We start from the raw sequence: 57,024 nt of genomic DNA, 5'->3' as shown, positions 1-57,024 counted from the left end.
ACGCTATGATGTCGCGATGTTTAACATTGCCGTTACTGAAGAGCGTAAGAAGAAGTTCGATTTTGCGACCTATCGCGCTGATAACCACGCCTTTGCGGTAAAAAGCGACAGTAAAATCAGCCAGATCAGCAGTCCGCCTGATATTGCCGGTAAGCGGATTATCGTGTCGTCGGGCACCAATCAGGAGCGCATATTACTGAGCTGGGATCAGCAGAACCGGGCTAAAGGTCTGCCCGCTGTGACGCCGATTTACCTTACCGATGATGCCTCAGCGACGCTGACGCTGCTGTCGGGGCGGGCCGATGCGATCTTTGGCCCGCACTCGATGGCTGCCTGGAAAGTGGCGTCACGCGGCCAGACAAAGCTGGTTGGCAGCGGACCGTTTCGCGCCTGGGTTGCCGTGACCACTAAAAAGGGGAATGGCCTGGCACCCGCATTGCAGACTGCGCTGGATGGCACCATCACAGGTGGGCAGTATCAGCAGGTGCTGGCGCGCTGGGGTGAACAGGATGAAGCTGTGACGCACTCCACGGTGAATCCGCCGGGCATTGTTTACTGAGTCGGCAGAACCGGCTCTCCTGCTTAAGCCGGTTCTGCAATCTGATGACCACAGAATTGAACTACACTCTCCAGCGTTAGTGATTTATCCTGCCCGCCTGTTTTCGTAAAAAATCCTCACTGCGTGGCGGAGTAATTGACCTGGAAGCCCCATGAAAATCAGATTCCTTTCTGCCAATGAGCAAAAGCTGGCGGAGGTGCGTAAGATACTCGAGCCTGTCGGGGTCGAAGTATTACCCATCGCCCGTCGCATCGAAGAAATTCAGACTGAAAATGAGCTGGACCTGGTGCGCGATAAACTGACCAAAGCCTTTTCGCTGATTGGGCGGCCGTTGTTTGTTGAGCATACCGGCCTCTATCTGGACGGCCTCAATGGTCTGCCCGCCGGTCTGACCCGCATCTTCTGGAACCGCCTCGACGCTGAGCGCTTTACCGCGCTGGTGCAGGGACTGGACAGCCAGGCCGTGACGGCCAAAACGGTGCTCGGCTACTGCGACGGCCGCAAAATGTATCAGTTCTCGGGTGAACTGCGCGGCACCATCGCCGCGAAACCCGCCGGGACGCGCGGCTTCCAGTGGGACTGCGTGTTTATCCCCGAAGGCTATGAGCAGACTTTTGCAGAAATGGGCGAACTCAAGAATGAGATCTCGATGCGGCGCATCGCGCTGGATCGCTTCGCCACCTTTTTAAAAACCTCGCGGGGAGTGGCATGAAACCTGAACTCAAACGCGCCTATGATTCCGGCAAGCTGATTCTGTTTGCCGGTGCCGGTATTTCGCGTAATTTTGGCCTCCCCGAGTGGCATGAACTGATTGCTCACCTGGCTAACGAGCTGGGTTACGATCCCAAAATCTTCAATACCTACGGTACGCACCTTTCGCTGGCGGAGTATTACAAGCAAAAGAAAGGCTCGCTTGGCCCGCTGCGCAGCTGGATGGATCGCGAGTGGCACCGGCCGGATATCGATGTCCGGTCTTCTGAAATTCATACCATGATTACCCAGGGTAACTTCTCGCGCATCTACACCACCAATTATGATCGCTGGCTGGAAGCGGCGCACGAGGCGCACGGCGTTCCCTATTACAAAGTGGCGAACGCCGCTGACCTGGTTTCGCTGACCGAAGATAAACGTCACATCATCAAGCTGCACGGTGACTTCGATGACGACACCTCTATCGTGCTCGATGAGAGCAGCTATTTTGAACGCCTCTATTTTGACTCACCGCTCGACATCAAACTGACCCATGACGTAATGGGCAACTCCGTGCTGTTTGTCGGCTACAGCATCAGTGATTTCAACATTCGTCTGCTGTTTTACCGTCTGACCAAGATGTGGGGCCGCACCGGGCTGGCGACGGCCCGGCCAAAATCGTATCTGTTCACTAACCGTAATAACCCGGTAGCCAAAGAGGTGCTGGGGCAGTGGGGGATCGAGGTGATCGTTTCCGAAGAGGACGATCCGCGCAAGGCACTGGCGATGTTCCTTGAAGAGTTGCTGGTGTAGTCAGCGTAACGTCCGGCAGAAAAGCGACAGGAAAAAGAAAAAAATCTGCGTCCGGTTAAGGTTAGCTCGGGCATAACCGATAAACTCTATTCTCTGCTGGCAAAGCATAACCGGCATGATATACTGTATGCATACACAGTACCTGAGGGCGAAAAGATGGCTGTTGAAACAAAATTTGTTGTAGTCAGAAAGGGTGAAGAGAAGATGACGTTTGCCAATAAGAAAGAGGCCGATGCCTACGACAAAATGCTCGATATGGCCGAAGCCTTCACTGACTGGCTGTTACAGCATCAACCTGCACTGGACGAATCTCAGGCAGAAACGCTGGGCCTGCTGATTGCCGAGCAGAAAGATGCGGTGCAGCATATTCTGCGCACCAGTAAACTGCCGGATGTGGCCGCAGGCGCAACGAAGCCTGAAGCCGTGGCAGAAGAGGGTGCGGATGATCAGGCGGAAGAGCCAGCGGCGAAGAAAGTACGCGCCGTTAAAGCTGCCTGATTGCCACAACGCCGGAAGCGAACCTTCCGGCGTTGCTGTTTCTGATTGACGGGTTTATCTGATCTTTTGTCAGGTCATTCAAAACAAATCCTCCTGTCGTTCCCTTGCGCTGACTCCCCGCCTGCAATCTCCCTGTAAATCACAAAAACCAGCCAGCTATATTTTTTAAACTCAGCGCTATAGCATCAATCAGGATTCAATAATCTGGATTTTGGATCATCCATTTTTAAGCGTTTGACGCCGGATGACTATTTTAATTCTACTGATAAATACCATCAATCTTAATTAAATGAATTAGCAAGGAAACTAATATAACATTCCCTGATGGGTTTCTTACCTCATTTAGATTGTTAATTTACACCAGCCCTATGAAATGAGAGATATCAATTGTTAATTGGCTCACATTTTTTGTGAAATAATCCGGCAGTGCTATTCAATTTAAAAAAGCAGTGTTAGGGTAGAGCCGTTTTCAGCGAAGGGTTGTTACTGGATAACAGGCAAAACCTAAGCGTTCCGCAGTCTTTACCACTGTGGGGTGCTTAGGTTTTTTTTTGCCTTAAATTTATTCTGGCATGCCGTAAGTCATTAATAACCTGCGCGATAACGACCCAGCGTCTTCAGGCCTGGGAAACATGAGGTAGATGACAGGAGGTTAAGGACTCTCCTGCGAACCGTACATCATTAAAATCAAAACAGGTTGCTAAGATGAAATATAAAAGCATGCTGTGCGCACTCTCATTATTGACCTTTTCACCCTTGTCGACGGCGCAGGAATGGAGCGGAACGGTATTAGGGTTTGAATCTCCACCGGATCCTATTTTGGGTGATATGTATGGCCTTCGTAAATCGCTTAACGATAATGGATTTGCTTATAGCCTGGGTTATCTGAATGAAATTGGCTGGAATGGCGGCGGTGGCTACAATCATGCCTCACACGTTGCTTATATCGATCAGTTTGCGTTGACCTTTAATCAGGATTTGTCGCGCTGGACAAATATTCCCGATGCACGTATCGAAGCGAATATCGTTAATCGTAATCACAACGACGATCTGACCACCCGACGCGTGCAGGATCCGCGGATGAATGTTAACGATCTTACGCAGGAGAGCTGGGGCGGGCAATCGATCACCCGCCTGGGCTGGCTGACTTTTGCCCGAAGTTTCGATGACCGCAGGATGACATGGCGTATCGGAATGATGAACAAGGTTCAGACCTTCGATCAGATCATACCCTGTGATTTCCAGATGCTTTCTCAGTGCGGTGGAAAATCTGCTAACTCACTGACCTGGAACAACTGGAACGTGCACACGTGGGGAACTACGCTCGAATACCGGTTTACACCTGTTGTGACGTTAAAAGGGGGAGTAATGGAGCAGAACCCGGATGCTGCCAGCCGTCATCACGCCTGGAGTGGCTCAACCAGGCGCAGCAAAGGTGTCCTGCTGCCGGTAGAAATCGAAGCACGCCCGATCATTAACGGCCTGCCGGGTGCCTACAACCTGGGAGTGGTTTTTACCAATGCCCCGCAAACTGACCTCTATCGCGGCCGGTCCGGGGGCGCAGGAGCCAGTGATCCCGGTGGTTATGCTTCTCATAACCGGACATGGTTTCTTTACGCCGGACTTAATCAGCAACTGACGCGACATCAGGATGACGCCAGTCGCGGGTTAAGTACTTCATTCAGTATGAGCCTGGCCGATCAGAGAACTAACTACATGCATTCGGTCTATGCCGCTTCACTCCGCTATCGGGGACTGTTTGACGCCCGTCCGGAAGACTGGATTGGTTTTGGCCTGACCTGGACGGACATGAGCAGTCAGTACGCGCGAAATCAGCGCTATATGAATACGATGGGTGGTGTTTCGGACTACCACGATACGGCATATCATCCGGTGCCCGGCCATTCACTAAACAGTGAGTTCTATTACCGTTTCCGCCCCGTTTCCTGGCTGGAACTGCAACCCGGGATTCAGTACTGGCATCATCCGGCGGGCATATCCCATACGCAGGATGCCTGGGTGACTGAGCTTAAAACGGTCGTAATTTTTTAGGCGAATAAGAGGATTACGATCGCTGTCACGCTTTTTGTTCTGACCGATTGAGGTCATGACGAAAGCTGATAGAGTGCCGGAACTGGATTGTTACTGCTTAGGCAGGCAAAACCTGATTTCTGGCCTCTGCCGGATATCAGGTTTTTTTGTTTCTGGGGTTCCGATGAAAATCGCCAAAATTCTGAATAATAACGTGGTGATGGTTCAGGATGAGCAGGGGCGCGAGCAGGTCGTTATGGGCCGTGGACTGGCCTTTCAGAAGCGCGTCGGTGACAGTCTCAATGACGCGCAAATTGAGAAAGTGTTTGCACCACAAAGTGATCTGCTGGTCCGTCGGCTGGAGGAGTTGTTACATCAAATCCCGCCTGAAGTGATGACGACCTGCAATTGCATTATTGATCTTGCGATACAGCGTCTGGGTAGATTGCAGGAGAGCCTGTATATCACGCTGACCGACCACTGCTTCTTTGCCATTGAAAGACAAAAAAAAGGTCTGGCGATTAAAAATGTGTTGCTGTGGGATATCAAACGTCTCTATCCCAAAGAGTTCGAGCTGGGGCAGGAGGCCAGGGCACTCATTTTCCGTCGGCTGAATGTCGAACTGGCTGAGGATGAAGCCGGATTTATCGCGCTTCATCTGGTAACGGCACAGCTCCATAACGAAATGCCGGAAGTCATGGATATCACGCGGGTAATGCAGGAGATTCTGCAACTGGTGAAGTATCAGTTGCAGCTGGAATATAACGAATCGTCACTGATTTACCAGCGGTTTGTCACCCATCTGAAGTTTTTTGCGCAGCGGATGCTGACGCGAGCCGTGGTCGAAAATGACGATGTTTCATTGCATACGGCAGTAAAAGATAACTATCCAAAAGCCTGGAAATGCGCAGTGAAAATTGCGCAGCATTTGCAACAAAGTTATCAGCGTGAGCTGACCGCAGAAGAGATCATGTTTCTTGCCATTCATATCGAGCGGGTGAGAAAAGAAGGGTAATAAGCCCTGTAAACCGGATTGTTACTGCTTAATGCAGGCAAAACCTGAGCGCGGCCTCTGAAAGGAGGCCGTTCTCAGGTTTTTTTATTTTTGGCTCAGTCAACGGATGTCCATGGACATCCGTTTAAGGAAATCGAGATGGAATATCACACGCTGGCGCAGGATATCCTCGGCCATATTGGCGGCAGGGAGAACATCGTAAGTCTGGTGCATTGTGCTACCCGGCTTCGTTTTAAACTGAAAGATAACCATAAAGCCGATGCGGAAGGACTAAAGAAAAATCCGGGCGTCATTATGGTCGTCGAAAGCGGCGGGCAGTTTCAGGTGGTGATTGGCAACCACGTTCATGATGTCTGGCTGGCTGTCCGTGCCGAAGCGGGACTTTTAGATGAGGCCGCTGCATCAGCTGAAGATAAGAAGTCAGGTAACCTTTTCAGTCGCCTGATCGATGTTGTGTCCGGCATTTTTACGCCGTTTATCGGGATTCTTGCCGCCTCCGGTATTCTTAAAGGCTTGCTGGCGCTGGCCGTGGTTTGCGGCTGGCTGTCTGTTGAAAGTGGAACCTACAAAATCTGGTTTGCGGCAAGTGATGCCCTTTTTTACTTTTTTCCGCTGGTGCTAGGCTACACCGCGGGTAAAAAGTTCGGCGGTAATCCTTTTATCACCATGGTGATTGGCGGGGCACTCACCCATCCGACGATGATTGCTGCTTTCAATGCCAGCCAGCAGTCCGGCGCTATGACAGATGCGTTTCTCGGTATTCCTGTAACCTGGTTTAATTACAGCGCGTCGGTTATACCCATTATTCTCGCCGCGTGGGTGAGTTGCTGGCTGGAAAAACAGAGCACCCGGCTGCTGCCCGCCTCCATGAAGAACTTTTTTGCCCCGTTGATCTGTCTGAGCATCACGGTGCCGCTGACTTTCCTGGTGATTGGTCCACTGGCCACGTGGCTGAGCCAGTTGCTGGCGAACGGCTACCAGTGGATTTATGCGCTGGCTCCGTGGCTGGCTGGAGCGGCCATGGGCGCGCTGTGGCAGGTCTGTGTGATTTTTGGTCTGCACTGGGGACTGGTGCCACTGATGATCAACAATCTGGCCGTTCTGGGGCATGACTCGATGCTGCCTATGCTGTTACCTGCTGTCATGGGCCAGATTGGTGCGGCGCTGGGGGTTTTGCTGCGCAGCCGTGATGCGCGTCAAAAGGTGCTGGCGGGGTCATCCGTGACCGCGGGAATATTTGGTATCACTGAACCTGCTGTCTATGGTGTTAATCTTCCTCTGCGTCGCCCCTTTATCTTTGGTTGCGTAGCCGGCGCAATCGGCGGTGCCGTTGTCGGCTTCAGTAACACCCACGTTTATTCCTTTGGCTTCGCCAATATCTTTACCATCGCTCAGATGATCCCGCCTGGCGGTGTCGATGCCACGTTATGGGGCGGAATTATCGGCACGCTGCTGGCTCTGCTCCTGAGCTGTGCCATGACGCTGGTAGCGGGTATGCCTCGTAACAGCACGCCAGACACAGTAACCCCGGTGATGCCTGGCGAAGATGACATTCTCTCACCAATGACCGGCACCCTACTGGCGCTTGATCAGGTGCCGGACGCAACCTTCGCCAGTGGCCTGCTGGGACAGGGCGCGGCCATCATTCCTTCCGACAACAAAGTCATTGCGCCCTTCGCGGGTGAGGTTGCCTCCCTGTTTCAGACCCGGCACGCCATCGGCTTGCTGAGTCATAGCGGGATTGAGCTGCTGATCCATGTGGGTATCGATACCGTCCGGCTCGACGGCAAACCTTTCACTGCACATGTAAATGTGGGCGACAGGTTTAAGCCTGGCGATCTGCTGCTGGAATTCGATCGTCAGGCCATTCTTGATGCCGGGTATGACCTGGCAACCCCGATCATTATTACTAACAGCGATGAGTATCGTGAGGTGATGAAAGTCGCAGGAAACACTGCGACTGCAGGAACACCTTTACTCAGCATCATTCATCGATAAAAGGAGAACAGGATGAAAACTTTCCCGGATTCATTTTTATGGGGCGGTGCTGTTGCCGCTAACCAGGTTGAAGGCGCATGGCGTGAAGAGGGGAAAGGCCTCTCAACCTCTGACGTCCAGCCACAGGGGATTTTTGGCCCGGTCGTGGAGCGCGTTGCGGGGAGCCAGAGCCTTAAAGATGTGGCGATCGATTTTTACCACCGCTACCCGGACGATATCAGGCTGTTTGCAGAGATGGGCTTCGGCTGTCTGCGGGTTTCAATTGCCTGGACGCGTATTTTCCCGAACGGTGACGAGCAGCAACCCAACGAGGCTGGCCTGGCCTTTTATGACCGCTTATTCGATGAACTGGCAGCGCATAACATCACTCCGCTCGTGACCCTGTCACATTATGAAATGCCCTGGAATCTGGTTAAGCAGTATGGTGGCTGGGGCAACCGTCAGGTAATCGGATTCTTTGAACATTACGCGCGCACGGTGTTTGACCGTTATCAGAAGAAAGTCAGGCTCTGGCTGACATTTAACGAAATTAACATGTCTCTGCATGCGCCGATGACCGGCGTGGGTCTGCCGGAAACCAGCAGCCTGGGCGAAATTTATCAGGCGATTCACCATCAACTGGTCGCCAGTGCGCTGGCGGTTAAAGCCTGTCACGAGATCAACCCGGATGCCAGCATCGGCAATATGCTGCTGGGTGGTTTGGTCTACCCGCTAAGCTGTAACCCCGACGATGTGCTGGAAGCGCTGCAGGAGAACCGGAAATGGCAATTTTTTGGCGATGTGCAGTGCCGGGGAGCTTATCCGGGCTATATGTTGCGCTTCTTCCGCGACAACAACATTCTGCTGGATATTACGGATGCCGATCGACAGATACTCAAATCGACCGTCGATTTTATCTCGTTCAGCTACTACATGTCCGGCTGTGTTACCGCCGATGAGGCGCTGAATGAGAAGATGCGCGGTAACATTCTGAGCATGGTGCCTAATCCCCATCTTCAGAGCTCAGAATGGGGCTGGCAGATTGATCCGGTCGGGTTGCGTACCTTGCTTAATCTGTTGTGGGATCGTTATCAAAAGCCGCTGTTCATCGTTGAGAACGGACTGGGTGCCAAAGACATTCCTGATGCCACCGGCGTCGTGAAGGATGACTACCGCATCAGCTACCTCAACGATCATCTGGTGCAGGTGCGTGAAGCGATTGAAGATGGTGTTGAGGTCATGGGGTATACCAGCTGGGGGCCGATCGATCTTGTGAGCGCATCTAAAGCGGAACTGTCTAAACGCTACGGTTTTATTTATGTAGACCGCGATGACAACGGGGAAGGTTCGCTGGCGCGCAGCCGTAAGAAAAGCTTCCACTGGTATAAAGAGGTTATTGCGACAAACGGGGCCTCACTCAAAGAGTAATTGCCGCGCTCAGTGGTACATCGCGGCCGCCGCAATGTACCACGCCTTTCCTTAGCCAGATTCACCCGGCTTAGTGCGTATCGCGGGTAACAACCTGATAGCGCGTGCTTCGTCCGCCACCCTCCAGCCGGTAGAGACAGCCTTTCTCTACCAGATCCGCCAGATGACGGGTCGCGGTCGCTTTACTTACTTTAGCCACCTTCTGATACTGACTGGCGCTGATCCCCAGTTCAAAACCCTGCTCACCGCCGTCAAGCAGCCGGTTCAGTACTTTTACCTGTTCCACGCTCAATCCCATTCCCTGATGACGTAGCCAGAAACGCGCTTTCATCCGGGTGCGATCGATAACGTTCATCGCCTGCTTCAGGCTCTCATCCAGGATATCAAGAAACCACACCAGCCAGTCTGTGATATCAAGGCCGCCTTTCTGCGTCTGCTCAAGAATGCGGTAATAACCGGCACGCTGCGCCAGAATGGCGGGCGACATGGCATACAGGCGGATGCTCTGGCTGTCGGCCTGCGCCAGTGCCAGATCGGTTAACGCACGCGTGATACGCCCATTACCGTCATCAAACGGGTGCAGGGTGACAAACCAGAGATGACAGATGGCGGCGCGCAGCAGCGGGTCCAGCATCACGTCATGCTGACTGCTGTTGAACCACTCAACAAACTGTGTCAGCTGCGGCTCCAGTCCCTGTCGCGGCGGAGCCTCAAAATGCACCGTAGGGCGATCGATGCGGCCTGAGATCACCTGCATCGGCTCACTGCCGCGCAGCGTGCCGACGCTCAGGCGCTGCACCGTCCATTCATCTGCCGGGAAAAGCCAGTGATGCCACTGAAATAATCGTTCAGGCGTCAGTGGCTGGCTGCGATTGTTGATGGCATCCAGCATCATGGCGGCCAGCCCTTCTGAGCGGTCGGAGACCGGATAAGGCTGTTCTTCCGTGACGCCTAACCGGCGCGCCAGCGATGAGCGTACTGACTGCACGTTTACCCGTTCCTCTTCAATCGCGGAAGAGGAAAGGATATTACTCAGCAGAGTATCCAGCGTCTGCGAATCACTGTCTGACTGCAGGCTGGCTCGTCCCAGCAGCAACCCGCGCTGCTGCTGCAGATGGCGCAGGCGCGGTAGCAGAACGGCATCCTGCCATTGAAAATCGGGCCAGTCCGGCTGCTGCCAGATCCAGTAAACGCTCATAGTGGACTCACAGTAAGAGGAGATGAGCCGAATAGAGTTTGCTATTCGGCTCACAGAATGAGTCGATAATAGCGAATATCCGGCTCACAGGCCAACCGTAAGGAATTAAGAACAAAAAAAGGACCCGAAGGTCCTGTTTGCTTAGCGGGAGAACTGCATAAAGGTGTCTGAATAGTAGTGAACGATCCAGGCAACATACGCCAGCCAGACAACCATCCCAATGGCTAATCCTGATTTACCGATCATTGATCTCTCTCCACAGTGACAAGGGGCTACAGCAACTGTTGACATAAACTGACAGTAAAGGTGGGCAGCAGTATTGTTGCAGATCAAAAAAAGCCTGTTCATACGCAGCGCCATATCCTCTTTGCGATCAATTTCCCTGAATGACTCATAGTCAGACAGGCAGCCCGCCAGAATTACGGTGACTAAAGTTCAAAAAAACGCCGCCGATAGATGATCTCAGGAGCAACGTAATCACAAGGAGGGAAAGAAACAGGTAAATTCCAGGGGAATCACTATGGCCAGTCAGTTAACACATAAGAAAAGAATGAGTACCCGTGCGCAGATGCTGATCATGGGTGGTTTGACAATCATGCTGGGATTTACTGTGACTATCGGCGTCCTCAGCTGGCAATCGGGTAAAGAACAAAAGGTACTCGCAGAAAACTATCTGCAGCAGATAGCACAGAGCCGTGCGCTTCAGGTGCAGCAGGAGCTGGGTCATGCCCGTGATGTTGCCAGTCATCTCGGGCAAAGTCTGATTGCGCTGCCGCAGGCGGGTATCACCGATCGCAAAGTTGCCGATAAAGTCATGGAGTATGCGCTGCGCGCTAATCCTGATTATCTGTCGATGTCGGTAATATTCGAACAGAATGCATTTGATGGTCGCGATGCCGGGTTCGCATCACAGCCGGGCCAGGCACCACAGGGACGCTATGCCTTTTTTGTGGATCGTGACGCGTCAGGTAAATACGCGATGCATCCGCTGCTCTCCTATCTGACGCCGGGTCAGGGCGATTACTATCTGATCCCGCAAAAATCACAAAAAGATACGCTTACCGAACCTTACAGCTATGCCTATAACGGCGTGCCGACACTTCTGACTTCTGTGGCTGCCGCGGTTATCGATCAGGGCACCTTAAAAGCGATCGTCACCTCTGACATTTCACTGGCCTCACTGCAGCAGAAAGTGAATCAGATCAAACCCTGGCAGGGTAGCGGCTATGCGCTGTTGCTCTCGAATGGCGGGAATGTGGTGTCCTCGCCAGTGAAAGAGGAAGCCGGTAAACCCTGGAAAGGCGAAAAAGATGGCTTTACGACGAAAGTCGTACAGCATTTTGATGCCGTGCTGGGCGAAGAGGCATTAGTCACCTGGCAGCCGGTGGTAATTGGTAACAGTGACAAACCCTGGTATCTCGGCGTCGTCGCACCGGTCAGTCAGGTGATGGCTGCTGCCAACCGGCAACTGATGTGGGCACTGCTGTTGATGGTGGTGAGTATTCTGCTGGTCGGCACTGTACTGGGCATGCTGTTCAGTCGTAAGGTGCTGCGGCCGATTGGCGGCGAGCCGATTGAAGCGGCAAATATTGCGCTGGCCGTCGCGGATGGCAAGCTGGATAACGCGATCGCAGTGAAAAACGGCGACCGCAGCAGCCTCTTCTTTGCGCTTCATACTATGCAAAGCCAGCTCCGGCAGATTGTCGGGCAGATAAAAGATTCCAGTGAATCAGTACGACAGGGCGCGGGCGAAATTGCCAGCGGCAACCTCAATCTGGCGTCACGCACTGAAGAACAGGCCGCCGCACTGGAGCAGACCGCAGCCAGCATGGAGCAGATCAGCGCCACGATCCGCCTGAATGCCGACAATGCGCAGCAGGCGACCAGCCTGACTGAAAACGCGACGCACATTGCCAGTCGCGGTGCCTCGCTGGTGGGCGAGGTGGTACAGACCATGGCGCAGATCGATGACAGCTCGAAAAAGATTGGCGACATTACCACGATGATCAATAGCATTGCCTTCCAGACCAATATTCTGGCGCTCAACGCGGCGGTAGAAGCAGCACGCGCCGGTGAGCAGGGCCGCGGTTTTGCAGTGGTCGCGTCGGAAGTGCGAAATCTGGCGCAGCGCAGTGCTAATGCAGTGAAAGAGATCGGCGCACTGATTGAAGAGTCGAGCGTACGTGTTGAGAGTGGCGTCCGGCTGGTAAACGATGCCGGTAAGACCATGCAGGAGATGATGCAGGCGGTGAATTCGGTGCAGGGGATTATCGGTGAGATCGTTACAGCGTCAAGCGAACAGGCGCGCGGCATCAGCCAGGTAACGATTGCGGTCAATGAAATGGATGGCGTCACCCAGCAGAACGCCGCACTGGTGCAGCAGATGTCGGCCGCCGCCAGTTCGCTTGAAGACCAGGCGCAGCAGCTGTCACAGACAGTGGAGCAGTTTCATCTGGCGTAAAGCGGACGTATGCTCCCTGAGCCCATATCTGCTTCACAGAGTAAAAACCCGCCAGCGGCGGGTTTTTTTATCATTGTTCCGTCAGCCGCACACCGCTGCTGGCATCGAACAAGTGCATCTTATCCGGATACACGGTCACCGGCAGCGTGCCGCCCGGCACGGCATCGCTCCGACCAGTCAGCTGCATATGCAGCGGGAAACCCTGCCAGTTCAGATGTAATAGTGTCGACTCGCCGGTAATCTCCACAATATTCACCGCCGCCGGTTGCCCGCTGGCGTCAAAAATCAGATCGTGAGGTCGTACGCCCAGCGTCACCGGCTGATCGGCCTGCTGCTGCGCGGCGTGGTGCCAGCGACCGGGCAACGGCAGCCACTGCTCGCCACAGCAGACGCCGGGCAGACCATCGCGAGTCTGGAAACGCGCATCCAGCAGATTCATCGGCGGTGAGCCGATAAACCGCGCCACAAAGGTGTTAACCGGCCGGTCGTAAATCGCCAGCGGCGCACCCTGTTGCACAATCACTCCATCTTTCATCACCACAATCTGATCCGCCAGCGTCATCGCCTCGACCTGATCGTGTGTCACATAGACCATCGTAGTTTTGAAACGCTGGTGCAGAGACTTAATCTCGGCGCGCAGCTCCATGCGTAACTGCGCATCCAGGTTAGAGAGCGGCTCATCGAACAGAAATACCTGCGGATTGCGCACCATCGCCCGACCCATCGCTACACGCTGCCGCTGTCCGCCAGACAATGCGCGTGGATAACGCTGCAGCAACTGATCGATACCCAGAATAGCCGCGATACGGGCAATTTTGCTTTTCTGCTCCTCACGCTTCACCTTCTTTACCTGCATGTGAAATGCCAGATTTTCGGCAACGGTCAGGTGTGGATAAAGCGCATAGCTCTGAAACACCATCGCGATATCCCGGTCGGCGGGATCGAGGTCGTTGATCTGCTTTTTATCCAGCATAATCGCCCCGTCAGATACGCTATCCAGACCGGCGAGCAGCCGCAGCAGGGTAGACTTGCCGCAGCCAGAGGGACCGACCAGCACGGTAAAACTGCCGTCGGGAATGGTTAAATCGAGCGGATGCAACACGCTCTGCTTTCCGTAGCGCTTTGCCACCTGTACAAGTTCAACACTGGCCATGGTCAGCGCACCTCATTGGTTAATTGGAGTTGTTGCCAGCTGGGATAGCGACGCGGAGAGCTGCTTATCGCCAGTGAGGCCACTTCAATGCCCCAGCGCAGCGCGGTGAGCGATGACTGGCGGTAGAGCAGTGCAGCCAGAAAACCGGCATTAAAACTGTCTCCGGCACCGATGGTATCCACCACCGTTACCGGCTGGGCTGCGGCAAACTGGACAGAGGCGGCGGACCAGAGACGTGCGCCCTCTGCGCCACACTTGATCACACAGCCGCCGCGACCACTGAGACGGGCGGCCAGCTGTTTACCGCTTTGCTCCAGCAAATCTGCGCCTGCTAAACCCAGCGCTTCAACCTCATTCAGCAGTAGCCAGTCGCAGTCCGCCAGCCATCCGCCCATCTCCCGACGAAGCTCATCGCTCCAGCCCGCAGGCGGCCAGCCGGTATCCACGGCCACACTGAAGCCACGCTTTTGTAGCTCGGCTAGCAGCAGCGGATAGTGGTCATAGAGTTCAAGACAGAGAAAGGTGCCGCACAGCAGCACGATGTCGCCCGGCGTCGCCTGCAACGGTAGCTGAGCCAGCACATCGTCCGCGGTCAGCACGGTAATATGGCCGTGATTGCTCAGAAACGATCGTTCGTTATCGGGATGGGTAACGCCCACCGTCAGCGAGGTCTCACAGGCGTAACGCGGCCAGTGTGCGGCGCTGTGGGGAAAGTGACCGGCGAGCCAGTGGCTGAAGCCATCGTCGCCCTGATTAGCGATGGCCCGATGCGGCACCTGCATCGCCTCCAGCGCCAGCGCGCAGTTACCCGCAGACCCGCCGGGACGTAGCTCGCTGTGCTGCAGCATCACTTCCGTGCCGCGTTTCGGCCAGTCGCTGAGCGTACTCATGATTAAATCGACATTGATATTGCCCACCACATAGAGCGTGGGCGCGATGGTCTTGTCCATAATTATCCTTTACTCCCGCCGCTGGTAAGACCGCTGACCAGCGTCTTCTGCAACCAGATGGCAATAAACAGAGGCGGCACCGACGCCAGAATGCCAATCGCTGCAATCAGCCCGTCATCGGTGGCGCGTCCGGCGGTGAAGCCGGCAATCGCGACCGGCAGGGTCTGTGCCGAAATATTGCTGGTGAACAGCAGCGCATAGAAAAACTCATCCCAGGCGAGCAGCCAGCCAAACAGTGCCGCGGCACCCAGTACCGGCTTCGCCAGCGGCAGCGTGATACGCAGCAGGACCTGCCAGAAGCGCAGGCCATCCAGCCGTGCCGCCTGTTCGATATCGCGCGGCAGCGAGTCAAACTGATTCTTCAGCATCCAGGTCAGAAACGGCAGGATCAGCGAGCAGTAGACCATCACCAGACCGGGACGGGTGTTGAGCAGCCCCAGCTGTTGCAGCAGAAAGTAGAGCGGCAGCACAAACGCCACCGGCGGCACCATGTAGATCGCCAGTGCGCCGGAAAGCCAGGCATCGCGACCGCTGTAGCGTGAGAAGCTGAACGCCGCCGGTATCGCCAGCAGCAGCGAGATCGCCGTGGCAACCGTCGCCACCAGCACACTGTTGCCCAGCGCATGCAGGAAAATGTTGCCCGGCTGATTGGGAGCCAGCGAAACCAGCCCCTGATAGCGACTGAAATCCCACTGGCGTGGCAGCCATTCCAGTGGCAGGCGGGAGAGATCGCTGGCGGAGCTGACGCTCATCAGAAACAGCCAGCCCATCGGGGCCAGAATGCTGATGGCGACCAGCAACGCCGCGCCGTAACGCAGCACCCGGCGCAGTTTAGTTTTCATAAGCGGAACTCCGGCGGCGCTGATGCCATAACATCAGCAGGTAAAGCGTGATTAGCAGAGCGCACATCAGGGTCATCAGGATCGCGTAAGCGGCACCGCTGCCGGCACGCAGGTAGCTGAAGGACTCCTGATAGACAAAAAAGCTCAGGGTTTTGGTACTGTCCACCGGCCCGCCGCGCGTCATCACGTAGATAATATCAAAGATCTTAAAGGCATCGATGGTACGTAACACCAGCGCGACGCCCAGCGGAGCAACAATCGCCGGGAAGGTAATGGCGCGGAAACGCCGCCAGGCAGATGCGCCATCCAGCCGTGCCGCCTCAAACAGATCTTCAGGGATCGACTGCAGCGCTGCCAGCACCAGCAGCGTAACCAGCGGATAGTTTTTCCAGATATCTGCAAACATCACCGTATTGAGCGCCGCGTCCGGCGAGCCCAGCCAGCTGCGATAGCCATCAATAATGCCGAGCTGGCTGAGCAGGGCGTTGATGCTGCCGTAATCGGGATTAAAGTTGAGCCGCCACATCATGGCATTGACGATGGTCGGCAGCGCCCACGGCAGAATCACCAGCACCCGCAGCACGTTGCGCCCGACGAATTTCTGATTCAGCAGCAGCGCTACCAGCACGCCAATGACGCCTTCAAAGGTGACAGACACCAGCGTGAAGTAGAGCGTGCGCCAGATAGATGCCCGAAAGTCGGGATCGCTCAGCGCATAGAGGTAGTTTTCCAGCCCAATCCAGGCAGGCGTTTCACCGCTGCCAATCAGCGCAGCATCGGTAAAGCTGAGCCAGATGGTGCGCAGCAGGGGCCAGGCGGTTAACAGCAGCATCACCAGCAGCATGGGGGCCAGCAGCACCCATGCCTGACGCTGTTCGCGTTGACGCAGACTCAGCATCATGACTCCTTAACGCAGCCGGGCGGCGCTTTTGTCCACCGTCGCCATCGCGTCCTGCGCCGGGGTTTTACCCAGCAAGACCTGCTGTAACTGTTGCTGCAGCTGGTTCGACAGGCGTGAATAGTCGGCGGTTTCAGGACGTGACAGCATCACGTTTAGCGATTTGTCCGCTGCGGCAATCAGGCTCTCCTGATCCTTTTTCACCGCCTCGTCCTGATAAGAGGATTTCCAGATCGGCAGGCTGAGCTTCGCATACTGGTTTTGCACCGGCTGCGAAGTCATGTACTGAATATACTGCCACGCCTCGTTAGCATGCGTGCTGCCTTTGGTGATCCCCAGACCCATCGAACCATTCACCGCACCCACTTTTCCTGGCGCATCACCCGGCGCAGGCATGATGCCAATATCACCGGCTACTTTGCTCTGCTTAGGATCGTTTGCCATGTTGTACATGTAGGTCCAGTTCAGCGCGAACGCCGCATCGCCATTCGAAAACGATTTACGCACATCCTCTTCCAGATATTCACGGGAAGCCGGGTTACTCAGGCCGTCATCGAGCGAGCTTTTCATCAGGTTCAGCGCCTTGAGTGAAGCCGGGCTGGAGAAGTCGAGCTTACCGTTCTGATAGAACTGCCCACCAAAGCCTGATACCAGCGTGGTGTAGTCACATACCAGCGCTTCCGCCTGAGACCAGCTCCAGACCAGCGGGTAAGTCACAATCTTTTTCTCTTTGATAATTTTCGCGTCATCCAGCACCTGCTGCCAGGTCTGTGGCGGCGTGGTGATGCCGGCTTTCGCCAGCATTGCTTTGTTGTAGTAGAGGTATTTGGTATCAAGGATCCACGGCATCCCCAGTGTTTTACCTTTAAAAATCACCGTGTTCATCGCGCCCGGGAAGACTTTCTCTTTCTCCTCTGGCGTAATGCGCGCGCTGACATCCTGCAACAGATCGAAGCGAGTAAATTCCGCTGGCCAGATGGCGTCGAACAGCACCACATCATAGCCATTGCCGCCTGCGCCACGCGCCGCCACAATTTTATCGTGCAGCGCTTCATAGGGAACAAACTCCAGATTGACGGTGACATCCGGATGCTGCTTCTGAAAATTCTGCGTCATCGCGCGAATATCATTCTCGCTATAGGCCGCCTGGGTCATAAACAGGGCATTAATCTGGCTGGCCGCCACCGCGCTGCCTGCGCTTAACATCAGTAAGGCGGCAAAACCGGCTTTCAGTTGAGGGGTGTAACGCTGTGACATGGTCTTCTCCACTAGTTAGCAACAGGGCAGCAACAGGCTGTCGGTTAATTAAATCAATTTGATTGATTTAATCGGGGGCATAATTCTGGTCAGCGGGTGAACTGACCTGTCAGTATCAAGCAAACGGCGTGCCACAAGATTAAAAACAACGCAACAGTGCCGTAACAACGCTGAAACTCAGACTGCGCTTTTATGGCAAAATTGCCTATTCTGATGCGCGGGATTTGCGTGCAGGATCAAAGATATTGTTTGCCCGAACGCTATCAGAGACCAATACTGTCGGGTCGCGCTGTAATGGAAAACAACATGAAAACCTCGGGTACAAACCTTGAACATGCGCGGGCGCACAACCGGCGTGTTGTGATTGAAGCCATTCGCCTGCACGGTGAGCTGACCCGTGCCGAACTGGCGCGCATGACGGCACTGACGCCACAGACTGTGTCGAATATCGTGGCGGAACTGGAGCAGGCCGGACTGTTGACCAGCCGTCAGCCGCGCCGCAGCGGGCGCGGTCAGCCTTCAATTCCGGTCACACTCAATCCCACCAGTGCCTGGTCGATTGGCATTCATCTCGATCACCAGACGCTCTTGCTGGTGCTGGTCGATCTGAGCGGTGAAGTGCATTTCCGCCGCCTCGTGCTGGTGCAAAAGCCTCAGCCTGCTGCCACCCTGGCGTGCATTGCTGGTGTGCTCGAGGAGATGCGCGCTTTTCTGGGCACGCAGTGGAAAAAGGTACTGGGGATCGGCGTGGTGATGCCGGGACCTTTTGGCGTGGAGGGCATTTCATCCGTCGGGCCGACCACGCTGAACGGCTGGGAGCAGGTGGATATCGAGGCGGAACTCGCCGCCCTCAGCGGCCTGCCGGTAACGCTGGAAAACGACGCCACGGTCGCCGCCATCGGCGAACGCTTTCACGGTACGGCGCGCCATCTTAACTCCTTTATCTATCTCTACATCGGCACCGGACTGGGTGCCGGCATCTTCACCGATGGCCACATCTATACCGGTCATGCTCATAATGCCGGAGAGATTGGCCACATCGTGGTAGAGCCGGGCGGACGTGACTGCTACTGCGGTAATCAGGGTTGCCTGGAACGTTATGTCTCATTACAGGCCGCCTATGAATTCTGTGGTCTCGATCCGATGCGGGCGCTGCCTGAAGATTTGCTGCAGATTGAACCCGCGCGTTTCACTGCCTGGATTGAGAGCGTGATAACGCCGTTGCGCCAGGCAATCAATATTCTGGAATCAGTGTTTGATGCAGAGGCGGTGATTATTGGCGGGATGATGCCTGCGCCGTTGCTGGAGCAGATGGTCGCGCGCCTGCCGCCACTTTATCAGTCGGTGCGTGGACGTTACCTGTTAGATATGCGATTGAAGACGGGCATGACCGGCAGCGATACCGCTGCGCTGGGGGCCGCAGCGTTACCGATCTTTGATGAATTCAATCCGCAGTTTCAGGTGCTGATGAAGTAGAAAAACGGCGCTGTCGCAGACAACAGCGCCATAAGCATTAACCCGGGTAGATACCGCGATCTTTACGTGCCATCAGGATCCGTTCACACGCCACGATATACGCCGCAGTGCGCAGCGAGCAATCCTTCTCCTTTGACTTCTCCCAGATATGAACCATCGCTTCAGTCATAATCTTATCGGAGCGACGATTGATCTCATCTTCACTCCAGAAGAAGCTGGCCATGTCCTGAACCCATTCGAAGTAGCTGACGGTCACGCCGCCGGCATTACAGACCACATCCGGCACTACGATAATGCCGCGCGTTGCCAGCATGTCATCGGCATCCGGATAGGTCGGGCCGTTTGCGCCTTCCAGCACGATTTTGCAGCTCAGCATCTCTGCGCGCTCGCGGGTAATCTGACCTTCCAGCGCGGCCGGGATCAGGATATCCATCTCAGTGGTCCAGAACGCCTCTTTATCAATGCTTTGCGCACCAGGGAAACCGGCAATCTGCTTGTGGGCGATCTGCCATTCGCTCAGCGCGGCCATATCAATGCCATCTGAATTATAAATCGTCGCCGTGTGGTCCTGAATCACCACCACGCGCGCGCCCGCCTCGTCAAACAGGCGTGCTGCTTCACTGCCAACGTTACCGAAGCCCTGAACCGCCACGCGGGCGCCTTCGATTTCAATACCTGAACGACGAGCCACTTCCCGGCCAGTAATAAACACGCCACGGCCGGTCGCTTTTTCGCGGCCCAGTGAACCGCCCAGGTGAATCGGTTTGCCGGTCACTACACCGGTAATCGTGGTGCCGTGGTTCATGGAGTAGGTATCCATCATCCACGCCATCACTTTGCTGTTAGTGCCGACGTCCGGTGCCGGAATATCTTTTTGCGGTCCAATGATGATGCCGATCTCGCTGGTATAACGACGGGTCAGCCGCTCAAGTTCACCCTCGGAGAGTTTGAAGGGATCGACCCGGATGCCGCCCTTAGCCCCACCGTAAGGCAGGTTAACCGCAGCACATTTAATGGTCATCCACGCAGAGAGCGCCATGACTTCGTTCAGGTCGACAGCCGGGTGATAGCGAATACCACCTTTACCCGGGCCGCGTGAAAGGTTGTGCTGAACGCGATAGCCTTCGAAATGGCGAATTGAGCCATCATCCATCTGGAGAGGAATGTCGACAATCAGCGCACGTTTTGGATGCCGCAAAGTATCTATCCAACGTGAAAGGTCGCCCAGATAGGGCGCAACCCGGTCGATTTGCTGTAAGTAGGTGGACCAGGCAGATGTGCTGCTTTCAGACGCATAAGATAACTTATCCATAAAAAACCTTTCTTAATGAAGTTATTTATTGTGTGGAGCCGTGGATGGTGAGCGCATTGTTTGGCGCGGACATAATCTAACACTTCTGAAACAAATAAGATGGGATGCCTGCCCTGTAAAAGTGCAGTTGCGCCCCAATTTGGGGAGTACTCAGTGAATAGATTTTGAGAGATGCCCTTTAAAGGCGAATAATCATGCGATCCAGGTGCGTAATGACTGCATATAAGGGAGGATCTCGCTATCTTTCAATTCTTTGAGGGCGTTCAAAAAGTTAAATAATTGATCTTAACTTCATTGACTTTAGTGCACCAATTAAGTGCATGAGAATAAGTAATCAAAGGATTACCATAAGTAATGGATTGGGCGGGAAATAAGCAATTTAATCATCTGGTTAGATTAAATAAGATTGCTGAGGGCGGGGGAAGACAAATAGCGGGCCAGCGCTGAAAGGCTGGCCCGGAAGATTTATTGGTGCAAAGCCTGTTCGGCTTCTTTCAGCTCTTCACGCGCTTCTGCCAGCTTATCTTCGCGCTTCTGAATCTTGCTGGCACTGCGTCCTTCCGCTTTCGCTTTTGCCAGCTCCTGTTCACGCTCCTGCACCTTAAACTTTTTCTCTGCCACTTTTTCCTGGCGCTGCTTTAACAGGCTCCCTTCAGTGCAGTTCTGATCTACTTCGCGCAGCGCTTTTTCAAGGCCGGCAACCTGATGGGTATTATTGTGCTGGCGGGCGAAGGAAATCTGGGTCTCAATCTCCTGCTTTTTAGCGGCACAACCGGTCAGATTAGATGCCGCATGCGCAGCGGTGAAAGTCAGTGGCAACAGGCAAAGGCTGAGGGTCAGTAAAGTCTTTTTCATCGTAGTCTCGTCAATGAGTCAGGTTGAGGCACCAGTATACGTAGCCACCTTAAGAGATTCTTAACGGAAAAGATTATTTACTGGCGCGGAAAAGCGGGGGAATGGAAAAGCTGCCTGCTGTCAGGCAGCGCTGGAAGAGGAGGTCTGTGAAAAATGCAGATTACGATCAGGTCCACTGAGCATAACCGGAAAACCATCTTCACTCTGCTGTTCAAAATAGTCCTGCATTACCTGACTGATCCCTGCACCACACCACATCACATGATGCTGATGGATGGCGGTTTTAATAGCAGGCTGTCCGGTGGCACGTGAGTCAACCGCGACATTAAAGCCCATCGCCGTCAGACGAATCGCCTCTAGCCAGATTTCTGTTTTATCGAGTACGCTCACTGCTTCCAGAAACAGAGGAACGGACGATTCATTGCGCGATGAGACGCGCATCACTTTGTCCGCCTGCTGCTTGACGGTTTGCTCAAAACGGTGGAGCCGTCGTGATGCGCCCTGACGGTGATCGGCATAAAGCCAGACGCTAAGCGGCCGCAGCAAATTAGTGATTAAATCATCACCGCTGTAGTTACTGGACATGTTGTGCATTTGACGTGAAAGCGACAGCGGTGTGCCAAATTCAAGCTGCCAAAGCATGTCGCCCTTGCGCGCCGCCCAGCCGTAAGTCTTGACCGCTGAGGCGTCCTGCAGACCCTGCCTGATCTCGTTGAGTGTTGCACCGGTTGCCGTTAAACCAACCAGAGTGTGGATTTCGCTAAGATGAGCATTACTCCACTCGTCAGCATTCTGCTGTGATGTCAGTAATCCCTGCTTCATCCAGCGCTTCAGATTCGCGGGATGCGTGCCGGTTATCGCACAAACAGTATCAGTAGTATGAAATTGCATATCGTGCCCTCTGCTGAGGGAAAGGCCGCCGGAATTAACCGGGGATGAACAACCACTATGAACCTTATAATCGTTAATTAACAGCGTTAACGCCTGTTAAAAGCGCAAAACAGCACGCGTCACGCTGCGCTTATTCGGGTTACTGAACAGGTTAAATTCAGCGCGATCAGCAGGTTAAATGCGCTATAACTCATCATAAAAAGACTGTGTATTTATTCAGTAAAGATTCTTTACGCAATTAGCTCGTAAAAGCAGCGCTGTTTTGTCCATTTTAAGAGCATGCTGACTTCCCACCCCCTTACATCCGGCCTGCAAACCGCTAAAATAGTCGGTTCTGATGATCAGGAGAAAGAGTGTCCAATGCGTTATCGTTTTATTCTCGCCGTTGTGACGGTTGCTGCTGTACTGACCGGCTGTGCAAAACACGCCGCCAGCGATGCACCAGATGAATTTGCTGCTGGTCCGACACAGATCGATGTCTCACATATCAAGACCCGCGCGGATGATGGTTCCAGTGTATTCCTGACGGTAGATGGTAAAGACGCTGGCAGATTGCCGAATGGTGAAAGCAAACTGCTGCATGTGCCGGCGGGTAAGCATCAGGTGGGGGGGTATGTGCCGACGCTGTTTGGTATGGGCCGTGTCACCATTGCGCCAGTTGAAGTGACCACGTCACCTGAAGATGTCAAAAAAGTGGCCTATACGATCACCCGCAACAAAGCGACCTTTGTCGAGAACAAGGGCGAGCAGGGCTGAGTTGATAACGGCGGAGAGCAGCGCTCTCCGCTGGAAAAGCCTGTTATAGACCGAGCTCGCTCAGGGAAGGATGGTCATCCGGGCGACGCCCCTGTGGCCAGTGAAACAGCCGCTGTTCTTCGCTGATTTTCAGGTCATTGATGCTGGCAAAACGCTGCGTCATCAAACCCTGCTCATCAAACGCCCAGTTCTCGTTTCCATAAGAGCGATACCACTGTAGCTGCTCGTCGTGCCACTCATAGGCAAACCGCACTGCAATCCGGTTCTGGTCAAAACTCCACAGCTCTTTAATCAGCCGATACTGCTGCTCTCGCTGCCATTTTTGCTGCAGGAACGCGACAATATCTGCCCGGCCGGTCAGAAAGGTATCGCGATTACGCCACCGGCTATCTGCCGAATAGGCCAGCGCGACACGTTCAGCATCCCGACTGTTCCAGCCATCTTCAGCGAGCCGTACTTTTTCTATTGCCTGTTCAGGCCGTGTAAATGGCGGTAGGGGCGGGCGTAAATTTTCCAACTTTCTCTCCTTAACGGCGCGGACAGATGCGTTATACGCATCTATGACAGGTTAATCAGAGGTCGAGCGCGTGGATCTGACAGACAGCGCGTGCCGCTTCCTGCCCCTTTTTAACAAAGTGCTGGGTATAGAAGTCGATGAACTCTGCCGATGGCTGGAAATTGTGTGGCGTCAGTGACACGGAGAAGACGGGCACGTTAGTCGTCAGCTGAGCCTGCATCAGACCACTCACGACCGCCTGAGCGACGAAATCATGGCGATAGATGCCGCCATCCACCACCAGTGCTGCACAGACAATCGCATCGTAATTGCCGGTCTGTGCCAGACGTTGCGCCAGCAGCGGCATTTCAAAAGCGCCAGGAACATCCCATGTTTTAATCTCGTATGAGGCACCGCGACTTTCCAGTTCCTGTTCAAACCCGGTCAGAACCTGAGAAACGATTTCGCTGTGCCAGTTAGCTTTGATAAAGGCGACTTTCAACGGCTGCATGACTTACTCCAGTAATAGATAACATTCAGTGGTAACGGGCCAGATTGAGCCTCAGCACACCGAATCAAAATAGTGAGCATCGCAGGTCAGTAACCTGCTGAGAGCCTTCACTATACTGCAATGTAAAGAGTCTGTGTCCATCAATGTGATTATATGTAAATAACAGATGGCGTCATTAGCCTTACTGGCTGCAGGAAATGTTCGCATGCCAGTGACTAACTCGCCCTGAACACGTCTTCCAGACCGTAAAACGCCTTCTGCTGCCTTGTTTGCGTAACCGGTTCCATTTACGTTATTGCTTAAATAAAATACTGGATATTTGAACAGGTATTTGTATAATAAATGGACTGCCCGCCGGGTATTGGTAGCGTTAGCGAGGGGTGAACCCATGATGATTTCGACTGAAAGCCTCAAATCTCTGGAACAATCGGTCACAATGAGCAGCCGTGAACTGGCTCAGATGACCGGCATTACACACGGAGAAGTGAAGCGGTTAATCAAAAGTCTGGAAACGGCTCAGCGTCTTTCTCAGCCACTCAAAGTAAATGACTATGAGCGGGATGGAGAAGTGCGCCAGGAGTATCGTCTCAGCAAGCGTGACTCTCTGCTCGCTGTAGCGCGTCTTTCCCCGGGCTTTACGGCTGAAGTGCTGGACCGCTGGCAGGATCGTGAAAAAACCACGCATCTGCCTGACTTCACCAACCCGGCTGAAGCGGCTCGCGCATGGGCTGAGCAGTTTGAACAGCGTCAGGCAGCGGAGCAGCAGCTGGCCCTCTCGGCTCCCAAGGCGGCGTTCTTTGATAGCTTCGTAGAAGTTGACGACTCGCTGGGTTTTCGTCAGCTCTGCAAGATGCTGAAAGTGAAAGAGCCGGAGTTCCGCCAGTTCCTGCTGGAGCGCAACATCATGTACCGCGCCAAAGGAACGCTGACGCCGCAACACTACCATCTGCAGGCGGGCTACTTTACGCTGCATACCGGTACCGGTGAAAACCAGCACGCGTTTTCTCAGGCGCGCTTCACCTCAAAAGGGGTGAAATGGGTAGCGAGTCTGTGGGCGGGACATCTCTCTGCTCAGCCTAAAGGTGCAGCCGCGTAACTTCACCTCTGGCTTTCCTGACGGTCGCCTGCACGCAACCCGTGCCGACAGGCGTGCAGATGAAAAATGCAGAATAAAAAAGGCCGCATCAGAGTGCGGCCTTTATTGATCGTTCAGGATCGATTACCGGGCGGTTTACCAGCCTTTAATGGCGTCACCCTTATAGACTTCTTCCGCTTTGGCCGCAACTTCCGGTGACTGCAGCGCAGACTTCAGCTTCTGAATTTTGTCGCTGTCTTTATTATCTTCACGTGATACCAGTGCATTGACGTAAGGCGACGAGGCACTTTCCATAAATAAACCATCGCGGTGTGCTGATAATCCAGCCTGAGCCGAGAAGTTGGTATTGATGATGGATAAAGAGACGTTAGGATCGTCTAACGTGCGGGTCAGCTGTGGCGTGTCCACTTCAACCAGCTTCAGATTTTTTGGATTTTTGATGATATCCAGCGAGGTCGGTAAATAACCCACACCGTCTTTCAGTTTAATCAGACCCTGCGCCTGAAGTAACAGCAGGCTGCGTCCCAGCGTGGTCGCCTCGTTAGAGATAGTAACAGTCGCACCATTCTGCAGTTCACTGATGTTTTTGATTTTGTGCGAATAGGCCGCAATCGGGAACACGAAAGTCTTGCCTACCACCGCAAATTTATAGCCGCGCTCTTTCGACTGATCTTCAAGATAAGGCAGGCTCTGGAAGGCGTTGGCATCAACCTCTTTGTTATTCAGTGCTTCGTTTGGCAGCACATAATCATTGAAGTTAAGAACTTCGACATCGAGCTTGTATTTATCTTTAGCAACCTGCTGTACCACCTGCCAGATTGCTTCATCCGGCCCGGTATTAATCGCGACTTTAACTTTGTTATCGTCGTCTTTAGAGCAGGCGGATAATAATAAAACAGAACTGGCGAGTAATGCCGTAAACAAACCTTTCATTATCAGAAATCCCTCAGATAGTAGATGGCTTCAAAGATAATACAGAACGCAAAGGTTGCGTACTGACGGTGGAATATATCTTATAACCGCTAAGCACATTTAGAACATTAATTAATCATCCACTCTGCTGGCCCGATCATTCCCGCTATTTTTTCTGCACTGGCTGACTGATCGTTTACTGATTCATCACGTATGAAACCCTCAGCGCCATTTTCTTCTACGCTTATTGCTAAGTCACTACTGGCATTCTATTGAGTAACAACAGGGATTAACCATGTCAAAGCAGGATAACGAAATTAACGCGGTCGAAGTGATGCGCAGCAGCCAGGCCTGGAACGGTGAGGTGATAAATGCTTATCCCACTGGCGAACCTGAACTGACAGTGATGCGACTGTCACTGCCTGCTCATACGTCATTGCCCTGGCACACCCACCCGATGCCGAATACGGCGTTTATTCTTTCTGGCGCACTGATTGTTGAGGATAAAGAGAGCGGCGAACAGCGCACGTTTACAGCAGGTGAAGCTCTGAATGAAACGGTTAATAGCGCGCATCGTGGTTATACTCTGGATGAACCTGCTGAATTGGTGATCACCTATGCAGGAGTAAAAGGGCAGGAACTGACCGAGCCGCTGCCGGGAGAACCTGAAGAGTTTTAAGTAGCGGCGTTTGCCATAACACATGACGGCAGTGTTTTCGCTGCCGTTGCTAACCTCTGAAATAAACCCCGCCCGGATTTGATTCGGATCAGTAAACGGTGTGTCTGCACAGACCAGGATTAACGTTCTTTGCTCCAATCACACCCACAATGTAAAAGGATTTTTTCATGGATAAGAATGTTGCCCTGCTGCTCGCGCCCGGTTTTGAAGAAGCTGAAGCCATCATCACGCTCGATATTCTTTCACGTCTGGGCATTCGCGTGACCACTGTGGCCTGTCAGCCCTACAGGGAAGTCACCAGCTACCATCAGGTGAAGGTCGTGGCCGATGAGCTGCTGGAGGAGAATCGTGAGCGGCTGTTTGATGCGGTGATTGTGCCAGGCGGCCCGGACGGCAGCAAAAATCTGTCAGCGAATGCTGCGGTGATCGATTTTATTCGCCGACATGATGAAGCGGGTCGTCTGGTCTGCCCAATCTGTTCCGCAGCGGCCAGAGTGCTGGCACCTCACGCGCTTTTGAAGGGACGGCGTTATGTCAGTTCCGGTACCTCTTCAGAGGGTGTGACCGATGGCGTTTACGTTAATGCATCGGTTGTGAAAGATGGCAATCTGCTGAGCGGACAGGATCTGGGCGCGGCGTTTGATTTCGCCTTCGCCATTGCTTTTACTCTGACAGGTGAGGGCGACAAAGCCACTGAACAGGCGGAACACATCAGTCACAAGCTTAAAGTGGATTTCGCTAAGCTCTGATTTGATTTGGCGCCCCCGAAGCGGCAGGCTGACGGGGCGCACAGTAATTGAAAAAGCGCTTTTATTCACAACCAAATCCCGCATCCCGCAATACCCTTTTTGCCTGCTCTGAACCTAAGAACGTCGCCAGCCTTTGCGCCTGTGGCGTGATGACCGCACAGGCATAGCGTGCAACAGGATTAACAGCCGCCGGAATATCCACTATTGTCAGCCCGGCAATCCGGCTCAGGGCTGTCCGATAGCTGGCATAGCCGATAAACAGATCCGCCATATCCGCCTGAATAATCCACTCCGCTGCCAGCCTGCCTGCGGGAGTGGCTGCTGAGTCACGCCCGCCAACCAGCGCGAGGGCGCGCTGGCGCACCGCTTCACCGGCATTACCCATCCGGGAGAAAAGAATCTGCGTATAGTCACCCGACGGGTCGGCACCAGGTGTGGACGTGGCGATTCGCAGCGAGTCACGGGTGAGCAACGTATACCAGTCGTCTCCAGGAAGAAGACAATCGCTGCGCACCGTAATGCAGAGCCGGTTGGTGGCAAACGGCATGACTGCCAGCGCGCGTCCGGCAGCCCGCAGCATCTGCGGATGATCTTCACTGGCTGAAGCAAAGAGGTCGCACCGCTCACCAGCCTCAATCCGTTCGCGGAGCAGGCCAGCCGGACCAAAACGGGTTTCAACCGGCTCCGGAAAGGACGCCATTAGTGTCGGCCAGACGTCTTTCAGGCTGCCCGCCGCCAGTACCTGCATTACTCTGGCCCCTGATAAGTGGTGCGATAAAAACGCTGATACCAGCGGTTAGCCAGTTTGTTCATGTCGACATCCTGAAACTTCTGCGGATAGAGTTTTTTTGCCATCCACAGCTCGCCGAGCCCCATCGCTTCCGGCATCGGATAGCCCCAGGCTTTGGCGTAGTCCGGCATCAGATAAACGCGATGGTTTTTGACCGCGTCAATCGCCTGCCATTGTGGAGAGCTGTTGATTTCATTCACGACAGAAGGGTAACGGTCCTGGACAAAAATCACCTGCGGATCCCAGGCGATCACCTGCTCCATCGACACGGTTTTAAATCCTTTCACGGTCGCCGCGGCGACGTTAACCGCACCCGCATGCTGCATCATCAGACCGGTATATTTCCCGGAACCATAAGTAGTCAGTTGCGGATTGGCCATATAGGCGCGAATACGTTTCTCCGCCGGTATATCTTTCAGGCGGTCGCTGACGATTTTGCGACCCTGATCGGTGGCGTCAATCAGCGCTTTCGCTTCGGCGGGTTTATTGACGATCTCGCCAATCAGCGTAATGCCTTCGCGCAGACCTTTGTCATAGGCCATTTCCTCATCACTAAGAGTCGGGTTCATTTTGTCCTGTTCACCCGGCAGGTCATGACGCAGCGAGATAGCCACGACAGGGATCCCCAGCGCGGTAATGCTGTCGATCATCTCATGCGGGGCATAATTGGTGACAAACACCACCTGCGGATGCAGCGCCACCAGTTTCTCCGGATCAACATGCGTCAAATCCCCAAGCACAGCCATATGGTTCAGCTCAGGGGCCAGTCGGGCATAGCCGTCGCCGAGTTGCTGCTTCCAGTTCGCCATCACCCCGACGATTTTATCGGTGGCGTTCATCTGCACCAGCAGGTTCAGCGTCTGGTGCTGAAGCACAACAATGCGGTTAACGTGGTCAGGAATCGAAACCTGACGGCCAATCTGGTCGGTGATCTGGCGCGATGCCTGAGAAGAGAGTGGAAGGAGTATCAGTAAACCGAATGTGCATGTCTGCCAGAAGCGCTTCATTAACTATCCTCGAAAATCGTTATGCATTTGATTATATAGCGATAGGTGATCTGCGTCACGGTCTGGGTCATTATTTTGGGAAAGCAGCAGGTAGAAAAAGAGACTGACTGCGCATATCGCCCTTATCCCCAACACAGCACTGATTATGTGCAATGCCCGTTGCTGGTTCACCATCCCGGTGCCTTCTGTGCCGAAAACCGTATAGATTGCTGATATTTATGGCTTTAATTTCTGGCACGCCATTTGCTGAAGTCTTAGCAGTAAGCAGCGTATGACACATTGATAGCAAATAGCTGGCTAGGGTTCCGGTTCACGCAGGTGAATGTCTGGTCCGAGAGCTGGCGACCTCTGCGAGGTTACACGGCGGGACAAAAGCCCGGGAGACAGCGGCACCATCTGGTGTCCTGCGCTGCTCCCGTTTTTTTGTGCCAACCAGAGGTCAACCATGAAGAAATCCCCCCTCCTGACGCTGATTCTTTCGCTGACGCTGCTGGTCAGCGCGCCGTCTTTCGCCGCCGTTAAAAAAGAGTTCAACATCTGCTGGACCATTTACGCGGGCTGGATGCCCTGGGGCGCCATCAGCAATGAGAAGATCATTGATAAATGGGCCAGCAAATATGGCATTAAAATCCATATCACTCAGCTCAATGACTACATCGAGTCGATCAACCAGTACACCGCCGGGCAGTTCGACGGCTGCACTATGACGAATATGGATGCCCTGACCATTCCTGCAGCCGGCGGCATTGATAGCACGGCGTTGATCACCGGCAGTTATTCCGATGGAAACGACGGCGTAGTCCTGAAAGGGGAAAATAAGAAACTCAGCGATCTGAAAGGGATGTCGGTCTATCTGCCTGCGCTTTCGGTGTCGCACTATCTGCTGGTCCGCGGGCTGGAGAAGGCCGGACTGCAGGAAAAAGACGTAAAAGTCGTGAACACCTCTGATGCCGATATCGTCTCAGCGTTCGGCACCAGCAACGTTAAAGCGGCTGTGGCCTGGAACCCGCAGCTTTCGGTCATCAAAAAGACGCCGCAGACGACAGAAGTGTTCAGCTCATCGGCCGTGCCGGGCGAGTTAATTGACATGATGGTGGTCAATACCGACACCCTGAAAGATAACCCCGCACTCGGCAAGGCGCTGACCGGTGCCTGGTTTGAGATGATGGCGAAGATGCAGTCCGGAGACACCCAGGCGCTGAGTGCCATGGCGGCCGATTCAGGTACGGACCTCGCCGGTTATAAGGCGCAGCTGAAAACCACCCACCTGTTCTGGGTCCCCGCCGAAACCCAGACCTTTGTCTCATCCCCTGAACTGGCGAAAACCATGCAGCGCGTCGCTGCGTTCTCCTTTGATAAAGGATTGCTGGGCGAGGGCGCGCAAAGCGCTGACTTCATCGGCATGCGCTTCCCGGGCAACGTCACCGTCGGCGACACCGCAAACATCAAACTGCGCTTTGACGACAGCTATCTGAAGCTGGCCGCTGCGGGCAAGCTGTAATCACCGGACTCAGGAGTATTTGGCATGCGCCACATCAACCGCTATCCCCGGCAGGGAATGCGCCTGACGCTGATGCTGTTACCGTTTGTGTTGCTGATCGCCGCGTGGTTTATCAGTTCGGCAGTGCGTCTGGAAGCGAATCCCCACGACAAACTGCTGCCCGGCCTGTCACAGATGATCGCGGCCATCGACCGGATGGCGTTCACACCGGACAAGCGCAGCGGGGAGTATCTGCTGTGGGCGGATACGTGGATTAGCCTAACCCGTCTGCTGACTGGCCTGGCGCTCTCTTCGGTAATTGGCTTGTGCATCGGCATTGCTGCGGGCGTCTTTCCGATGACCCGCGCGGCGCTGTCACCTTTCATGACCGTGGTGTCGATGATCCCGCCGCTGGCGCTGCTGCCAATGCTGTTTATCGTCTTCGGGCTGAATGAACTGTCAAAAGTGATGCTGATCGTCATTGGCATCACACCAATGCTGGCGCGCGATCTGGAGCATCGGGCGCGGGAAATCCCCGCAGAGCTGTTTATCAAAGCGCAAACCCTGGGAGCGAACAGCTGGACGGTGGTGCTGCGGGTCGTGCTGCCGCAGCTGTTATCGCGGCTGATTACGTCGCTGCGTCTGCTGCTTGGATCGGCATGGCTCTTTCTGATCTCCGCCGAAGCCATCTCCGCGACCGCCGGGCTGGGTTATCGCATCTTCCTCGTCCGCCGCTATATGGCGATGGATGTGATCATTCCTTATGTCATCTGGATCACGCTGCTGGCGTGGCTGATGGACCTCGCGCTGCGTCAGTTGCACAAAGCCTGTTTCCCCTGGGCGGAAGGAGGCCGGGAATGAGTTTTATCGATATCAAAAATATCTGGCAGGAGTATGGCGACCACGTGGTGCTGGAACGCATCAATCTGCAGGTGAAAGAGGGCGAATTCTGTTCGCTGGTAGGAGCGTCCGGTTGCGGTAAATCGACATTCTTACGCCTGCTGCTCGGTCAGGAGAAGCCGACGCGGGGATCAATCACGCTGAACGGTGAGCAACTGCCCGGAGAGCCGGATCGCAGCCGTGGCGTGGTGTTTCAGCGCTATTCGGTTTTCCCTCATCTCAACGTGCTGGATAACGTCGCCATTGGCCTCGAACTTCCGGCGTCACCTCTTACAGGCCGGTTATTTGGTGCCCGAAAACGCCAGGCACGCGAACAGGCTAAACAGATGCTGGAGAAAGTCGGGCTGGGCCATTCGCTGGATAAATATCCGGCGCAGCTTTCCGGCGGAATGCAGCAGCGGCTGGCGATTGCGCAGGCGTTTGTGATGCAGCCACGCGTGCTGCTGCTGGACGAGCCGTTTGGCGCGCTGGATCCCGGCATCCGCAAAGATATGCATGCGCTGCTGCTCCAGCTGTGGAGCGAAACCCGGATGACGGTCTTTATGGTCACGCACGACCTTGCCGAAGGTTTCAATCTCGGCACCCGGCTGCTGGTGTTCGACAAGGTGCGCATCGACCCACAGGCCCCCAATGCGTGGGGCGCGCGTATCACCTACGACATCCCGCTTAATGAGACGCGGCTGTCACAGCTGGCGACCGGCAGCAGAAACAACATTTACCCTTTAAAGGAGACTGCTAAATGACAGAACTTTTTCATTCAGCCCCGAGCCTGCGCGAAGAGCTGCTGCCCGGTGGCGCGCATACCTCACTGATTCTGCGTAAAGGGCAGATCCTGCGTCTGACCGATATCGAAGGCGGCGCCAATGTCAGCATGATGATGCTCAATCCGCACGAGAAAAGTGAACGGCTCAATCTGCCGGATACCCTGAAAGGTCAGCACACCGCACGCCTGACCACCGGCCACTGTTTCTACTCCGACATGGGGCGCGTGATGGCCGCGATCGTTGCCGATAGCTGCGGCTGGCACGACCCGTTTGGCGGCGTACTCAACGCGGCGGAAACACAGGAGAAGTACGGTGCCGGTCGCTATCAGGAGTTGCGCAACGGCTTCTATCGCAACGGCGTGGATAATCTGCTGGTTGAGATGGGCAAATGGGATTTGGGTCTGGAAGATCTGCTGATGGTCGTCAACTTTTTCAGCAAGGTCATGGTTGATGGGCAGGGCCGTTTCGGGTTCAGCACGGACAACAGCCGCGCGGGGGATTTCGTTGAGCTTTACGCGCCCATGGACGTGCTGATGGTGCTGACCGCGCTGCCACATCCGCAGGATCCGGCCACTGACTATCATCCCCGTCCGGTCCAGCTGAGCTGGTATCAGGCCGACGATATGCAGGCCGTCAGTGAGGCGATCGTTAACCGCGGCGAAAACCAGCGTGCATTTCACAACACTCAACTTTTTGCCCTGTAAGGAGGCTGCGATGACCGTTGTCCATTCTGATCGTCGTCCTGAAGATGCCGTCTATCGGCACGTGATCCCGGCAGGCGAGCCGTGGCTGTTCGAAGTCAAAAAAGGGCAAACGCTGCGACTGCTCGACCTCGAAGGCAATCAGGCGATAGATACCCTGTTTTACAACACCGACAACCCGCGTGAACGCTACGATCCTCAGCGCACGCTGCGTCGTCAGGGCAAGGTCTATCTGACCACCGGCAGCGTGCTCTATTCGAATCTCGGCAATCCGTTGCTGACGATCGTCGCCGACACCTGTGGTCGCCACGATACCCTGGGAGGAGCCTGTTCCCAGGAGAGCAACACCGTGCGCTATGCCCACGATAAACGCGACATGCACAGCTGTCGGGATAACTTCCTGTGCGCCTGCCTGCATGATGGCCGTCTGCACAAGCGGGATATCGGCGCCAACATTAACTTTTTCATGAACGTTCCGGTCACGCCTGAAGGCGGTCTGACCTTCGAAGACGGCTTATCTGCGCCCGGGAAATATGTCGACCTGGTGGCCGAATGCAACGTAATGGTGCTGATCTCCAACTGTCCGCAGCTGAATAACCCCTGCAACGGCTGGAACCCGACGCCCGCCGAAGTGCTGGTGTGGAACTGAGCCAGCCCTCTGAACTTCTCCGGCAACCTTTTTAGTGCCGGTCAGCCCCGGGGACGGCCCCAGGGAATATCGAATTTTGCGGGACGACCCGCATCCCTGAGAGTTCGCCTATGTTTGATACCTTACTGATTGCTAATCGCGGCGCGATCGCCTGTCGCATCCTTCGCACGCTGCGTGCCATGCAGGTGAAAGGCGTCGCTGTTTATTCCGAAGCCGACCTGAGCAGCTTACATATTCGCGAGGCGGATGACGCACTGAGCCTTGGCGAAGGCCCGGCCGCACAAACCTATCTGGTGACGGAAAAAATCATCGCCGCCGCGCAGCAGAGCGGGGCAAAAGCGATCCATCCGGGCTACGGTTTTCTTTCCGAAAACGCCGCCTTTGCGGAAGCGTGCGAGGCCGCCGGTCTGATTTTTGTCGGTCCCACGCCGCAGCAGTTACGGACCTTTGGCCTGAAACATACGGCCCGCGCGCTGGCGAAGGCTGAAGGCGTGCCGTTGCTGGAGGGCAGTGAGCTGCTGGCGGATGTCAGCGAAGCCCGCCGCGCCGCAGAGCGTGTCGGCTATCCGGTGATGCTGAAAAGCACGGCGGGCGGTGGCGGCATTGGCATGCGCGTCTGCGGTGATGCGAATGAACTGTCAGACGCGTTTGAAACCGTACAGCGTCTCGGCCAGAACAACTTCAGCGACGCAGGGGTGTTTCTCGAAAAATATATCGAACGTGCCCGTCATCTTGAGGTGCAGATTTTCGGTGACGGAAAGGGCGAGGTTATCGCGCTGGGCGTGCGCGACTGCTCGGTTCAGCGACGTAATCAGAAAGTGATCGAAGAGACGCCTGCGCCGAATCTGCCAGCTGGCATGGCCGAAGCGCTCTGCTCGGCGGCTATCGCCCTGGGGAAAGCGGTGAACTATCGCAGCGCGGGCACTGTTGAATTTGTTTACGACAGCGCAGCACTACAGTTCTATTTCCTTGAAGTGAATACCCGCCTGCAGGTTGAACATGGCGTAACAGAGCAGGTCTGGGGCGTGGATCTGGTGAAATGGATGATTGAGCTGGCGGCAGGTGATCTTCCGCCGCTGAGCGCATTAGCCGCCACGCTGAATCCACAGGGCCATGCCGTGCAGGCGCGCATCTATGCAGAAGATCCGGGACGGCAGTTCCAGCCTTCACCCGAACTGTTAACTGAAGTCCATTTCCCGGCATCCGACGGTAAAACTCTGCGCATCGACCGCTGGGTGGAGGCCGGATGCGAAGTCCCGCCATTCTTTGACCCGATGCTGGCAAAAGTGATTGCCTTCAGCGCTACGCGCGAAGAATCAATCGCCACCCTGGCACAGGCGCTGGCAGAAACCCGTTTTTATGGCGTTGAAACCAACCGCCGCTATCTCCAGCAGATTTTAGCCTTTGCGCCCTTTACGGCGGGTGAACCCTGGACCCGCTGCCTGGAGCAGCTCAGCTATCAGGCGGCCACCGTTGAGGTAGTGAGTGCCGGCACCCAGACCAGCGTGCAGGACTATCCTGGACGACTGGGATACTGGGCGGTTGGTGTGCCGCCGTCGGGGCCGATGGACGATCGCGCCCTGCGCTCAGGCAACCGTCTGCTGGGCAATAACGAGAGTGACGCCGCGCTGGAAATCACCCTGAACGGGCCCACCCTGAAATTTAACACGGCGATTCAGGCGGTGGTCTGCGGTGCGCCGCTCAGTGTCACGCTGGATGGCGTTGAACAGGCGATGGACGCTGTGTTTACCCTTCCGGCGGGATCAACGCTAAAGCTGGGCGCGATGCGTGGTGCGGGCGTCAGAAGCTATCTCTGCCTGAGCGGGGGTATTCAGGTGCCGGACTATTTAGGCAGCAAAAGCACCTTTACCCTCGGTCAGTTTGGCGGACACGCTGGTCGAGCGCTGCGCAGCGGCGATGTGCTGCATCTCGCGCCGCGGACTACGAACACAGCCGGAACAGAATTGCCTGATGCGCTGCGCACCGATCTCGCGCCGGTTCGCACGCTGCGCGTGATTTACGGTCCCCACGGCGCGCCGGAGTTCTTCGCGCCTGACTATATGGCGACGTTCTTTGCCACAGAATGGGAAGTGCATTTTAACTCCAGCCGCACAGGCGTGCGCCTGATTGGGCCAAAGCCGATCTGGACCCGCGACAGCGGCGGCGAAGCGGGACTACACCCCTCGAATATTCATGACAACCCTTACGCCATTGGCGCGGTCGACTTTACCGGTGATATGCCGGTCATCCTGGGACCGGATGGCCCGAGTCTCGGCGGGTTCGTCTGCCCGGCGACGGTGATCGAAGCGGATCTCTGGCAACTGGGACAGCTCAAAGCGGGTGACAAAGTGCAGTTTGTTCCGGTGGATATCCCGACGGCACGGCGACTGGCAGAGGGACGTCGCAACGAGCTGACCACGCTACAGCCACAGGACATTCACTGGGAGCCTGCGCCGCTGATGTCGCCGATAATAATGGCCTGCGGCGAGGCGGATAAACGTCTGGTGGCACGGCTTTCTGGCGATACGCATCTGCTGCTGGAGGCAGGCGAGCCGGAGCTGGATCTGGTACTGCGCTTTCGCATTCACGCCCTGATGCAGGCGCTGGAAACGCAATCCCGCAACGGCATTACTGATATCACGCCGGGCATTCGCTCGCTGCAAATCCACTTCCAGCCGGAAACGCTGACGCCAGACGTGCTGCTGGCGTGGGTGCGCGGTGAGTGGGAGAGGGTCTGCATGAGTGACGACCTTCAGGTGCCGACACGTGTGGTCCATCTGCCGCTCTCCTGGGACGATCCCGCCTGTCAGAAGGCGATCGAAAAATATATGACCACCGTGCGTCCGGACGCGCCCTGGTGCCCGAGCAACCTTGAGTTTATCCGCCGGATAAACGATCTGCCGGATGAGCAGGCCGTCTGGAACACCGTGTTTGAGGCCAGCTATCTGGTCATGGGACTGGGCGATGTCTATCTTGGCGCGCCGGTTGCCACGCCGCTGGATCCGCGTCATCGGCTGGTGACGACGAAATATAATCCGGCCCGCACCTGGACGGCGGAAAACTCAGTGGGCATCGGCGGCGCTTATCTGTGCGTTTATGGCATGGAGGGGCCTGGCGGCTATCAGTTTGTGGGCCGCACGCTGCAGATGTGGAACCGATATCACGAAGTAGCCGATTTTGGCGGTAAGCCCTGGCTGCTGCGCTTTTTTGATCAGATCCGTTTTTATCCGGTTTCCGCCGAAGAACTGCTGCAGATTCGTCGCGATTTTCCACTGGGTCGCTATCCGCTGCGCATTGAGCACAGCACGCTGCGGCTGGCAGAGTATCAGAACTTCCTTGCGCGTGAAGCGGAGAGTATCGGCGAGTTTCGTGAGCATCAGCAAAGTGCGTTCAATGCGGAACGTGACCGCTGGATAGCCAGCGGCCAGGCCCATTTCGACAGTCAGGAAGACGTAGCGGAAGAAGGCGGCGACGCGCCGCTGCAGCCGGGCGAGCAGGGGGTTGAAAGTCCGGTATCCGGTAATCTCTGGCAGGTGCAGGCGACCGCGGGCAGCCGGGTGCGGGAGGGGGATATTCTTGTCGTGCTGGAGTCGATGAAGATGGAGATCCCACTTCTGGCTCCGTGCAGCGGCATTATTCAGCAGGTCAGCGTCCAGCCAGGCAGCGCAGTACGTGCAGGGCAACGCGTGGCGGTAATCGTTGAAGATAACGCATAACGACGATCACAACCGGCCAGCCGGATAAGGTCATGCTGAATGCCGCTGCGCCCGTCAGCGGCAGATTGCTGGCGGGCGCAGGCAACATGCATCACAGCAGCCGGGTATCAGCACCGCGCGCCCAGTTCTTTTAGCCAGCCGATCATCGCTTCACTGCCAGGCTGACTCAGCGTGCGTTGCGGCCACGCCAGGAAATAGGGTTTGCTCAGCGGCAGGCAAAGATCATCCACCACCACCAGATCGCCACGCGCCAGCTCTGGCGCGATAAGGCGTCGCTGTCCCAGCAACAGTCCCACACCTGCAACCGCCGCATCAATCGCCAGTGAGGTCAGGTTAAAGCTGAATGCGGGCTGCGGCAGCGGTTCATCCATGCCTTTTGCCTGAAACCAGCTTTGCCAGTCTGGCAGAAATCGTCCTTCATTACCCCAGTCGAGGTGGATCAGCGGCGCCTGACTTAAGATCGTTTCCGGCGTGAAACGTCGTAGCAGAGACGGACTGGCCACCGGCAGCACCTCATCCTGAAACAATCTGATCTTATCCAGCTGCGGGTAACGATCTTCACCAAAGCAGATTACGAAATCGGCGGGCATCGCCGTAAAATCGACCGGTGAATGGGTGCCATGTAACGAGAGATCGATATCCGGGCAACGATCGCGCCAGTAGGTCAGTTCGGGCAGCAGCCATTTCGACGCCAGCGCGGGTAGTGCGTAAATCGTGAGTTTTGGCGCGCTGGCCGCATGGCGGATGTTCTGCTGGCCGAGGTGCAAAATATCAAAAGCTTCGGTGACATAGCGCAGATACTCTTTGCCGGTTTCGGTCAGCATCACGCCGCTCTGCGTGCGCAGAAACAGCGCGCTGCCGAGTTGTTCCTCCAGTTGGCGGATCTGCTGGCTGACCGCCGCCGGGGTCAAAGCCAGCTGGGCGGCAGCTTTTGCAAGGCTGCCCAGTTCGGCGGCCACTTTAAAGGACTGTATGACGCTGATTTTGGGCAACCTTGGCAATTGGGCAGGCATTAACTCTTCCTTATCAGGGCAGTAAGTTTTTATCGTTACGCTGCGTGGCAGGCGACAGGTAGAGTAACATCACACCTGCCCATCATGAGAAATGTTGCTATGTCTGGATCCCTCGTTCGTCTCGATCTTCATCCGCTGGCCGATCAGGGCTGGCGTCAGCGCTGTCGTGAGCAGTTAAACCACGCCGGCGCGCTGGTACTGCGTCAGTTTTTACAACCTCATGCTCTGGAGGCGATTATTGAAGAGGGCAATGCCCGGCGTCATCTGGCCTATCACACCCGCAGCAAACACAATGTCTACCTGATGAAGCCGGATGAAGCGTTCAGCGCGGATCACCCGCGTAACCGGGATGTGCTCAGCACCAAAGGATGCATTACAGATGATGTTATCGCTGCCGACTCGCCGCTGCGCCAGCTTTATAACGATGTCCTGTTTAAACATTTCCTGTGCGATGTACTGGGAGAGGAAGCGCTCCATCCTTATGCCGATCCGCTTTCGTCGATTAACCTGCACTATGCGTCTGACGGCCAGGAGCTGGGCTGGCACTTCGACAACTCCTCCTTTGCTATCACCTTACTGGTCCAGAAACCGCTGGGGGGTGGCGTGTTTGAGTATGTGAAGGATCTGCGTGATGCCGATGCCGGTGAGATGAACTTCGACGGTGTCGACGCGGTACTGGACGCGCGCCAGCCGGTTGACGCGCTGGAGATTGATGCTGGCGATCTGGTGCTGTTTCGCGGCCGTAACTCCCTGCATCGCGTGACGCCGACCGAAGGCGAGGTCACGCGGATGCTGGCTGTGCTGGCTTACAATACTCAGCCGGATATCGCGCTGTCAGAAACAGCCCGAATGACCTTTTACGGCAGACTATAAAATCAGAGCGTGTCCGTAAGGGCACGCCAGCCGCGCTGAAAGATTTGCTGCGTGCGGAAAGCCACTAACGCACGCCAGTCCGCATCTTCAGGCCAGAATCCCTCGACCAGTTGCTGTTTTGACGTCTGGCCAGCCGCACTGGCGGGATCGCCAGTGAGATGGAGCCAGTGATCTTCACGCACCCGCCTGTGCATATCCTCTGCCTCGTAGGTTCCGCATTCCACCACAAGCGGCAATATCAGTGTGTCAGGAAGGGAACTCAGCAGGTATTGCGACAGATATCCCGTTGCGGTGGCAGTCACACCGGTTACGCTGTCACGTCCTGTACCCGTCAACAATACGGTCAGCCACTCACCATAAATAGTTTTGCCCCACTCATGAGCAGCATAACGCTGCTCTGCAATGGACAGCAGCATCGGATGCCCCCACGCGCCGGCTCCGGTGTGCAGATCAAAGCTGAGGATGGTTTTTGCAACCGAGAGATGCTGGTCGATGATCGCCTTCATCGTAAGGTGAGACCAGCTGGGCTGGTGTCCGCCGAAGAAGAACCCATCCGCAAACGTATATTGTCCGGCTTCCACCACGCGTTTAACTGCCTGCCAGCTCTGGTCCTCCAGTGCCTCAGCTAATTGCCGATCCGCACTGGCACGGTCGCCATGATAGATTCCGTGCCAGTGCGCATAATCCGGGTTAGCCGGAACGGGCTGGCTGAAGTCGATAAAGTTACGATTGAGATCGATATTCTCTTCGTTTACGCGCCGTAAATGGGCTGCTCCCCACGGATTGATCAGGTGAACCAGCAGCAGTGCGGTATCAGCGGGTAATGCTTTTTCATCCAGCGCATCGAGCCAGGCGATCTGACAATCCGAACCATAATAGCCTTCAACGCCGTGCGTGCCGGAGACCACCAGCATCAGACGTGATGCCGTGGCGGGTCCCAACCGTGCCACATCCGTATACAGCGCTTCACCCTGCGGGCCAGGGAGTGGGTGCGGGTAAGAGGTGATTTCTGCGCCTTTATTCTGCGCAGCGGTAAGAAAGCGTGCGCGCTGAGCGCGGTAATCGGGTAATGCCATGTTCAGCCTCCTGCGATGCGGCGCGCGAACCGCATCACGGATAAACGTTAAATTTGAAGTATTTTTTGGTCAGCTGATCGTAGTTGCCGTTTTTGTGGATCTCTGCCAGCGCCGTGTTGATCATCTTCAGATTTGCCTCATCGCCTTTGCGTAACGCGATACCGACACCATCACCAAAGATGACTTTATCTACCAGCGTCCCTTTAATGGCGTACGGCTTGCCTTCCGATGTGGTGAGGAATCCCTGTTCAGCAGAGACCGCATTCGCCAGGCTGCCATCAAGACGTCCGGCGACCAGATCCGGGTAGACTTCCATCTGATTAGGATAAGAGACGATTTTGACGCCCTGCGACTCCCATTTGGTTTTGGCGTAAGTTTCCTGGATGGTGCCCTGAGCCACACCAATCGTCTTACCGCGCAATGAGGCAACGTCGGTCGTCAGCTTGCTGGCCGCTGGTGCCAGTAAGGCACTCGGCGTGTTGTACAACATATCGCTGAATGCTACCTGCTGACGACGTTTTTCGGTCATCGACATTGCCGACAGGATGGCATCAAATTTCTTCGCCTGAAGGGCAGGGATGCTGCTGTCAAAACCCATCTGCACCCACTGGCACTTCACCTTTGCCTGCGCGCAGATGGCGTTGCCAATATCAATATCAAAGCCCTGTAACGACCCATCAGCCGCTTTAGATTCAAACGGCGGGAACGTCGGATCAACGCCAAAACGCAGTGTCTGCTGGGCCAGAGCACCCTGGGTGAACGCGGTAAGCGAAAACAGTAATGCAAGAGATACGCTCTTTTTCATATTTTATTTCCCGACAGGTGAAATTAAGCACGACATTTAAATTTAATAACATGCGGCCTGTTTTGCTGCCAGCGAATAAACCGCGTTCTTCCAGAGTAAAATCTTATGTTATTAAGGGGCTGTGCGAATTATTGATACGGCGTTAAATTTTGCTTAATACTAACCTGGTATGGGATGGAGGGCTTGAGAGGTCCGGAACTGGAACCTGAAAGCAGTAATTAATTTAGCTTCGACTCTGTTTTATTGTTACATGCTAAATCAGTTACACTGACTTACATCGTATGTGAAAAAGGAGTTGTCCAGTGCGTACCCGTAAATCTGCACGTTTACTAATCATTAACGCTCTCAATCAGGTTTTATTATTCAGGTTCAGGCATGAAAGTGATGCGCTGGCAGGCAGAGTATACTGGGCAACGCCCGGTGGAGGCGTGGAAACAGGAGAAACGTTTGAGCAGGCAGCCCTCAGGGAACTCAAGGAAGAAACAGGTATTAACGTTGATTCGGTGGGGCAACCGCTAACAGAGAGAACTTTTGAAATGACGCTCCCCAGCGGTGAGGTAGTTCTGGCACATGAGCGATTTTATTTAATTAAAACAGGTGATGAAAATATCAGTACTGGCGGATGGACCGATAATGAAAAAACAGTCATTGCCAATTATCATTGGTGGGATCTGAATGAACTGATAAATACTGACGATATCGTTTATCCCTCAAATATTCCTGATATCTGCTCAATACCGGATGAGTTATCAACTATCTTCTGACTCCGGGCCTATGAATCAACAGCTCTGGTCAAAAGCGCCGCACCAGAGGCGTCATAGCCGATTTTTCAGCAAATCACGTGAAACGGCCAATCAAAGACTTTAAATGCGCACAATCTATCTTATGTTAAATAAGCTATCAAGCTCATGTCCAGTGGCGTAGTAAACTCCCCCTTTCACTTTTGCTTAAACGCTGAGTATGTATCGCAACTAATCTTCATGATTATATCGCTCAGGCATTCCATATCTTTCTGGAAAGACCTTTATTCCGCTCACAGAGGACTTTTCGGCTTCCCATTTTCAGAGAACAGCGTGATGATATCCCGCGAACCATGAAGGAGCCTCTCTATGCGGACTTCGAGGTCCAGCAGCCTGAACACGATAAGATAGCGTCCGTAAGCACAGGTTCTGACGCTTTGTCCCAGCTCAGGCCTCTCCTTATAGATAACCAGGGACTCTGCTATAAGCAGGCACTGCTGATACAGTTCTTATGTGAAGCTAAATGCGCGCACTGGGTTATCCTGCGCAATATAGTCACCGATGGCCTCTATATCCTGTTCTGCCAGAGGCGATATACCCAGTTTCATTATGCTTTACCACCCTCAGCCTGCCGCCGATATTTTTGCGACAAACGACCGAATACTTCTTCCGCATTTTTGCTTTCACCGCTGTTAATACCTGCGTTGACCGCTTTTTGCAGAGCATCAAGTTTGATCTGTTGTTCGCGTTCTTCCAGTGCTCTCAGACCGGCACGGATCACTTCACTCGTGTTGTTATATCGTCCACCTTCGATCTGTTCACGGATGAACGCTTCAAAATAAGGTGTTAGTGCTACGCTGGTTGGCATGTTGTTGCTCCCGCCGGATTACTATCAGTTAATAACTGTTAGTATTTCAGAGTAACACTTCTTCATCAACTTCAGGCTTAACGGTCCGCTACTGATTTGTCTGCTTAGCGTAGTGGCTAAAATACATAACGTTCTGAACTTAATAGCAAAAACCCCGACTGCTGTCGGGGTTTTAAGCCACTTACTCCTTAGCTATCGGCGTCTCGCTTACATCTATCTTCGTTTCACCCTGGATAGTCTTAATGCGTTTCTCAACGTCATTCACCTGTTCGCTGCTGTGCAGCAAGGTGTACGTCAGGTCAAATGCCGTACTGGCGCCCGGTTGCAGTTGCTTGACGCGCTTTTGCTCGCGTTCAATGGTGACCGGATAGGCGTAACTGGTGCCTGGCTCGATGCCGGTCACGTAGCCCTGTTTCAGGGTGTCAGTATTTTTCCATAAGGTCAGCATCGGCAGCTGACGGGTATCAAACTGAATCGATGCGCCGGTGTTTCCGGCTTTGTTAATCACTGCAGCGACGGTCTGGTGATTGCTGTCGGAAAGTGGCTTGATGTTGAATACCATCTCATCAAAGTCTTTGGTCGGACCTTTGTAGGTCTGCCAGTCCTTTAACCCGGCTTTTGCATAGTCATTGAACGGGCTGATGCCGGACATCGGGGCCAGGAAACGTGCGCCCTCTTCCAGAATAGGCTGGCCGAAGTTGCTGTGATAGATAATCTGATAATCGTGCGGATAGTCAGCGTAATTAGTTAACACGTCATGCAGGCTGAAACTGTTGCTGCCCGGCACATAGCGCAGCTCGGTCATGGTCTGCAAATCCGTCTTCTTGAAGGTGCTCTCTTTAATCAGGCCGCGAATACGGATTTCATGCGGTGCCGCATCAGCCACTTCAACTTCCAGCTGCGAAACCGGCGTGTTACCTGCTTTACCGTGCAGCGTGTAAATCCGGCCCTGATCGGTAACCGGATGTCCGGTCCACTCATAGCCACAGCGCACCATCATCTCGTTGAATCCGTCCAGCCAGCCCAGACCGTTGCGGCTTTCAAGGTTGATATAAGCGGGATTAACCACTTCTTTCACCGGTGAATCCCATCCCATACGAGAACCAAAGCCCTCGACACGCAGCAAATTCATGCCCCGAGTCGGGCTGAGTGTGATGGTCAGGCCATCCTGACTGTGGATGGTGATAATTTTACTGCCTTCCTGCTTGCCACCATGAAGCACTTTTTGCTCAATGCTGAACGGTTTGCCCTGGAACTTCAGCTCACTGCTGGAAATCTGCCAGTTACCCTGCTCGGTGCCCTGTTCAGCACTTGTAAGCACCCAGGTTTTCGCCGCTGCTGAACCTGAAACCAGAACCGCCAGTACTGTTAACGCCAGTTTAATCTTCATCATCCGCCTCATTTGCTGAATCGTTTTTTCATTCCATAAATGGAATCTACTGTCTGAAGCTGACCAGAAACGTGACGATGCTCACCTGCCAGAAAACCGGTGCTTTTTAACAACATTATTGCGGGTTAACTCACATAAATTTTGTTCAACAAAGAATAACCACGACGCATTTTGTGCGTCACAGACACATGAGCTGTACTCGATTCAGCTCGCCTTGCAATGAAAATCGACAATCCCAGATCAACGTCCTCTAAAAAAACGTTAAAAAAATTTCAAAACCGCGCAACTTTTTTCCGTTTTAAACGAACCTTAGAAAAGAGACGTCAGACAACCCCGTCTGCTCGTTAATGGAGAGAGTCACGCCAATGAAAAACACCCTGAAAACCCTGGCCGTCGCTACGCTGCTGGCACTGAGTGTTCCGGCAACATCCGCTTTTGCGGCGTTACAGGTCGGTGAAAAAGCACCGGATTTTAAACTCGACGCCGCGCTGGCGGGTAAATCGACCACCTTCTCATTACAGCAGGCGCTGAAGAAAGGCCCGGTTGTTCTTTACTTCTTCCCGGCGGCGTTCAGTGCGGGTTGTACGCTCGAAGCGCATGACTTTGCTGAAGCGACCGATGAATTCAAAAAACAGGGTGCGACCGTCATTGGTGTCACCGCCGGTAATACCGATCAGATTGCTAAATTCTCGCAGCTGGAGTGTCGTGACAAATTTACCGTTGCCGCCGATCCGGGTGCCAAAGTCGCCGAAGAATATAAGAGCACAATGGAGATGAAGGGGCAGAAAGTCTCAGACCGCACCTCGTATGTGATTGCGCCGGACGGCAAAATCCTGCTGAGCTTCACCGATAAAAATCCTGATACGCATATCCAGAAAGCGATGGATGCCGTTAAAAAATATCGCCAGGCCAATCCGGCATAACTTCATCATCTGAGCAGGTACATCATGCTGACTGCGATTGCAGCCGCCTTCCTGGGCGGCATTATTCTGAACCTCATGCCCTGCGTGTTTCCGGTGATCTCGCTTAAAGCACTGAGCCTGATCCGCCATCACGAATCGCCCTCACACGCCCGTGCAGAAGGTCTGGCCTTTTTGCTTGGTGTCGTGGTGACGATGGTTGCTCTGACCGCCGTATTGCTGCTGGCCAGGGCGGGCGGTGCGTCGGTGGGCTGGGGATTTCAGCTGCAATCGCCGCTGGTTATCGCCGCACTGATTCTGGTGATGCTCGGCTCAGCACTGAACCTGCTCGGTCTGTTTGAGGTCGGACTGTCGATCCAGCGGGTCGGCGAAGTGGGCGGCGATCGCGGTGGACTGGTTGGTTCAGCCCTGACCGGGGCACTGGCCATCATCGTCGCCACCCCCTGCAGCGCGCCCTTTATGGCCAGCGCGGTAGGCTATGCGCTGACCCAGCCTCCGCTGGTCAGTGTGGTAATCTTTATATCGCTGGCGCTGGGCTTTGCTGCACCCTTTACCCTGATCTCATTCTTCCCGGTTCTGGCGAGAATATTGCCAAAGCCCGGTGCCTGGATGATCACCTTGAAACAGGGTCTGGCGTTTCCGATGCTGGGAGCGGTGGGCTGGCTGATCTGGGTACTGGAACGTCAGGCAGGATCAGCGGCCCTGGCCGCGATTCTGGCCTGTTGTTTACTGTTTAGTTTTGCTGCCTGGCTGTATGGCATGGCGCAGAAACGCCGTATGATGGGACAGCGTCATGTGGTACTGCATGTTGCCACCGCGTTCTTTCTGGCGCTGGTCGTGGTGCCGTTACTGAATCTGAACAGTTTTGCCACGGCACCGGCTGAGACGGAAGCCGCCTCACCGGCCGCTGCCGCGGTGGCCTGGTCGCCACAGAATGTCGATGCAATTAAAGGTCAGGGTAAGCCTATCCTGGTGAACTTTACCGCGTCCTGGTGTATCACCTGCCAGGTCAACGATCGCACGTCGCTGTCGACGCAGGCGGTAAAAGCGGCGATGGCGCGTACCAGCACCATTTACATGGTCGCGGACTCAACTAAATACAATCCCGATGTTGAACAGGCGCTGAGTGATTTCGGACGCGGTGGATTACCTCTCTACGTGGTCTACCCGGCTGATGGCGGCAAACCGGTGGTACTCCCGCAGGTGCTGACACCGGGCATCGTGATTTCAGCGCTGGATCAGGCAACGGAAAAAGGAAAGAAAACCTGAGACGATTGATGAAACGATTTTCTGCTGCGGTATCAGTACACGACGACAGTGTACTGATCTGCTGATGACTGATGTCAGACACTGATCAACGCGCACAGCACTGGCCAGCCTTAATGGCCCGGGCGCAGGCGGGCGACAGAGCAGCCTATAACCAGTTACTTAAAGCGATGGTTCCGGCCATCCGGGCACTGGTGTGCAGAAAAATCGGCGATGAGTTGCTGGTTGAGGATGTGATTCAGGATACGCTGCTGGCAATCCATCGGGTGCGGCATACCTACGATCCGCAGCGCCCGATTCTGCCGTGGGTGGCCGCTATTGCTTCTGCCCGAACGATTGACGCGCTGCGCCAGCATGGGCGTCGTCAGGAGGTTCAGGATGATGAGGCGCTGCAGCAGCGGCCCGCTGAAAGTGCAGAAGCCTCAGCCGATCCCGATATCCTCTCAGGCTATCTGGATACCCTTCCGCTACGTCAGCGGGAGATCGTCGAATCCGTGCATCTGCGCGAGCAGAGCCTGGCGCAGGCAGCCGCTGAAACCAATCAGTCTCTGTCTGCCGTTAAATCCCTGTTGCATCGCGCAATGGTCAATCTTCGAAAATATGGACGGGGTCATCATGAGGAATCATGACCAGTTAATCGATCAGCTCAGCCAGTCTGCCCAGCCGGTACAGCGTGTCTGGCCCACCGCCTGGCGCGTTGCAGGCTGGATCGCGCTCGCCCTGCCTTGTGGCGCACTGACCAGTTGGGCGTTTCACAGCAGGTTTACTGACTGGAGCCAGCCTGGCGCATGGCTGGCATTTGTCGCCGTACTGCTCTCTCTTATCATCGCAGGCAGTACGCTGGCGGCAGCCTTTACGCTGAGTATCGCAGGACGAAAAACCATCAGCCTGCGCTGGCCACTGCTGCTGGCGGTAATGTGGCTGGGGCTGAATCTGATCAATATGTCATCTGAAACCCCGCCAGCGGGCGCGAGCCGGTTGGGTGAAGGGATACACTGCTATCTGTTTATGCTGTCGGCCAGCCTGCCGATGATGTTGATGTCCGTGATCGCCCTGAAACGTACCCGGTCACTCTATCCCGCGCGCAGTCTGGCGCTGAGCGGCTGCGGCAGCGCGTTTACCTCATCGATGTTGCTGTCGCTGTGTCATGAGACCCATCTGCATATGATCGATTTCTCCATGCATCTGGCGGCAGGCATTACCATTGTGGTGCTGACGGTGCTGGCAGGACGCCGCTGGGTCCGACTGGGCGCATAATGGCTTTGTTAATTACTCTGCGACCAGCTCAATCAGGTTTCCATCCGGATCGCGAATAATCGCTTCATAATAGCCGTCACCCGTGCGGCGCGGTGCCGCAACCAAAATTCCCGCCTCTGCTGCCCTGACAGCCAGCATATCGACCTGCAGCTCATCACCGACGCTTATTGCTATGTGTGCCCAGCCAGTGACTTCCCTGCCCGGCTGTCCCTCTGCCAAATCGGGCAGGGTCATCAGTTCAATGGTTGCGCCCTGCTCCAGTTGCATAAAGAAGGAGGCGAAGCCGGGACGGTTCCGGCTTTGATAGCGCGCATTGCTCTCCGCGTTAAACCACTCGCGCCAGAATTGCTGCTGTACCTCAAGGTGACGTGTCCAGAGTGCGACGTGGGCGATTTTCATCTGTTTTCCTTTGCCGTGTTGTGGCCCAGGTTAAGGGTTAGAGAAACCGCGCCAACGACCAGCATCAGCGCCATGATCAGTGAAAATGAGAAACCCAGATGGGTGTAATGCGCCACATAGCCAATGACGGCGGGTCCGCTCAGCACGCCCAGATAGCCGAGCGTGGTAATAGCCGGTATGGCGACCGCTTGCGGCATCACCGTCTGACGTCCGGCAGCAGAAAACATCACCGGCACGATATTGGCGCAGCCTGCACCGACCAGGGTGTAACCCAATAGTGCCAGCGGCCAGAAGGCGATAAATGTCACCATCGCCATGCCTGCTGCGGCAACCAGTGCACCACCCAGCACAACAGGCAGACGACCCAGCGACGAGATGATGCGATCGCCGGTCAGGCGCGCCACCGTCATCGCCACAGCAAAGCAGGTATAACCAAGCCCGCCCAGTGAGACCGGAATGGCCCGGACATCAGTCAGATAGACCGCACTCCAGTCCAGCACGGTGCCTTCGGTCAGGAAGACTGCAAAGCAGATGATGCCGATAATCAGTACGCTACCACGCGGAACTGCAAACACCGGGCCTTCAGCGGAATTGGCGTAAGTCAGTAAACCCGATACGCTGACCAGCGTCATGATAATCACGGCCGCTACCGCGAGTAAGCAGCCGGTCAGCACGCTAAAACCCATCGCCAGTATCAGCGTCATAAAGCCAGCACCCGCAATGCCGCCCACGCTGTACATGCCGTGAAAGCCGGACATCACCGGTTTCGCAGCCTGCTTTTCCACCAGGATCGCCTGAATGTTCATGGCGCAGTCGGTCACCCCGATGCCGATGCCAAAAATCAGTAATGCCAGCGCCAGCAGCAGCGGATCGCTAAGCACCGCCAGCCAGGGGGCGCTGATAACGATCAGCGCAACGGCAACCAGGATCACCCGGCGGCAGCCAAAGCGGCTGGTCAGCCAGCCCGTCACCGGCATTGCGATCAAGGCACCGACGCCCAGACAGAGCAGTAATGTTCCCAGCTGTGCTTCATTAACGCCGGTATTAGCTCGCGCGAAAGGCACAATCACGGCCCAGGTCGCAGTAATAAATCCGGCCAGAAAAAAGATGATGCGTGTTGCCTGAGCGGATGAGACGTTATTAGCCATTACGATCCTTGAGTAAATGCTGGAGAGACAAAGTAAGCGTATCGATTAGCCGCTATTGACACCCTGCCGGTAAGTGAACGATCATGCTCACTATAGCTCGTTTATGAACACTCTGGAGTCTACATGCTCGATTATGCAGCTTTCCCGCAGCAGCGGCAAGCCCTGATTCGTGAGATCCTGCAGCAGAATGGTCGTGTGGTCTGCGTGGATCTGGCCCGGCAGATGGCAGTGTCTGAGCACACGATCCGCCGCGATCTGCATGAACTCAGTAAAGAGGGCTTATGCAAAAAAGTGTATGGCGGCGCAGTTTTACAGTTGCAGGATGCAGGCACGTTTATCAGCCGAAAAGAGCACGATCACGCAGCAAAAGCCCTGATCGCGCAGCGCTGTGCCAGTCTGGTGAAAACCAGCAGCTGTATCTTTATTGATGCCGGCACCACCAATCTGGCGCTGGCAAAGGCGCTTCCGCCTGAGCTGAATCTGACGGTTGTCACCAATGCGCCCGATATCGCCGCGCTGTTGATCAATCATCCTGTCGCAGAGGTGATCATGCTGGGCGGGCAGATACAAAAGAGTACCGGCGGCGCAGTCGGGCAAACCGCGATGAACCAGATTCAGGGGATATTTTTCGATCAGGCATTTATTGGCGGCTGCGCCATGAGTCCTGAAGCCGGGCTGACCGGTTTTAACTATGCGGATTGTGAATTCAAGAAAGTCGCCATGGCCCAGAGCAATCAGGTTATTGTCGGGCTTACCGCGGATAAAATCCCCGCTGTGGCGCGGTTCAGCGTGGCGAAATGCCGTGACATTTCAACGCTGGTGGTGGAAGAGAAGCTTGATAAAACCCTGCTTGATGCCTTTGCGGCTGAAGAGATCACGCTTATCACCGTCTGAGCCAGGAACGATGGAGAACTGCGGACTGTTGTCTGACTTAAAAAACAGGCACGGTTCGAACTGCCTGAATTGGTGATAACCCGGACTCTGATGCTGCCAAACCTCCGGCTTTGGCGTAGGCTGAAAGCTGGCGGGTTAACTGACAAAGGAGATCGCGATGCAAACTGAAATGACAGCGCAATGCCACTGCGGCGCAGTAGCATACCGGGTAACGCTGAAGGATGGATTCAACACCGTGCGCCGCTGCAACTGCTCGTTTTGCCGGATGCGCGGCGCGGTGGTGGTATTTGCGACAAAGGTCGAGCTGACGCAGGGTGAAGCACAGCTCATAGAGTATCGCTTCAACAGCAAAGAGGTGGGCCACTACTTCTGCTCCGTCTGCGGCATTTATACCTTTCACCAGAGCCGCTCGCAGCCCGATCAGTTTGGGGTTAACGTCGCCTGCTTAGAAGGTGTTTCACCTTTTGACTTCACCGATGTGCCGGTTTCCGATGGCATCAACCACCCTAAAGATGGCGGCGCAGGCGGTGTAGCCGGTCATCTGATCTACACCCCCACACAATCCTGAACGATCGCAGTCTGAGTTAATCGCGGGTGGGCATGCCACTGAAGCGGGTAATCGGCTTCTGCTCTTCACGGTCAATCTGCTTTGAGAAGACCTCCAGCGCGGCGAAGATCGGCCGCAGCCCGCGCCAGAGATCCTCGTCATTAAGTAACCGGATAATGCCGCGGATGCCCGGCGCGGCTTTGTCCTGACGCGCTTCATCGCGCGCCGGTTTGACCGCCATCGCGGCATCACGAACCGCCAGCAGCAGATGATTAAATCGCTCTGGTGGCACGCTGCCCAGCGTCATCATCAGCAGCGAAAGGTTCTGAAGCGCGTTCTGGGTGCCGGGCTGGTTAAGACCTGAGACCAGAATTTTCCCCACCTCACTGTTTGACTTAACCAGATCGTTCGCCAGCCGCAAAAAGCCATGCTGGTGGAGATTTTCAAGCAGATCATCCATCTCCTCGCGGGCGGTCGGCTCGGTGCGTGTCGGCGTGACCTGATATTTCATCCGTTCTGCCATTAAAATTTCTCCGGTTTTTCGACGTGTTCAGGCGGTTCACGGTAGCCAGCCTGCTGCCATTTTTGTTCAATCGGCAGGTGATCCAGTGGGGTTCGACTGCCGTGGCGGAAGTTGTGTAACGGCAGCGGATTGGGCTGCGTCCGCCGTTCGATTCGCTTCATGTTCACGGCAAGCTCTTTATAAGCCGGTGTGTTGACGTCGGGATCGTGATGTTCGCCGGTGAGTGCGTTGACGCCATCCTTACCATGATGAATCGGCATAAACAGCACGTTACCCGCTACACGCCCGGTGATAACAACCGGGACATCCATCGAGCCGCGCCTTGAGGTAATGCGCACCCACTCTCCTTCGGTCAGCGCGCGCGAGGCAGCCAGTTCCGGTGAGATCTCAACAAAGGCATTAGGCGACAGCGACATCATGCGGCCACCCTGCCCGGTCTGGTTCATCGACTGGAAATGCTCCAGCATCCTGCCGTTATTCAGCAGCAGATTGTACTCTGCATCCTCCTGCTCGGCAGGCGGCTGCCAGCTCAGCGGATAAAGCCGGGCTTTGCCATCCGGGAAATTGAACCGTTCCGTGTAGAGACGCGGCGTGCTTTCACCTGCGGCACTGACCGGCCAGAGCTGCGACTGCCAGCCGACCAGCAGCTCATAGCTGACGCCAGCGAAAATATCTGCAATGCCCGCCGCTTCCGCCATGATCGCGCCCGGATTCGGGTAATGCCACGGGTGACCGAGGCGCGCGGCGAGTTCGGTGAAGATCTGCCAGTCTGGACGACAGTCACCCAGCGGTTTCATAGCCGGGGAAAAGTGCTGAATTCGCCGCTCGGTGTTCACAAACGTGCCCTCTTTCTCCACGCTGGGCGCACCGGGTAGCACCACATCGGCGAATTCGGCCGTACGTGACATGAAGATGTCCTGAACCACCATAAACTCCAGCCTGCTGAAGGCAGCATGCACATTATCTGAATCAGCATCGGCAAACGCGGTCTCTTCGCCGGTGATGTACATTGCGCGAATTTTGCCTTCTCCCGCCTCCTGCACCATTTTGAAGTTATCCGCGCCGGGCTTGTCAGAGAGTGCATCAGGAGAGACGCCCCATGCACGCGCCCATTTTTCCCGCACCGCGTCGTCAGTGACTTTTTCATAGCCGGGATAGAGGTTGCTCAGGCAGCCGAAGTCGCTGGCACCCTGCACGTTGTTGTGTCCGCGCATCGGGTAGCCGCCGGTGCCAGGCCGGCCATAGTTGCCGGTGACCAGCAGCAGGTTCGACAGCGCCGTGCTGGTGTCGGCCCCGTGGCTGTGCTGGGTAATCCCCATCGCCCACAAGATGCAGGCGCTGCCCGCCTGGCCGATCATCTCCGCCGCCTCTGTGAGTTCGGCTTCGCTCAGGCCGCAGATCTCGCTGGCATAGTGGAGCGTAAAGGCATCGAGCGAGGCGCGGTACTCTTCAACCTGATTAACCCGCTGTGCCAGAAACGCGTCATCCGCATAACCGTGATCGAACATATATTTCGCCATCGCCGAGGCCCAGACGAGATCGGTGCCAGGCCGGATGCGCAGATAGCAGTCAGCCCGTTCCGCCATTTCGTGACGGCGCGGATCGACAACCAGCAGTTTCTGGCCTTGATGTTTATGGCTCTGTTTGATGTGCGAAGCGATAACCGGATGGTTCTCGGAGAGATTGCTGCCAACCAGCACAATCAAATCGGTCTGCTGCAGATCCTCAATCGTTCCGGCATCACCGCCGTAGCCCACGGTGCGGAACAGCCCTTCTGTGGCCGGGTTCTGACAATAGCGGGAAGAGTTATCGACATTGTTTGTGCCGAAGATTAAGCGGGCGATTTTCTGGGTCAGATAGGCTTCTTCATTACTCGCCTTGCTGGAGCCGATAAAGCCTATCGCGTCACCGCCATAGTTCTGCGCAACGCCACGTAGTCCATCAGCAACCCGCTGTAATGCCTCATCCCAGCTGGCAGGCCGGAAGCGGCCATTCTCGCGAATCAGCGGCGTTGTCAGGCGTTCCGGACTGTTGACGAAATCCCAGCCAAATTTGCCTTTAACACAGGTGGAGATGCCATTGGCTGGCGCTTCGGCAACCGGCTGTACTTTCAGGATATGGCGATCGCGGGTCCAGATTTCAAAGCTGCAGCCCACACCGCAGTAGGTGCAGACCGTTTTGGTGCGTTTGATTTCAGACTGACGCAGCGCCACGTCAATTTTTGACACGCCGGTAATTGGCTCCATGCCGATACTGTTTTCCAGCGTTTTCACAAAGTCGATAAGCGGACGCTTCAGCCCTTCATCCATGGCGGTAAACGGTCCCGCATCGGGCTGCATGGTTTTTTCCAGCAGTGCATTGCACGGGCAGACCGTAACGCAGTGCCCACAGCTGACGCAGCTGGAACCGGCAATTTCGGTGCCGCCATCCCACAATACGCGTGGGTGCGCCTGGGTGTAGTCAATGGAGAGCGTCTCGTTGACCTCGACATTCTGGCATGCCTCGACACAGCGACCGCATAAGATGCACTGGTCAGGGTCGTAGGTGTAAAACGGATTGGAGTGATCTTTCGCGTAAGGCTTGGGCTGATGAGGATAGTACTGAATCGGAATGTGCATATCGGCTACGGCGTTATGCAGCGTACAGTCACCGGTATTGTGTTCGCAGACGGTGCAGTAAAGCTCATGACGATTAAGCAGTCGATCCATGCCCTCCTGCTGCGCGGCTTTCAGCGCACTGCCCTCGCTCCGGACCGTCAGACCTTCTTCGGTACGAAGCGTACAGCCACGAACCCGCTCGCCATTGGCATCGACCCAACAGACATCACAGCTTTGCAGCGGCGTTAACGCCGGGTGATAACAGACATGAGGCAGTTTTTTCCCCTGAGCATCCAGAAAATCGATAAGCGGTTGATCAGCTAATCCTTTTAATCGTTCACCATTGAAAACAATGGTGCAGTAATTTTCACTCATATGAGCCTCATGACGACATGGCGGATAGCGCTGGGCTGGAAAAAATATCCCCGAAATGAAAGGGTTGTCTTCCAAGCGTAGTGAGTATTATCAGCCGCGCCATGAATACCGCTACGCTTATTGAGGTTAATCGCTGACAGTTAAGGCTTTTTTAAAATGTAATGACTTCTTACCGGATGAAATCAGGGGTTTTTACGACTGCCTGGTGGGAACGACAAAAAAGAACTCTTATGCTGCTAAGCAATGAACATCCGGCTGCTAATCGTCGGGTTTAATAAATCTATTTATGTATGTTGTAACTATCACGTGTGGGCAGCAACCCTTTTTTTTGTATGACGCGGACATCGCAGCACTGCTTAGTGCCGGAGTAAGTTAACCACTGATTGCCCGTTACCGTGCCGCTTATTCCAGAGATGAATGACGCACTGGCACGAACTTATTACGGCATCATAAAAGCGTGGAGTATTTAATTCGGTGTGCAGTTTATGGACTATTTCAGCGAATAGCGATCGCTATTCTGCTGGCCGCAATTGAGAGCTCCGTTGATTGCACAAACAGGACGCTCTGATTACAGCCCAATAACCATCAGATCGGAAAAACGACGCTCAGCCCAAAGAATAACGCTCACGATTTAATCATATCGATCAGTGATTTATCTTATTTTTAACATGCTGTTAATTATAAGATGATAATGATAACTGTTATGGTAATATCCTGATAACCCTGCCGGATGCTCACTGTTCAGGGCCTCTTGACGCGTCATGTTTAATTTAATTATCAGTAAAACTCTGGCTGGAATGAGGTCCCTATGAACCCCATTGTATATATTGTTGACGACGACGTTGCTGTGACTTCAGCATTGCGTAATCTGCTCACCGCCGACGATTACACGGTTATCTCTTTTTCATCGGCAGATGATTTCCTGACTCATGCTATCCCTCCCCTTCCCTGTTGCCTGATTCTGGATATCAATCTGCCCGGCGCAGATGGATTCGATGTTGCTCAGGCGTTGCTCGATCGCGGTTACACAATCCCCACCATCTTTTTAACCGGTTTCGGAACCATTCCGGTCACGGTGCGGGCGATGAAAACCGGCGCTTATGAGTTTCTGACTAAACCGGTAGATCCCGATCGTATGTTGCAGGCAGTAGCGGAAGCGTTGCGCATCGCAGAACAGAATATGGCGTCCTCTGAGGAGCGGCGAGAGATATTCCAGCGGCACCAGACCCTGACGCCGCGTGAAAGCGAGGTAATGCTGCTGGCGATCAGTGGCCTGCTGAATAAGCAGATTGCCGCCGAAATGGGCGTCAGCGAGATTACGGCTAAAGTCCACAAGCGGCGGGTGATGGAGAAGATGAATGCGCGCTCGCTGACCGATCTGGTCCGTGCAGCTGAGCGGCTCAATATTGACCATACCCGCCGTCGTTAAGGCCAGCACCTGAAGCTGGCCCGCACGCTTATTCCAGTGGCAGCGTAAACCAGAAGCGGCTGCCGCCTTCTGGCCGGTTCTCGGCGCCTAACTCTCCGCAATGCTTTTTGATGATCCCTTTACTGATGGTTAATCCCATACCCATGCCGCTTTTCTTGGTGGTGTAGAACGACTCAAAGATCCGTTCACGCACGCCATCAGGCAATCCGCAACCGCTATCCAGCACCTCAAATCGCAGCGTGTCATCCGTAGGATTCTCGGAGGTGAGGCGCAGCAGGGCCGCGCGCGGTAAATCATCGGACATGGCATCGATAGCATTGATGACCAGATTAAGCAGCACCTGCTGAATCTGAACGCGGTCGCAGAAAATATCTGCCCTGGCCGCTTTGAGTTTCAGTTCCAGTGAAATGCCCCGCCGTTCCAGCTCGATCCGTGAGAGCGCCAGAATATCACGGGCGATCAGATGCAGGTTTTCCGGCGCAAAGCTCGGTTCATGATTGCGGGTCAGCGCCTGCAGACCACGAATAATCTCTCCGGCACGTTTACCCTCTTTAATAATCTCGTTCAGACTGCTGCTGGCATTTTCCAGCATCAACGGCTCACGCTTTAACCAGCGCAGGCTGGCACCGGCGTTTGCCACAATTGACATCAGCGGCTGGTTAATTTCGTGGGCGATGGAAGCAGTCAGCTGCCCGACGGTGGTGGCCCGTGTGACCCGAGCCAGATCCGCCTGGGCCATACGCGCGGTATCTTCTGCCTGGCGCTGTAAAGTGATATCCGAAATGGTGCCGAAATACTCTTTCACCTCGGGGAAATTGTCTACTGGTTCGCCGATACCCTTGATATAGCGGCATTCCCCATCCGGCCGGAGCACACGGAACTCAGCCTGCATACTATGCCCCTGGCTGACGCTAAGCGTGACCAGTTCACTGATGCACGCGTGATCATCGGGATGAACGCGGGTCAGAAAATCTGCCATCGACAGCCCTTTTTGTTCAGCTGGCAGGCCAAGAATACGGCCATATTCTTCAGAGACCATCATCATGTCCTCTGTCACTTCCCAGCGCCAGGTACCGGTATGGCTGATCTTCTCGCCGAGCATCAGCGAGGTTTTGCTGGCTCGCAGCTGCTTCTCAACCCGCCGCCGATGCGTGTTCTCCTCAAGCAGCTCCGCGTAGAGCCGTGCGTTTTCCAGGGATACGGCCGCCTGCGCACTCAGGGTTTTCACGATGTGGGAGTGCTCAGCTGTAAACGCGTCGGGCATCAGGCGATTCTCCAGATAGAGCACCCCGACCATGTTGGCCTGCCTGAACATCGGGACACACAACACCGCTGCGCCCGAAGCCACCAGATAGGGATCCTGGCTGAAGGGACTGAACGCCTCCGGCTTGCCG

At 54.8% G+C, this 57,024-nt stretch carries 53 protein-coding genes, 1 pseudogene and 1 riboswitch (2 of these 55 cut by a window edge); of the genes and pseudogenes, 29 read left to right on the top strand and 25 right to left on the bottom strand.

The annotated features are described in order from the left end of the window. The 8 genes from FA92_RS21410 to ascB form a co-directional block, all read left to right on the top strand. Positions 1-559: the 3' portion of an ABC transporter substrate-binding protein gene (locus tag FA92_RS21410; protein WP_013196297.1), read on the top strand. 341 nt of this gene lie to the left of the window's left edge; only the last 559 of its 900 coding nucleotides appear in the window; its start codon lies off the left edge, out of view; the stop codon is at positions 557-559. A gap of 151 nt (positions 560-710) precedes the next feature. Next, positions 711-1,271, top strand: a complete 561-nt coding sequence (locus FA92_RS21405) for a non-canonical purine NTP pyrophosphatase (RefSeq protein WP_033735745.1) — start codon at positions 711-713, stop codon at positions 1,269-1,271. Further along, positions 1,268-2,062 carry an SIR2 family protein gene (locus FA92_RS21400; protein WP_010247078.1) on the top strand — a complete coding sequence of 265 codons (795 nt, stop codon included), beginning with the start codon at positions 1,268-1,270 and terminating at the stop codon, positions 2,060-2,062. Before FA92_RS21405 ends, FA92_RS21400 begins: the two co-directional genes overlap by 4 nt. Before the next feature lie 156 nt (positions 2,063-2,218). Continuing rightward, a complete protein-coding gene (locus tag FA92_RS21395; protein WP_013196294.1) occupies positions 2,219-2,560 on the top strand; it encodes a YebG family protein in 342 nt (113 codons plus the stop codon). A 720-nt stretch (positions 2,561-3,280) separates the two neighbouring features. Beyond that, entirely contained in the window at positions 3,281-4,612 is a 1,332-nt protein-coding gene (locus FA92_RS21390) for a carbohydrate porin (protein WP_239780566.1), read from the top strand. Between the two features lie 163 nt (positions 4,613-4,775). Further along, on the top strand, positions 4,776-5,606 hold the full coding sequence (bglG, locus tag FA92_RS21385; protein WP_033785117.1) for a transcriptional antiterminator BglG: 831 nt from the start codon (positions 4,776-4,778) through the stop codon (positions 5,604-5,606). A 138-nt stretch (positions 5,607-5,744) separates the two neighbouring features. Then, positions 5,745-7,604 carry a PTS beta-glucoside transporter subunit IIABC gene (bglF, locus tag FA92_RS21380; RefSeq protein ID WP_033785115.1) on the top strand — a complete coding sequence of 620 codons (1,860 nt, stop codon included), beginning with the start codon at positions 5,745-5,747 and terminating at the stop codon, positions 7,602-7,604. Between the two features lie 12 nt (positions 7,605-7,616). Continuing rightward, positions 7,617-9,011, top strand: a complete 1,395-nt coding sequence (gene ascB, locus FA92_RS21375) for a 6-phospho-beta-glucosidase (RefSeq protein ID WP_033785113.1) — start codon at positions 7,617-7,619, stop codon at positions 9,009-9,011. Between the two features lie 70 nt (positions 9,012-9,081). Here the strand turns inward: ascB and FA92_RS21370 are convergent, their stop codons facing one another. Then, positions 9,082-10,209 (bottom strand): Fic family protein, encoded by a 1,128-nt coding sequence (locus tag FA92_RS21370; RefSeq protein WP_033785112.1) that lies wholly within the window; start codon positions 10,207-10,209, stop codon positions 9,082-9,084. Between the two features lie 520 nt (positions 10,210-10,729). Between FA92_RS21370 and FA92_RS21365 the strand changes: the two genes are divergently transcribed. Beyond that, the gene (locus FA92_RS21365) at positions 10,730-12,670 is read left to right on the top strand and encodes a methyl-accepting chemotaxis protein (RefSeq protein ID WP_033785110.1); all 1,941 of its coding nucleotides are present in this window, start codon (positions 10,730-10,732) and stop codon (positions 12,668-12,670) included. Between the two features lie 70 nt (positions 12,671-12,740). On the opposite strand, the gene ugpC is transcribed toward FA92_RS21365, so the two are convergent. From ugpC to FA92_RS21340, 5 genes are read right to left on the bottom strand one after another with little or no spacing between them, the layout of a single operon-like run. After that, positions 12,741-13,823, bottom strand: coding sequence for a sn-glycerol-3-phosphate ABC transporter ATP-binding protein UgpC (ugpC, locus tag FA92_RS21360; protein ID WP_033785109.1), 1,083 nt, complete (start codon positions 13,821-13,823; stop codon positions 12,741-12,743). Between the two features lie 2 nt (positions 13,824-13,825). Beyond that, the gene (locus tag FA92_RS21355; RefSeq protein WP_033785107.1) at positions 13,826-14,773 is read right to left on the bottom strand and encodes a carbohydrate kinase family protein; all 948 of its coding nucleotides are present in this window, start codon (positions 14,771-14,773) and stop codon (positions 13,826-13,828) included. A 2-nt stretch (positions 14,774-14,775) separates the two neighbouring features. Next, positions 14,776-15,615 (bottom strand): carbohydrate ABC transporter permease, encoded by an 840-nt coding sequence (locus tag FA92_RS21350; protein ID WP_033785106.1) that lies wholly within the window; start codon positions 15,613-15,615, stop codon positions 14,776-14,778. Continuing rightward, on the bottom strand, positions 15,605-16,513 hold the full coding sequence (locus tag FA92_RS21345) for a sugar ABC transporter permease (RefSeq protein ID WP_033785104.1): 909 nt from the start codon (positions 16,511-16,513) through the stop codon (positions 15,605-15,607). The genes FA92_RS21350 and FA92_RS21345 overlap by 11 nt, the downstream gene beginning before the upstream one ends. 9 nt (positions 16,514-16,522) lie before the next feature. Next, on the bottom strand, positions 16,523-17,770 hold the full coding sequence (locus tag FA92_RS21340; RefSeq protein WP_033785103.1) for an extracellular solute-binding protein: 1,248 nt from the start codon (positions 17,768-17,770) through the stop codon (positions 16,523-16,525). Between the two features lie 306 nt (positions 17,771-18,076). Between FA92_RS21340 and FA92_RS21335 the strand changes: the two genes are divergently transcribed. Then, a complete protein-coding gene (locus FA92_RS21335; RefSeq protein WP_033785102.1) occupies positions 18,077-19,246 on the top strand; it encodes an ROK family transcriptional regulator in 1,170 nt (389 codons plus the stop codon). A gap of 37 nt (positions 19,247-19,283) precedes the next feature. Here the strand turns inward: FA92_RS21335 and FA92_RS21330 are convergent, their stop codons facing one another. From FA92_RS21330 to FA92_RS21320, 3 genes are all read right to left on the bottom strand, one after another. Further along, on the bottom strand, positions 19,284-20,558 hold the full coding sequence (locus tag FA92_RS21330; RefSeq protein ID WP_033785101.1) for a Glu/Leu/Phe/Val dehydrogenase: 1,275 nt from the start codon (positions 20,556-20,558) through the stop codon (positions 19,284-19,286). Between the two features lie 465 nt (positions 20,559-21,023). After that, positions 21,024-21,413: a DUF1090 domain-containing protein gene (locus FA92_RS21325; RefSeq protein ID WP_033785099.1), complete on the bottom strand. Its 390-nt coding sequence runs from the start codon at positions 21,411-21,413 to the stop codon at positions 21,024-21,026. A gap of 120 nt (positions 21,414-21,533) precedes the next feature. Further along, positions 21,534-22,304 (bottom strand): MerR family transcriptional regulator, encoded by a 771-nt coding sequence (locus FA92_RS21320; RefSeq protein WP_013196278.1) that lies wholly within the window; start codon positions 22,302-22,304, stop codon positions 21,534-21,536. Positions 22,305-22,664: 360 nt separating this feature from the next. On the opposite strand from FA92_RS21320, the gene FA92_RS21315 reads away from it, so the two are divergent. Continuing rightward, positions 22,665-23,060 (top strand): hypothetical protein, encoded by a 396-nt coding sequence (locus FA92_RS21315; RefSeq protein WP_033785098.1) that lies wholly within the window; start codon positions 22,665-22,667, stop codon positions 23,058-23,060. Positions 23,061-23,103: 43 nt separating this feature from the next. Here FA92_RS21315 and FA92_RS21310 read toward each other — a convergent pair whose 3' ends face one another. Next, a complete protein-coding gene (locus FA92_RS21310; RefSeq protein ID WP_033785097.1) occupies positions 23,104-23,577 on the bottom strand; it encodes a nuclear transport factor 2 family protein in 474 nt (157 codons plus the stop codon). A 55-nt stretch (positions 23,578-23,632) separates the two neighbouring features. Beyond that, positions 23,633-24,067, bottom strand: a complete 435-nt coding sequence (locus FA92_RS21305; protein ID WP_033735722.1) for a 6,7-dimethyl-8-ribityllumazine synthase — start codon at positions 24,065-24,067, stop codon at positions 23,633-23,635. 388 nt (positions 24,068-24,455) lie between these two features. Between FA92_RS21305 and FA92_RS21300 the strand changes: the two genes are divergently transcribed. Further along, entirely contained in the window at positions 24,456-25,163 is a 708-nt protein-coding gene (locus FA92_RS21300; protein WP_013196273.1) for a phage antirepressor KilAC domain-containing protein, read from the top strand. Positions 25,164-25,298: 135 nt separating this feature from the next. Here the strand turns inward: FA92_RS21300 and FA92_RS21295 are convergent, their stop codons facing one another. After that, positions 25,299-26,096, bottom strand: a complete 798-nt coding sequence (locus tag FA92_RS21295; RefSeq protein WP_033785096.1) for a MetQ/NlpA family lipoprotein — start codon at positions 26,094-26,096, stop codon at positions 25,299-25,301. A 274-nt stretch (positions 26,097-26,370) separates the two neighbouring features. On the opposite strand from FA92_RS21295, the gene FA92_RS21290 reads away from it, so the two are divergent. Continuing rightward, positions 26,371-26,754, top strand: coding sequence for a cupin domain-containing protein (locus tag FA92_RS21290; protein ID WP_033785095.1), 384 nt, complete (start codon positions 26,371-26,373; stop codon positions 26,752-26,754). A gap of 167 nt (positions 26,755-26,921) precedes the next feature. Continuing rightward, a complete protein-coding gene (locus tag FA92_RS21285) occupies positions 26,922-27,503 on the top strand; it encodes a DJ-1/PfpI family protein (RefSeq protein WP_033785094.1) in 582 nt (193 codons plus the stop codon). 61 nt (positions 27,504-27,564) lie between these two features. On the opposite strand, the gene FA92_RS21280 is transcribed toward FA92_RS21285, so the two are convergent. Together FA92_RS21280 and FA92_RS21275 are read right to left on the bottom strand one after the other, a co-directional pair. Further along, complete coding sequence (locus FA92_RS21280; RefSeq protein WP_033785092.1) at positions 27,565-28,251, bottom strand: molybdate ABC transporter substrate-binding protein; 687 nt, start codon at positions 28,249-28,251, stop codon at positions 27,565-27,567. Further along, complete coding sequence (locus FA92_RS21275) at positions 28,251-29,300, bottom strand: ABC transporter substrate-binding protein (RefSeq protein ID WP_033785091.1); 1,050 nt, start codon at positions 29,298-29,300, stop codon at positions 28,251-28,253. The genes FA92_RS21280 and FA92_RS21275 overlap by 1 nt, the downstream gene beginning before the upstream one ends. A gap of 286 nt (positions 29,301-29,586) precedes the next feature. Then, positions 29,587-29,685, top strand: a riboswitch (guanidine-I (ykkC/yxkD leader). Between the two features lie 60 nt (positions 29,686-29,745). Between FA92_RS21275 and FA92_RS21270 the strand changes: the two genes are divergently transcribed. From FA92_RS21270 to uca, 6 genes are all read left to right on the top strand, one after another. After that, on the top strand, positions 29,746-30,801 hold the full coding sequence (locus FA92_RS21270) for a putative urea ABC transporter substrate-binding protein (RefSeq protein ID WP_033785090.1): 1,056 nt from the start codon (positions 29,746-29,748) through the stop codon (positions 30,799-30,801). A 24-nt stretch (positions 30,802-30,825) separates the two neighbouring features. Next, entirely contained in the window at positions 30,826-31,641 is an 816-nt protein-coding gene (locus FA92_RS21265) for an ABC transporter permease (protein ID WP_033785089.1), read from the top strand. Then, entirely contained in the window at positions 31,638-32,423 is a 786-nt protein-coding gene (locus FA92_RS21260) for an ABC transporter ATP-binding protein (protein WP_033785088.1), read from the top strand. Before FA92_RS21265 ends, FA92_RS21260 begins: the two co-directional genes overlap by 4 nt. Continuing rightward, positions 32,420-33,148, top strand: coding sequence for an urea amidolyase associated protein UAAP1 (locus FA92_RS21255; protein WP_033785087.1), 729 nt, complete (start codon positions 32,420-32,422; stop codon positions 33,146-33,148). The genes FA92_RS21260 and FA92_RS21255 overlap by 4 nt, the downstream gene beginning before the upstream one ends. 10 nt (positions 33,149-33,158) lie before the next feature. Next, a complete protein-coding gene (locus FA92_RS21250) occupies positions 33,159-33,794 on the top strand; it encodes an urea amidolyase associated protein UAAP2 (RefSeq protein ID WP_033785086.1) in 636 nt (211 codons plus the stop codon). 110 nt (positions 33,795-33,904) lie between these two features. Further along, entirely contained in the window at positions 33,905-37,510 is a 3,606-nt protein-coding gene (gene uca / locus FA92_RS21245) for an urea carboxylase (RefSeq protein ID WP_033785085.1), read from the top strand. Between the two features lie 107 nt (positions 37,511-37,617). Here uca and FA92_RS21240 read toward each other — a convergent pair whose 3' ends face one another. Continuing rightward, a complete protein-coding gene (locus FA92_RS21240) occupies positions 37,618-38,523 on the bottom strand; it encodes a LysR substrate-binding domain-containing protein (protein ID WP_033785084.1) in 906 nt (301 codons plus the stop codon). 99 nt (positions 38,524-38,622) lie between these two features. Here FA92_RS21240 and FA92_RS21235 point away from each other — a divergent pair, with 99 nt between their 5' ends. Continuing rightward, positions 38,623-39,396, top strand: a complete 774-nt coding sequence (locus FA92_RS21235) for a 2OG-Fe(II) oxygenase family protein (protein ID WP_033785083.1) — start codon at positions 38,623-38,625, stop codon at positions 39,394-39,396. Between the two features lie 2 nt (positions 39,397-39,398). Here the strand turns inward: FA92_RS21235 and FA92_RS21230 are convergent, their stop codons facing one another. Together FA92_RS21230 and FA92_RS21225 are read right to left on the bottom strand one after the other, a co-directional pair. Then, on the bottom strand, positions 39,399-40,472 hold the full coding sequence (locus tag FA92_RS21230; RefSeq protein WP_033785082.1) for a DUF2817 domain-containing protein: 1,074 nt from the start codon (positions 40,470-40,472) through the stop codon (positions 39,399-39,401). Between the two features lie 34 nt (positions 40,473-40,506). Continuing rightward, positions 40,507-41,277 carry a transporter substrate-binding domain-containing protein gene (locus tag FA92_RS21225; protein WP_033785081.1) on the bottom strand — a complete coding sequence of 257 codons (771 nt, stop codon included), beginning with the start codon at positions 41,275-41,277 and terminating at the stop codon, positions 40,507-40,509. Between the two features lie 302 nt (positions 41,278-41,579). Between FA92_RS21225 and FA92_RS21220 the strand changes: the two genes are divergently transcribed. Then, positions 41,580-42,041, top strand: coding sequence for an NUDIX domain-containing protein (locus tag FA92_RS21220; protein WP_033785080.1), 462 nt, complete (start codon positions 41,580-41,582; stop codon positions 42,039-42,041). A 269-nt stretch (positions 42,042-42,310) separates the two neighbouring features. On the opposite strand, the pseudogene FA92_RS21215 reads toward FA92_RS21220, so the two are convergent. The 3 genes and pseudogenes from FA92_RS21215 to FA92_RS21205 form a co-directional block, all read right to left on the bottom strand. Further along, positions 42,311-42,625, bottom strand: a pseudogene (locus tag FA92_RS21215) (type II toxin-antitoxin system RelE/ParE family toxin). Continuing rightward, positions 42,625-42,885: a type II toxin-antitoxin system ParD family antitoxin gene (locus FA92_RS21210; protein ID WP_033785079.1), complete on the bottom strand. Its 261-nt coding sequence runs from the start codon at positions 42,883-42,885 to the stop codon at positions 42,625-42,627. Before FA92_RS21210 ends, FA92_RS21215 begins: the two are co-directional and overlap by 1 nt. A 181-nt stretch (positions 42,886-43,066) precedes the next feature. Continuing rightward, positions 43,067-44,275 carry an aldose 1-epimerase family protein gene (locus FA92_RS21205; RefSeq protein ID WP_033785180.1) on the bottom strand — a complete coding sequence of 403 codons (1,209 nt, stop codon included), beginning with the start codon at positions 44,273-44,275 and terminating at the stop codon, positions 43,067-43,069. 365 nt (positions 44,276-44,640) lie between these two features. Here FA92_RS21205 and FA92_RS21200 point away from each other — a divergent pair, with 365 nt between their 5' ends. The 4 genes from FA92_RS21200 to FA92_RS21185 all read left to right on the top strand — a co-directional run bounded on the left by FA92_RS21200 (position 44,641) and on the right by FA92_RS21185 (position 47,718). Continuing rightward, positions 44,641-45,198, top strand: coding sequence for a peroxiredoxin (locus tag FA92_RS21200; RefSeq protein WP_033735696.1), 558 nt, complete (start codon positions 44,641-44,643; stop codon positions 45,196-45,198). A 24-nt stretch (positions 45,199-45,222) separates the two neighbouring features. Then, positions 45,223-46,464, top strand: a complete 1,242-nt coding sequence (locus FA92_RS21195) for a thioredoxin family protein (protein WP_033785077.1) — start codon at positions 45,223-45,225, stop codon at positions 46,462-46,464. A gap of 71 nt (positions 46,465-46,535) precedes the next feature. Next, positions 46,536-47,090 carry a sigma-70 family RNA polymerase sigma factor gene (locus FA92_RS21190; protein ID WP_033785075.1) on the top strand — a complete coding sequence of 185 codons (555 nt, stop codon included), beginning with the start codon at positions 46,536-46,538 and terminating at the stop codon, positions 47,088-47,090. Further along, a complete protein-coding gene (locus FA92_RS21185) occupies positions 47,077-47,718 on the top strand; it encodes an NrsF family protein (protein WP_033785074.1) in 642 nt (213 codons plus the stop codon). The genes FA92_RS21190 and FA92_RS21185 overlap by 14 nt, the downstream gene beginning before the upstream one ends. Positions 47,719-47,730: 12 nt before the next feature. Here the strand turns inward: FA92_RS21185 and FA92_RS21180 are convergent, their stop codons facing one another. Together FA92_RS21180 and FA92_RS21175 are read right to left on the bottom strand one after the other, a co-directional pair. Next, positions 47,731-48,117, bottom strand: a complete 387-nt coding sequence (locus FA92_RS21180; protein WP_033785073.1) for a VOC family protein — start codon at positions 48,115-48,117, stop codon at positions 47,731-47,733. Next, positions 48,114-49,265: an MFS transporter gene (locus FA92_RS21175; protein ID WP_033785072.1), complete on the bottom strand. Its 1,152-nt coding sequence runs from the start codon at positions 49,263-49,265 to the stop codon at positions 48,114-48,116. Before FA92_RS21175 ends, FA92_RS21180 begins: the two co-directional genes overlap by 4 nt. Before the next feature lie 123 nt (positions 49,266-49,388). On the opposite strand from FA92_RS21175, the gene FA92_RS21170 reads away from it, so the two are divergent. Next, positions 49,389-50,159, top strand: a complete 771-nt coding sequence (locus FA92_RS21170) for a DeoR/GlpR family DNA-binding transcription regulator (RefSeq protein ID WP_033785071.1) — start codon at positions 49,389-49,391, stop codon at positions 50,157-50,159. A 157-nt stretch (positions 50,160-50,316) separates the two neighbouring features. Then, positions 50,317-50,727 carry a GFA family protein gene (locus tag FA92_RS21165; RefSeq protein ID WP_033785070.1) on the top strand — a complete coding sequence of 137 codons (411 nt, stop codon included), beginning with the start codon at positions 50,317-50,319 and terminating at the stop codon, positions 50,725-50,727. A 16-nt stretch (positions 50,728-50,743) separates the two neighbouring features. Here the strand turns inward: FA92_RS21165 and FA92_RS21160 are convergent, their stop codons facing one another. Both FA92_RS21160 and fdhF read right to left on the bottom strand, forming a co-directional pair. Beyond that, the gene (locus tag FA92_RS21160; RefSeq protein ID WP_033785069.1) at positions 50,744-51,229 is read right to left on the bottom strand and encodes a DUF1641 domain-containing protein; all 486 of its coding nucleotides are present in this window, start codon (positions 51,227-51,229) and stop codon (positions 50,744-50,746) included. Beyond that, complete coding sequence (gene fdhF / locus FA92_RS21155) at positions 51,229-54,201, bottom strand: formate dehydrogenase subunit alpha (RefSeq protein WP_033785068.1); 2,973 nt, start codon at positions 54,199-54,201, stop codon at positions 51,229-51,231. Before fdhF ends, FA92_RS21160 begins: the two co-directional genes overlap by 1 nt. 808 nt (positions 54,202-55,009) lie before the next feature. On the opposite strand from fdhF, the gene FA92_RS21150 reads away from it, so the two are divergent. Beyond that, on the top strand, positions 55,010-55,630 hold the full coding sequence (locus FA92_RS21150) for a response regulator (protein ID WP_013196236.1): 621 nt from the start codon (positions 55,010-55,012) through the stop codon (positions 55,628-55,630). Between the two features lie 28 nt (positions 55,631-55,658). Here the strand turns inward: FA92_RS21150 and FA92_RS21145 are convergent, their stop codons facing one another. Continuing rightward, positions 55,659-57,024: the end of an AAA family ATPase gene (locus FA92_RS21145; protein WP_033785067.1), read on the bottom strand. The gene runs 4,175 nt beyond the window's last position; 1,366 of the gene's 5,541 nt are visible here — the last part of the coding sequence; the start codon falls outside the window, past its right edge; its stop codon occupies positions 55,659-55,661.

The sequence above is a fragment of the Pantoea sp. 9140 genome, assembly GCF_000745295.1.
Classification (GTDB): Bacteria; Pseudomonadota; Gammaproteobacteria; order Enterobacterales; family Enterobacteriaceae; genus Pantoea; species Pantoea vagans.
Note: the sequence above shows the minus strand (reverse complement) of the source record. Positions and strands in the feature narration are given on the sequence as shown.

What these genes read in the sequence shown, in the direction of transcription:
- FA92_RS21325 (WP_033785099.1), bottom strand. Translation starts at nt 21,413, where the DNA reads ATGAAAAAGACTTTACTGACCCTCAGCCTTTGCCTGTTGCCACTGACT.
- FA92_RS21345 (WP_033785104.1), bottom strand. Translation starts at nt 16,513, where the DNA reads ATGCTGAGTCTGCGTCAACGCGAACAGCGTCAGGCATGGGTGCTGCTG.
- FA92_RS21295 (WP_033785096.1), bottom strand. Translation starts at nt 26,096, where the DNA reads ATGAAAGGTTTGTTTACGGCATTACTCGCCAGTTCTGTTTTATTATTA.
- FA92_RS21195 (WP_033785077.1), top strand. Translation starts at nt 45,223, where the DNA reads ATGCTGACTGCGATTGCAGCCGCCTTCCTGGGCGGCATTATTCTGAAC.
- FA92_RS21270 (WP_033785090.1), top strand. Translation starts at nt 29,746, where the DNA reads ATGAAGAAATCCCCCCTCCTGACGCTGATTCTTTCGCTGACGCTGCTG.
- FA92_RS21305 (WP_033735722.1), bottom strand. Translation starts at nt 24,067, where the DNA reads ATGCAGCCGTTGAAAGTCGCCTTTATCAAAGCTAACTGGCACAGCGAA.
- FA92_RS21370 (WP_033785112.1), bottom strand. Translation starts at nt 10,209, where the DNA reads ATGAGCGTTTACTGGATCTGGCAGCAGCCGGACTGGCCCGATTTTCAA.
- FA92_RS21390 (WP_239780566.1), top strand. Translation starts at nt 3,281, where the DNA reads ATGCTGTGCGCACTCTCATTATTGACCTTTTCACCCTTGTCGACGGCG.
- FA92_RS21200 (WP_033735696.1), top strand. Translation starts at nt 44,641, where the DNA reads ATGAAAAACACCCTGAAAACCCTGGCCGTCGCTACGCTGCTGGCACTG.
- FA92_RS21400 (WP_010247078.1), top strand. Translation starts at nt 1,268, where the DNA reads ATGAAACCTGAACTCAAACGCGCCTATGATTCCGGCAAGCTGATTCTG.
- FA92_RS21330 (WP_033785101.1), bottom strand. Translation starts at nt 20,558, where the DNA reads ATGGATAAGTTATCTTATGCGTCTGAAAGCAGCACATCTGCCTGGTCC.
- FA92_RS21210 (WP_033785079.1), bottom strand. Translation starts at nt 42,885, where the DNA reads ATGCCAACCAGCGTAGCACTAACACCTTATTTTGAAGCGTTCATCCGT.
- FA92_RS21300 (WP_013196273.1), top strand. Translation starts at nt 24,456, where the DNA reads ATGATGATTTCGACTGAAAGCCTCAAATCTCTGGAACAATCGGTCACA.
- FA92_RS21340 (WP_033785103.1), bottom strand. Translation starts at nt 17,770, where the DNA reads ATGTCACAGCGTTACACCCCTCAACTGAAAGCCGGTTTTGCCGCCTTA.
- FA92_RS21365 (WP_033785110.1), top strand. Translation starts at nt 10,730, where the DNA reads ATGGCCAGTCAGTTAACACATAAGAAAAGAATGAGTACCCGTGCGCAG.
- FA92_RS21185 (WP_033785074.1), top strand. Translation starts at nt 47,077, where the DNA reads ATGAGGAATCATGACCAGTTAATCGATCAGCTCAGCCAGTCTGCCCAG.
- FA92_RS21250 (WP_033785086.1), top strand. Translation starts at nt 33,159, where the DNA reads ATGACCGTTGTCCATTCTGATCGTCGTCCTGAAGATGCCGTCTATCGG.
- FA92_RS21395 (WP_013196294.1), top strand. Translation starts at nt 2,219, where the DNA reads ATGGCTGTTGAAACAAAATTTGTTGTAGTCAGAAAGGGTGAAGAGAAG.
- FA92_RS21335 (WP_033785102.1), top strand. Translation starts at nt 18,077, where the DNA reads ATGAAAACCTCGGGTACAAACCTTGAACATGCGCGGGCGCACAACCGG.
- fdhF (WP_033785068.1), bottom strand. Translation starts at nt 54,201, where the DNA reads ATGAGTGAAAATTACTGCACCATTGTTTTCAATGGTGAACGATTAAAA.
- uca (WP_033785085.1), top strand. Translation starts at nt 33,905, where the DNA reads ATGTTTGATACCTTACTGATTGCTAATCGCGGCGCGATCGCCTGTCGC.
- bglF (WP_033785115.1), top strand. Translation starts at nt 5,745, where the DNA reads ATGGAATATCACACGCTGGCGCAGGATATCCTCGGCCATATTGGCGGC.
- FA92_RS21170 (WP_033785071.1), top strand. Translation starts at nt 49,389, where the DNA reads ATGCTCGATTATGCAGCTTTCCCGCAGCAGCGGCAAGCCCTGATTCGT.
- ascB (WP_033785113.1), top strand. Translation starts at nt 7,617, where the DNA reads ATGAAAACTTTCCCGGATTCATTTTTATGGGGCGGTGCTGTTGCCGCT.
- FA92_RS21265 (WP_033785089.1), top strand. Translation starts at nt 30,826, where the DNA reads ATGCGCCACATCAACCGCTATCCCCGGCAGGGAATGCGCCTGACGCTG.
- FA92_RS21405 (WP_033735745.1), top strand. Translation starts at nt 711, where the DNA reads ATGAAAATCAGATTCCTTTCTGCCAATGAGCAAAAGCTGGCGGAGGTG.
- FA92_RS21180 (WP_033785073.1), bottom strand. Translation starts at nt 48,117, where the DNA reads ATGAAAATCGCCCACGTCGCACTCTGGACACGTCACCTTGAGGTACAG.
- FA92_RS21190 (WP_033785075.1), top strand. Translation starts at nt 46,536, where the DNA reads ATGTCAGACACTGATCAACGCGCACAGCACTGGCCAGCCTTAATGGCC.
- ugpC (WP_033785109.1), bottom strand. Translation starts at nt 13,823, where the DNA reads ATGGCCAGTGTTGAACTTGTACAGGTGGCAAAGCGCTACGGAAAGCAG.
- FA92_RS21260 (WP_033785088.1), top strand. Translation starts at nt 31,638, where the DNA reads ATGAGTTTTATCGATATCAAAAATATCTGGCAGGAGTATGGCGACCAC.
- FA92_RS21235 (WP_033785083.1), top strand. Translation starts at nt 38,623, where the DNA reads ATGTCTGGATCCCTCGTTCGTCTCGATCTTCATCCGCTGGCCGATCAG.
- FA92_RS21350 (WP_033785106.1), bottom strand. Translation starts at nt 15,615, where the DNA reads ATGAAAACTAAACTGCGCCGGGTGCTGCGTTACGGCGCGGCGTTGCTG.
- FA92_RS21285 (WP_033785094.1), top strand. Translation starts at nt 26,922, where the DNA reads ATGGATAAGAATGTTGCCCTGCTGCTCGCGCCCGGTTTTGAAGAAGCT.
- FA92_RS21150 (WP_013196236.1), top strand. Translation starts at nt 55,010, where the DNA reads ATGAACCCCATTGTATATATTGTTGACGACGACGTTGCTGTGACTTCA.
- FA92_RS21355 (WP_033785107.1), bottom strand. Translation starts at nt 14,773, where the DNA reads ATGGACAAGACCATCGCGCCCACGCTCTATGTGGTGGGCAATATCAAT.
- FA92_RS21230 (WP_033785082.1), bottom strand. Translation starts at nt 40,472, where the DNA reads ATGGCATTACCCGATTACCGCGCTCAGCGCGCACGCTTTCTTACCGCT.
- bglG (WP_033785117.1), top strand. Translation starts at nt 4,776, where the DNA reads ATGAAAATCGCCAAAATTCTGAATAATAACGTGGTGATGGTTCAGGAT.
- FA92_RS21165 (WP_033785070.1), top strand. Translation starts at nt 50,317, where the DNA reads ATGCAAACTGAAATGACAGCGCAATGCCACTGCGGCGCAGTAGCATAC.
- FA92_RS21315 (WP_033785098.1), top strand. Translation starts at nt 22,665, where the DNA reads ATGCGTTATCGTTTTATTCTCGCCGTTGTGACGGTTGCTGCTGTACTG.
- FA92_RS21290 (WP_033785095.1), top strand. Translation starts at nt 26,371, where the DNA reads ATGTCAAAGCAGGATAACGAAATTAACGCGGTCGAAGTGATGCGCAGC.
- FA92_RS21280 (WP_033785092.1), bottom strand. Translation starts at nt 28,251, where the DNA reads ATGCAGGTACTGGCGGCGGGCAGCCTGAAAGACGTCTGGCCGACACTA.
- FA92_RS21160 (WP_033785069.1), bottom strand. Translation starts at nt 51,229, where the DNA reads ATGGCAGAACGGATGAAATATCAGGTCACGCCGACACGCACCGAGCCG.
- FA92_RS21320 (WP_013196278.1), bottom strand. Translation starts at nt 22,304, where the DNA reads ATGCAATTTCATACTACTGATACTGTTTGTGCGATAACCGGCACGCAT.
- FA92_RS21240 (WP_033785084.1), bottom strand. Translation starts at nt 38,523, where the DNA reads ATGCCTGCCCAATTGCCAAGGTTGCCCAAAATCAGCGTCATACAGTCC.
- FA92_RS21255 (WP_033785087.1), top strand. Translation starts at nt 32,420, where the DNA reads ATGACAGAACTTTTTCATTCAGCCCCGAGCCTGCGCGAAGAGCTGCTG.
- FA92_RS21205 (WP_033785180.1), bottom strand. Translation starts at nt 44,275, where the DNA reads ATGAAGATTAAACTGGCGTTAACAGTACTGGCGGTTCTGGTTTCAGGT.
- FA92_RS21175 (WP_033785072.1), bottom strand. Translation starts at nt 49,265, where the DNA reads ATGGCTAATAACGTCTCATCCGCTCAGGCAACACGCATCATCTTTTTT.
- FA92_RS21275 (WP_033785091.1), bottom strand. Translation starts at nt 29,300, where the DNA reads ATGAAGCGCTTCTGGCAGACATGCACATTCGGTTTACTGATACTCCTT.
- FA92_RS21225 (WP_033785081.1), bottom strand. Translation starts at nt 41,277, where the DNA reads ATGAAAAAGAGCGTATCTCTTGCATTACTGTTTTCGCTTACCGCGTTC.